This is a genomic window from Campylobacter sp. BCW_4341, assembly GCF_001764255.1.
In the GTDB taxonomy this organism is placed as follows: Bacteria; Campylobacterota; Campylobacteria; order Campylobacterales; family Campylobacteraceae; genus Campylobacter_D; species Campylobacter_D jejuni.
The window spans coordinates 55632-110857 of record NZ_MKAH01000046.1 but is presented as its reverse complement, the minus strand read 5'-3'; the positions used below and the strand labels follow the sequence as shown (position 1 = coordinate 110857).

Below are 55226 nucleotides of genomic sequence, written 5' to 3'. Positions count from 1 at the left end.
CGATTAAAAGCACTAAAAAAATACCATGGTGAAAAGAAATGAAAGAATATCCTAAAATCAAATCTTTAGAGAAAAATCCTGCAAAAGGATAAATTCCTGCTAAAGCTAAAGATCCTATACACATCAAAATAGCCGTAAATTTTAAAGGTTTAAAAAGTCCACCCATTTTTTTAATGTCTAATTTATCATTCATAGCATGCATTACATTTCCAGCACCTAAAAAAAGTAAAGATTTAAAAAAAGCATGTGTAGCTAAGTGAAATAAAGCTATACCATAAGCCCCAAGTCCTGCAGCTACAAACATATATCCAAGTTGTGATAAGGTAGAGTAAGCAATAATGCGTTTTAAATCCCTAGCCACCAAAGCCATAGAGGCTGCAAAAATCGCTACAAAAGCTCCAAGTAAGGCAATAATATAAGAAACCTCAGGAACTAAATCATAAAGCGTGCTAGCACGAATTACCAAATAAACCCCCGCTGTTACCATGGTTGCTGCATGGATTAATGCAGAAACAGGAGTTGGCCCTGCCATAGCATCAGCAAGCCAAGTGTGAAAAGGAAATTGTGCAGATTTTCCCATAGCTCCTATAAATAAACAAGTTGCGATTAAGATCAAAGCATTGTGATCTAGGCTTTGTGCCATGGAAAAAACTTCATTATATTTTAAAGTTCCTGCTTGTAAATAAAGCCAAAAAATTCCTAAAAGCATACCCAAATCTGCAATACGATTCATAATAAAAGCTTCATTAGCTGCAAAAGAATAAGTATCATTTTTATACCAAAAACCTATAAGCAACCAAGAGCAAAGCCCAACACCTTCCCAACCTACAAAAAGTCCTAAGAAATTATCACTCATAACTAAAAAAAGCATAGAAAAGACAAAAAGTCCTAAATAAGCAAAAAATTTATTAAAACCTTCATCATGAGCCATATAAAAAATACTATAAAAATGCACACAAGTAGCTACAATACCTACAACACTCATCATAGTAAGCGAAATGGCATCTATATCAAATCCAAAATTTACTCCAGCAAACCATTCAAACAAACTCACATTAAAAGCTTCATTGCAAAAAAGCAAATACAAAGAACAAAAAGCACTCAAAGCTATTAGAAGTGAGCAAATTATCCCTACAAATTGTTTTTTCTCACTCAAAGCAAAACAACTTGCAAACAAAAAAGCAATAAAAGGACTAAAAAGAGAAATCAAAGCCAAATTTTGCATACTAAGCCTCCACTTCTTTTAAGCTTTTTAATTCCAAAGTGCCTTTTCTTCTATACCAAAGCACACACAAAGCTACACCAACAGCTACTTCACAAGCCGCTACACCCATGATAAAAAGTGCAAAAACCTGTCCATTTAAATCATTGTGCATTTTAGAAGCTGCTACTAAGGCTAAATTAGCACTATTTAATAAAATTTCACTCGAAATAAAAAGCATGATGAGATTTTGTCTTTTTAAAATCCCTACAAGCCCTATGACAAACATTAAAATAGCTATAAAAAAATACTTTTCTATCATTGTTTTTCCTTTGCCAGCTCTTTATGAGTAAGTACTATAGCACAAACTAAAGCAATCAAAAGTAAAATGGCTATGAATTCAAAAGCCAAAAGATATTTTGAAAAAATCGCTAAAGCCAGTTGTTTATTAAAATCAAACAAAGCAGGATCATTTAAAGGCAAATCCGTGCTGATATTTTGGTATTTAAAACCTATAAGCATGGCCAAAAGTAAAATTGCACTTAAAACCACCAAAGTAAAAAAACTTTTTTTAGCTTTAAGTTGTTCTTTAAATTCCTTAGAAGTATCAAAAAACATCATCGCAAAACTATAAAGTCCAAGTACAGCTCCACTATAAACAATAATTTGTATCACGCCTAAAAACTCTGCATCAAGTAAAAAATAAAATCCCGATAAAAACACCATTCCACCCGCTAAAGCCGAAAGAGAATAAAGCATATTTTTACTTAAAACCGCAATACCAAAAAAGCCTAAAACCACTACACTAAAAAATACAAAAGCCAAATTTTCTATCATTTATTTTCTCCTTGCTCTTGCGTATTTTGATTTTCTAAGGCTCTTTCAATCATCACATCGTAATAATTTGGCGTTTTTTTAACCCACAAATTTGCATCCTTTCTAAGACTTCCTGCTCCTTCAAATTCAACTTGATTTTTAAGCTTATCAATAGGAGTTAAAAAATCTTGCTTATAGCCAAAATAAGACCTTTGCTCGGCTGCATTTTCATACTCTGTCCCATGTACTATAGCAAGTTCTGGGCAAACCTCAGCGCAAAAACCACAATAAATACAACGCCCTAAATTAATACTATAATTTCCTACTTTTTTACGCCCATTTTCATCTAAAGAAGTTTCCATTCTGATACAATTACTAATGCAAATTTTTTCGCAAAGCCCACAACCTATACATCTTTCATTTTCGCTTTCTATAAAACGCATCAAACGATGAACAGCACGGTAACGATTGTCAAGCTTTACCTTTTCAAAAGGATATTTAATCGTAGCGCTATTATTTCTCTTAAGTAATTCTCTCATCATCACAAAAAGCCCTACAAAAAGCTCTAGTTTAACGCTTCTACGCAAAGCTTGTGAAATTTTCTCCCAAGTGCTAACAGGAGTTTTTCTTTTCTCATCCACTAAATAATAATTTTTCATATCAAACTCCTATAAAAGAACTGCCAAAGCAGTGATTAAAAGGTTTAAAACCGCTAAAGGGATTAAGATCAAATAGCACATTTTCATCACTTGATCTGGACGCAATTGCGGAAAAGCAGCTCTTGCCCAAAAATACCAAAAGAAAATAAAACTTGATTTTACTATCATCATAATCCAACCAGGAATAATCCAAAAGCTGTTAAAACCCCCTAAAAACAAAAGAGTTACCAAAATAGCTCCAGCTATCATAGAAGCATATTCACCTATAAAAAACATACCCCATCTTAAACCCGAATACTCCGTTCCATAACCCGCTACAATTTCAGCATCATTTTCCGTCAAACAAAGCGGAGTTCTATTGGTCTCTATAAATAAAGCAATTATAAAAAGCACAAAAGCCAAGGGCTGTTTAAAAATAAGCCAAGAAAAAAATCCATCACTTTGATAATTGTTAATATCCACCAAAGAAAAAGAACCTACAAGCATTACAATAGCAATCAAAGCCAAAGCTCCTACGCTTTCATAGGAAATAATCGCTACAAGCCCTCTTGCAGCCCCTAAAATCGACCATTTATTATTACTTGCAAGTCCACCCAAAAACACCGCATAAAAGCAAAGTCCTGAAGTGCCGATGACAAAAAGCAAAGCTACATTGATATCTGCCACTATAGGCTGAATCACCCTTCCAAATAAAGTAAATTCAGGTAGCATAGGAATAGCCGCTAAAGAAACAAAAGCACAAATAGCAGAAATCAAAGGTGCTATAGCAAAAATAAATTTTTGCGAATTTGAAGGGATTATATCTTCTTTAGTAAAAAGTTTTATCATATCAGCTACAAGTTGAATAAGCCCAAAAGGCCCTACCATATCAGGCCCTATGCGTCTTTGAAAATAAGCTAAAACTTTTCTTTCAGCATAAGTTGCAAGACCTGCTAAACTCGCAAATATTGCAATGACAATAATACATTTAATCAAAGCCTCTAAAGCAAAAAAAGCAAAATCACTCATGGTTTGTTCCTAATTTTTCTAAATTCGCCACAACAAATCTTTCATCAAAAAAGCTTAGCGTGTCAAGTTTTTCATCAAAATACGGTAAGAAAGCTCCATTTTTTATATCCTTATCCACACGCACACTAAGGCTTAATTCTTTATCTTTTATTTTAAGTTTTACAAGATCTTTATCTTTTAAATTTTTCTCTTTAGCTAAATTTTCACTTACACCTAAAAAAATCACCTCATTAATCGCACTAGCACGATTTGAAAATCTACCAAATTGATAGCTAGGATTAGCACTATAAAGCAAAATTTCATCTTCTTTTGGGTTTAAATTTTCAAAATTTGGAGAGATGAATTCTTTTTTAGCAACTTGTTTAAAACATTCTAAATTAAGCTCATATCCCCTTTTACAATCGCCTGCATTGGTATAAAAATTGTCTAAATGATCAAAATCAATCGGAGAAAAACCTTTATTTATAGGGAGTCTCTTAGTATAATTTATGGTATATTCCTCATCAAAACCTAAAGCATTAGCTAAATCATTTAAAAAATATCCCTTAAATTCTAAAGCAGCGTTAGTTGGCACCACTCTTTTATCGTAATTTAAAAAAGTTCCTTCTTGCTGATTTAAACTCGCACTAGCTAAATTTGCATGCTCTTCATAAGAAAAACTAAAATCACCTTTTTCATTATAACCTAAAGTCTTGCCTTCTTGTGTGTTTTTATCCAAATCGCAAATCATGGCCACACCTAAGGTATTGGTATGCGTAGGATTTAAAAAGACTTTAAAAGGAGTGGTATTTTGGATCAAAGCAAGTAATTTAGCAAGTTTTTTCGCATTTTTATGAAAATAAAAATCACTCCCTATAACAAGAGTAAAATTTGCTTTTTTAAGCAATAAATCTTCTAATTTATCTTCATCTATGCCTAAATTTTTAGCAAAAATAGAGCGTTGCACTTCTATGATTTTTTTCACTTTCTTAGGCACGACTTTTTTTACTTCTTTTTGGATTTCATTGCCTTCTTCATCTTTTTCTATGACTTGCTCTACAACTTCTTCGTTGATACTTTCTTCTATTTCTTTATTTTCACTAACAAAAAACTCTGCTAAATGAGTTTTAATACCTTCATCTTGGCTAAATTTTTGAAGTAAAAAATATAAAATTTGCTCTTCATCGCCACTTTTATGAATGTGTGAAATAAAATTTTTAGAATATTTTGCTATACCCATATCTTCCATAGGATGAAAATAAAGCCCTGAGCCTTTATTCATCACTAAAGCATTATTGATTTTATAGCTAAGTGTTGGAGCATCATATCTTAAAAGCATTCCAGCCACAACCAAAAAATCACTTTTTGTTATATCTTGAGTATTAGCACTATAAAACTCGCCAGAATTAGCGATAAATTCTTGTAAAAATTCTTTAAATTTCAAAGCTTCTTCATTGATCAAAGAAAGATTAAATTTCTTTTTTAAATTTTGTAAAATCAAAGCTTCTTCATTGGTAATAAAACTATTAAATTTAATGTTTTTAATTTCATTTTTCTCAAAAAGCTCCACAAGTTCTTTAAAGGCTTTTTCATCTTTATCTGCCTCATTTTGCGTATCAAAAGCAAATCTTGCAGCCTTATTTAAACTCGCAAAGGCAAAATCATTACTCACACGATAAATTTTTTCTTTTTGATTGCTAATACCACTTTGCTTAATATCATAATACATCAACTCACAATCGCTTGAATGCGGATTTGAAGCAGGGATTCTTTTAAGTTCCCAAATATTTGAAGTGTATTGAAATTTCGAACCTATCAAAGCTCCTGTTGGGCATACGCTTGTACATTCCCCACAAAATGAACAATCAAGCGTGTCGCCATTTGCAGGACCTATCAAACTTTTTTGAAATTTAGTCCAAATCGCATAAGCATCTTTTCCCATGCTCTCTTTAAAGCTATTATCCACACTATCTCCGCCACGAGGAACGGTTTTTAAAGCACTTTCGCCGATTTTATCCTTACAAACTGTAATACAACGCTCACATACTATGCAAAGTGCGGGATCGTAATTAATCATTCCCCAATGTTTATGCGGTTTATGCGTGTCTTTAATCCAATGTTTTTGAACATTTACACGACTTTTATGAGTGAAATTTTGCAATTCACACTCGCCTGATTTATCGCAAACTCCACATTCTAAAGGATGATTGATACAATAAGCTTGCATGATCTCATTTCTTTCATCCCAAAGATTTTTTAAATCACTTTCTACAACCATACCCTCTTTTGCTTTAGTATTGCAAGAATATACCTTTTTACCATCAGCTTCAACCATACACATACGACAAGCCAAAGTAGGACTACAGCCTGAAAGATAGCAAATCGCTGGGATAAAAATATCATTTCTTCTTGCTATATTTAAAATATATTCGCCTTCTTCAAAGGCGCAATTTATACCATTAATCTTAACTGTCATTTTGCTTCCTTTATACGAATTGGAGTAAAATCAAAACCATTGTTTTCATAATTTAAAAAAGCTATGGTGCCTTGTAAATTTTCATCTAAACAAAGCTTGGTTTTAAGACTAAAATCTTTAGCCAAAATTTCAACTTCACTTTGATCTTTGCATTTTGCAATTTGTAAAAATTGCTTTGAACAATGTAAATTTTTATCTTGCAAATTTGCTCTAAAAAGCACTAACCCGTCATAATTATCGAGTTCTTTTAGGGTGTTTAATTTTGCCTTTTTAAAATCGCATTCTTCTTCATCGCTATCTAAAATCTTTAATCCATATTTTACACTTAGGAAATTCAAAAAATATTTGATATTTTCACTATCTTTATAAGAATGGATATTTTTATCTATAATTAAATACTTAGCCTCTTTTAAAAAAGCAAGCACTTCGCCTGCTTCTTCCTCTCCAAAACAAGATTCAGCACTTAAATATCCCTCATCTAAATCGCAAAAATGCCCTTCATCGCTTAATTTACAAAGCAAGGCCAAAACAAAACTCAAACTTGCAATTTCGCATTTGTAAAATTTAGCTTTTAAATTTTTATCTTCCAAACAAGAAATATTAATGCTATTTACACCTATTTTTTCACATAAATTTTTGTTTTTAAGGCTTGGCATATCTAAAAAACAAAGAGCATTATCATAAATCATACCCTCTCCTTTTTTATAACAATAGTCCAATCCACTTGATTAAATTTCAAAGAATTTAAAAGCTCACAGCCTTGTTCTTTTACAAAAGAAAAACTTTTTTCAACAGGAGAAAAATCGCCGATTTCAAAAAGCACCACTAAAACCTCACCTTGTTTTGCTTCTTTTATGATTTGTGCTAAATCTTCAAAAAGCTCTTTGCTTTTTCTTAAATCTACTCTTTTCATCGATCTATCTCACCTAAAACTATATTTACATTACCCATAATGGCTACAACATCAGCCAAATAAGTACCTACAAGCATTTCTTCAAAAAACGCACAATGCCAATAACTAGGCGTTCTAGCCTTTAAACGATAAGGTCTTCCTGTACCATCACTATGGATAAAAAAGCCAAGCTCACCTTTTGGACTTTCAGTAGGCACATAAACTTCGCCTTTAGGAGGTTTTAAACCTTGAGTAATTAAAACAAAATGCTGCATTAAGGAATAATTCTGCGTTAAAATTTGCTCCTTTGAAGCACTTACATACTCAGGATGCGTAGCTAAAATTTCAGGCGGAGTATCTTTATAAAGCGTGGCACATTGTCTAAGGATTTTCAAACTTTCACGAAATTCTTGCATATAAACTTTATATCTTGCATAAGAATCCCCTTGCGTAGCATAAGGCACACCAAATTCAACTTCATTATAAAGCAAATAAGGCTCTTCTTTGCGTATATCGTATTTTATACCACTTCCTCTTAACATCACACCTGTACAACCCCAATTTAAGGCTTGTTCTTTGGTAACCACACCTACATTTTCAGTTCTTAAACGCCAAATTCTATTATCATCTAAAAGATCTTCATAATCTTTTAAATCATTTGGAAATTTATCGCAAAATGCAAGCATTTCTTCTAAATAATTCTCAGGTAAATCAAGCATAACCCCACCTATTCTCATAGAAGAATGCGTAAGCCTTGCACCGCAATACTTTTCTATCAAATCCAAAACATATTCACGTTCTCTAAAGCAGTATAAAAACACACTCATCGCACCAATATCAAGCGCATGAGTGGCAAGCCAAAGTAAATGCGATGCGATACGGTTTAATTCTAAAAGTATCATGCGTATGACTGCTGCACGGCGTGGAATCTCTAAACCACAAAGCTTTTCAACCGCTGCACAATAAGCATAATTATTCGCTGAAGCGGCGATATAATCCATTCTATCAGTAGTAGGAATAAATTCTTGATAAATCATATTTTCAGCCATTTTTTCCATACCACGATGCATATAACCTATACAAGGACGTGCTTTTACAACTTGCTCTCCATCAAGTTCTAAAATAAGACGTAAATTTCCATGTGCTGAAGGGTGTTGAGGGCCTAAATTGATAATCATTTTTGAGTCTTCTTGCTCAAAAGCTATATTTTCATAATAAGGTTTTAACTTGCTAGGAATTTGCATTTTAACGCCTTTTCTCTAAAATTTTTGCTTCATCACGTTTTACTTTTTTTACAAAAGCTACGCCTTCATCTTCTTGATATTCTTGTTTAAAGGAAATTTCCTTCTTTTGACCACCTTTTGGCACTTCATGATAAAGTCTTGCAAAATTTAGCGTATCTTTATCATCAACAAAACCAGAATCTCTTTGTTCTTCACCCACTACTTCACGATATTCTTTACCAAAAATTTTATCAATCTCATACCATCTTGCAAACTCATCACCCTTTAAAGGATAAGTTTTTAAAAGCGGATGTCCAAACCAATCATCAGGCATTAAAATGCGTTTTAAATTGGGATGATTTATGATGAAAATTCCAAACATATCATAAATTTCTCTCTCACTCCAATTTGCCCCTTTAAAAACATGAGCCACGCTTTGCAAACGCTCTTTTACGCCTACAAAAGTTTTTATTCTCACTCTTAATTTTTTTTCTAAATTTAAAAGCTGATAAAACACTTCAAAACCATTTTTATCTGCTACAAAATCAATAGCACTTGCCTCTGTAAAACTTAAATACCCTAAAGTTTTAAGCATTTGCAAAGTTTTAACATTGTCTTCTTTTTTAATTTCTATTACCCAAAAATCAAGCTCTACAAAGGAATTTAAAATTTCTACTTGAGTTTTTAAAACTTCAAAATCATCTTTAAAAACACTTTCATTAACATCAGATTTTACAGTGTGTGGCGCGTGATAAAATCTATCTTTGTAATAATTTTGAGTTTGAGCATTTTTTTTATCGCTATACTTTCTCATCATATCAACCTTTTAGGTGCGATTTTACGACTTGCTTTTTCTTTGCGGATCTTTTTTTGCAAAATCATCAAAGCAAACTGAAAACTTTCTGGGCGTGGAGCACAACCTGGTACATAAATATCTACAGGTATAATTCTATCCACTCCTTGAACTGTAGAATAAGTATTAAACATACCGCCTGTATTGGCACAACTTCCCATAGAAATCACCCATTTAGGATCAGGCATTTGATCGTAAAGTCTTCTTGTAAATTCAGCGTGTTTTTTACATAAAGTTCCTGCGATAATCATCACTTCACTATGGCGTGGTGAAGCTCTAAAAATCGTTCCAAATCTATCAAAATCATATCTTGAACCCCCAGCCGCCATCATCTCAATCGCACAACAGGCAAGTCCATAAGATAAAGCCCATAAAGAATTACTCCTACCCCATTGAACTAGTTTATCAACGCTAGTTAAAACGACGGGCAAGCCACTTGCATAATTTACTTGATGCTCTGCCATGCAAACGCTCCTTTTTTATAAGCATATAAAAATCCAACTCCTAAAAGTACGATAAAAACAAAAACTTCTAAAAGCCCAAACCAACCTAAATCTTTAAAAATCAAAGCCCAAGGAAATAAAAACACAACTTCTATATCCAAAAGTATGAAGATTAAGGCGATGATGAAAAATTGAGAGTTAATCTTGTTAGCTTGTTTAACAGGAATAGGACCACATTCATAAATTCCAAGTCCTAATTTTTTGCGATTTTTTGCGGCAAAATTATTACCAATTTTTGAAGCTAAAAAAACCAGTCCAAAAAAAATAACACTAGCAAGTACTAGCATTAAAAAAATACCAAAATAAGGATGCGAAGCATCTATATGAGACATTTATTCTCCTTTTTTAAAGCACTTTAATCACTCCACAACAAAAATTAAATTTACACTTTTCTTTATTTTACTCTAAACTTTCTATATTGAAACTTATATTAAAAAATATTTTTTAAAGTTTTAATTTTTTATGATTAAATTTATAAAAAAGATCACTTTGATGGGTTATAAATATATAAGAAATATTATTTTTTTGCTGATAGTCATATAAAAAAGTTAAAATTTCTTTAGAAGTTTTAATATCAAGCGCTGAAGTAATTTCATCTAAAATCAACAATTTAGGATTTAACACCAAAGCACGGATAAGACCTACGCGTGTGGCTTCTCCTCCGCTTAACTCATAGGGTTTTTGTTCTAAAATTTGTTTTTTTAGACTAAAAAAATCAAAAAATTCTAAAATCAAATCATCATTCTTTTGTAAATTAAAATTTTCCAAACCATCTTGTATAAGATTTTTGATTTTTTTATAAGGGTTTAAAGCCATTTTTTGATCTTGAAAGCAATACTGAATTTGCTTTCTTAAAAGTCTCTGTTTGTTTTTATCAAGCTTGTGTAAGTTAAGATTTTCATACCATACCTCACCCTCGCTTGGATCTTCTAAAAAACAAAGAATTCTAGCTAATGTACTTTTACCTGCACCACTTTTACCTAAAATTATTAAATTGTCATTTTCATTTAAAGAAAAATTGATATTATCAAAAATAATATGTCTTTCTTTTTTTAAATACCAATGCTTTTTAAGCTCATAAAACTTACTTAAATTACAAACTTTAAGCATTATAATACCTTAAAAACTCATCTAAGCTATATAAATTTGAACTATTTTTTTCTAGCATAAGAATTTCATCTGCTAAAGAATTTACCAAATTTAAATCATGAGTGATGCAAACTAAGGCTGTGTTATTTTTTAATTCTTCTAAAATCGATATAATCTTAGAAGCGTTTTCTTTATCCAAAGAAGCTGTGATTTCATCACAAATTAAAATTTGGGGTTGATTTAATAATGCTAAAGCTAGGCTTACCCTTCTTGCCATACCCAAACTTAATTCATTAGCATAAGAATGCCACAAACGATCAAGATTTTCAAATCCTAATTTTTTAAAATAAGAAAAAGCATAATCTTTTCTTTCTTTTTGTTTTAATTTTGTATGAGTTTTTAAAACAAGATGACATAAATTTCCAATATCCAAATAAGGATAAAGACTAAGCTCTGCATCTTGTAAAACAAGTGCCACCTTAGAACGAAAATCTCTAAGCTCTTTTTTGTTAAAATTAAAAATACAAGAATTATGAAAACTTAATTCATCAAAACTTATTGTGAAGTTAGAATCTAAAAGTCTTACCAAAGCTTTTCCTAACAAGCTTTTACCCACTCCACTTTGTCCTAGTATCATTAAAGTTTTGCCTGTTTTTATATCTAAATTAATATCCTTAAGCAATAAATTATTCTTCAAACTAATATTTAAATTTCTTACCTTCAAGATCTTATACCCCAAATTTTTTGTAAAAAATTACCCAACCATAAAAGAGGTAAAAACAACAAAAGCAAGCTTAAAAGTGGAAAAAGTATCATCCACCAAGCACCTATAAAAACTGCTTTTGAAGACTCACTCAAAAGAGTACCTAAAGTTGGAATTTCAAATCCTAAACCCAGTCCAAAAAAACTCAAAGTAGCTTCTGTGGCTATAGCATGAACGATATTAAATATAAAAAGTGTAAAAATCAGTGTTTTTAAAGCAGGTATTAAATCTTTAAAAAAAACTCTAAATTTAGTTCTTCCAAGCACTATATTTGCTTTGTAAAAATCTAAATTTTCAAGTCTTTTTAATTCACTTTCTATAATTCTTGCTATGAAACACCAATGAATTAAAGCGATTAAAAAAATCATCAAAAACACATCAGAAATTATCATACTTTGAAAAAACATCATAAGTAAAAAAGCAGGCAAGGCTAAAAAAAACTCTAAAATACGCATCCAAAAAATATAAAAAAAACATCGTGCTAAAAACAAATAACACAAAGCAAAGATAATAGACAATAAAGATCCACCAACACCTATAATCAAAGAATTTCTCAAAGCAAAAAGCAAACGAGAAAACAAATCTCTGCCTAAAAAATCAGTCCCTAAAATATAAGTAAAATTAGGAGCTTGATGCAAATTTTCTAAATGAGTACTTAAAATATCAAAAGGAGTCAAAAAAGGTGCAAACAAGGCGCATAAAAACAAAAAAATTAAAGGCGCAAGTATGATAAGAAATTTAAACAAAATCAAGCCTTCTTAATCTAGGATTTAAAATCCTAGCTACAATATCACTTAAAAATGTAAAAAATGCTGCAAGCAAAACACTAAAAAATATAAGCGCAAGCACAATAGGATAATCTTTAAAAATAATACTTTTAAAAAGTAAAGATCCAAGCCCCTCGTAAGCAAAGACACTTTCTACCACATAAGTTCCCATCATAAAACTTAAAGCACTTCCCCCAAAATAAGCCACAATAGGACTTAAAGAATATTTCAAAACTAAAAAATAAATATCTTTTTCTCTCAAAGCTCTAGCGTATAAATTTTGAATAAAAATTTGAGAAAAACTTTCATTGATAAAATTTCTAGCAATCCTTAAAAATAACGCCAAATGTGATAAAACAAGCACCAAAACAGGCAAAATCAAATGCTCTAAACGATTTAAAAAATCATCTTCAAAGCCTATATCACTACTTCCCATAACAGGCAAAATTTTCCAAAAAATTCCAAAAATCAAAACAAACAATAAAGCCAAAACAAAAGGAGGTAAAGCAAAAAAATTAAAAGCTAAAAAAGTGATGATTTTATCTATAAAACTTTCTTTATAATAATATCCCAAAAGTGCCAAAAAAACACTGAGTAAAAATAAAAGCATTAAGGCACTAAAACCCAAAATAAAAGTATTAAAAATTCTTTCTTTTATAAGCTTTAAAACACTTTCTCCACTTAAAAAAGAAACCCCTAAATCTCCTTTTAAAGCCTTAAAAAGCCAAATTTTATACTGCTCTAACAAAGGCTTATCAAGCCCTAAATTTTGTTCTATTCTTTGAACAAATTCTTTACTTTGTGAATTAACTCCATTAGCATAAGCTATACTGCCTTTACTAAAATAAAGCAAAATAAAACATAAAAAAGTGCTAAAAAATGCTATAAAGATACTAAAAACTAAGCGTTTTAGCACTATTTACTCCACTCATAAACATTCCAAGTAAAACCCACTCCATGATGACCTAAAGTCCTTGCTTTGATACCTTTTAAATCTTTATTATAAACTAAAGCAAAATCAAGATAGGCTAAAAAAATAAAAGGAGGATTTTCATACAAAGCATCTATAAAATCTTTATAATATTTTTTTCTCTCTTCTAAATTTGAAGTATTTCTTGCTTTTTGCAAGGCTATATCCACTTTTTTATCATGATAATGTCCAAAATTCCAACCCTCATCATTTAAAGCACTATCTTGCGAACTTTCAAATACCCTAAAAGTGTGAAAATCAGGATCTAAAGGACTTCCCCAGCCTATTAAAAAACTATCCACTTTAGAATAATCAAAACTTCCAGCAGGTTTAGCCACCACCTTGCTTACAACTCCTATTTTTCTAAATTCGCTTTGCAAAATTCCAGCTAAACTTACCCTTAAAGGATCATTACTCATCGCCCAAATTTCAAATTCTAAAATTTTCCCATCTTTTTCAAAATTTCCATCTTCATTTTTCTTAAAACCTGCACTTACAAGCAAGTCCTCGGCTTTTTTAGAATCATATTTGTAAATTTTAAAATTCTTAGAATTTGCCCAAGAACGCTCTAAAGGGTGATTGGCCACAAAAGCATAATCATGTAAAAGATTTTTTACTATACTTTCTTTATCAACTGCGTAATTTAAAGCTTGTCTTACTTTTAAATCTTTTAAAAATTCATTATCAAAATTAAACATTAAAGCCCGATAATCAGCCGATTTTTCACGTAAAATTCCAAAATTTTCATCATTTTTAAAAATATTTAGCAAAGAAACATCGATTAAAGCTGCGTCTATCTTGCCATTTTTAAGCTGGGCACTAGCTATAGAAGGATCAAAAATGTGTTTTATAATAAGTCTTGGAGTTTTTACCTTATCAAGATAAAAATGTTCATTGGCTTTAAATTCAACATATTCACCTTTTTTCCATTTTACAAATTTATAAGGACCTGTGCCTATAGGATTTTGATTAAAAGAGCTTGTGTTTAAATTCTCATTTTCAAGCAAATGTTTAGGAAGCATTCCTATGCTTAAAGCATCTAAAAATGCGGGATAAGGTTTAAAAAGTGTGATTTTTACATGAGAAGGATTTAAAATTTCCACACTTTTAATGTCTTCAAAATTGACATAAACAGAAGAATTGTTTTTAGGATTTTTAAAGGCTTCTATACTAAATTTCACATCATCAGCACCAAATTTGACTCCATCATGCCATAAAACATCATCTCTTAAAAAAATATCATAAACAAGCCCATCTTTACTAACATCCCAAGACTTAGCCAAATCAGGTTTTAAACTCATATATTCATCAAAACGCGTAAGCCCTGAAAATACAAGATTAATCACTGCATCATGATCCTCACTATAAGCAGGATTTATCCTTGTGATTTCATTTTCAACCGCTACAATAAGTGTATCTTTTGGGATTTTTGCTTCTAAATTTACAAAAAGTAACAATACAAAAATTAAAAATCTCAACATAAAAAACCTTTTTATTTTAATAACGCACAAAATTATAAAACAAAAAAACTCAACTCGCAAGCCTATACGGGGGATAAAGTTATATTTTAGTTATAAATTTCTATTTAAATACTATATTTAATAAATTTTTATCATTATATTATTCAAATTTTTATTTTTTGAAGTTAAATTCATAAACGAAAAATCCATTATAAAGCTTATATTTAGGAGTTTTAAAGTCTTAATTTTAATTGAATAAAATTATTATTTGTATTATAATTGCAATTACTTTTGTCACATAAATGCAAGGAGATAACATGAAACAAAATCGTAGAGATTTTTAAAATGGAGTTCCTTGTTTAGTGGCTTAACCTTAAGTCCTATAAGTCTAAGTGCAAATTTATTAAAAACTCCACCATTGATCAGCAAATGGGCTGAATGTAATGTAAATTGCGGAACAAAATGTCCTGTAAAAGTGCATACTCAAGATGGAATTATTAAATAATCAGTACTGATAATGAAGGTGATGATAGCTTTGATAATCGTCAAGCAAGAGCCTGTATTAGAGGGCGTAGTTCAAGATATAAAGTTTACAACGCAAATCGCCTAAAAAGATCTTTAAAAAGAGTGGGAAAAAGGGGTGAAGGTAAATTTTTATGCCTATTTCTTGGAAACAAGCTTTTGATGAAATTTCTGCCAAAATGCAAGAAATTAAAGAAAAATACGGCAATGAAGCCTTTTATATAAATTATGCAACAAGAACAATAATCAATCGCTGTACACAAGGTCCATGGGCTAGACTTTTAAATCTTTATGGTGATTATTTAAATTATCATAATTCTTATTCTACGGCTCAAATTTCAAATGCTATGAATTTTTTCTATGGAGGATCTCCTGCTAGCGATATATACACTTTACGCTCTGCAAAATTAGCTATATTTTTTGGAGCAAATCATGTTGAAACTAGAATGGGAGGTGGTGGAGTAGGCTATGCTTATCAAAAAGCCTTTAACACCAGGAACCGATGCAGCTTTGATTATGTGATGATAAAAAGATTTACTTGATAGAACTTTTCTTGATAAATACACCATAAGCTTTAGCGAAAATACTCTGCCACAAGATACAACCAAAACTCAAGCTATGAAAGCTATGTTTTAGGACTAAACGATGGAGTAGAAAAAACTCCTGATTGGGCTAGCAAGATTATAAACCACATAGTTCAACTTGCAAGAGAAATTACCACCATAAAGCCTTGTTTTTTATTCACAGATGCCATTTATCGCGGAAAAGAAATGGCAGATATTAGCGATGGAGTACGTGGTAAAACACAATTAAAACAAAATATCAAATTTATTTTAATACAGCAGGAAATTGCCTTACAAATCAGCACAACACCATTAAATAAGTGCATGATATTTTAAACGATGAGAATTTGTGTGAGTGTATAGTAGAGATATTAATGTAACTAGAACTCCGTCAAATAACTGCGCAGATTATATCTTACCTGATGCAACTATGCTAGAGCAAGAAGATTTTATAAGACCTAGTGCAGGATATTATAGCAATAAGCCTTATATTATTTATTGTCAAAAAGCTATCGAGCCAGTTGGTGAAGTAAAACCTATTTATGAAATGTGTCTTGAACTTGCTAAAGACTTGGCATAGAAAAAGAATTTAGCGAAGGAAGAACGCAAAAAGATTGGCTAAAATATCTTTATGAAGAAAGAATCCACTTTTGCCTAGTTTTGAAGAAATGTGCGAAAAAGGACTTGTAAAATTTGAGCCTGTAAAACCTGTAGTGGCATTACAAAGTTTTATAAAAGATCCCATCAATAATCCTTTAAAAACTCCTAGCGGAAAGATAGAAATTTATAGCACAAAACTCGCACAAATGCAAAAAACTTGGAAATTAAAAGAAGGACAACAATAATGCCTATTCCTGTTTTTGAAAGCCAAAGAGAAGGGATTTTGGATCCATTAAAACAAAAGTATCCTTTGCAATTTTTTGGCTATCACTACAAAGGCAGAACGCATTCTAGCTTTTGGGAAATTCCACAAATTAGAGAAGCTAATCCACAAGAAATTTGGATAAATACTATAGATGCAGAGTAAAGAAGTATCAAAACAGGCGATGTGGTGCAAGTAAGAAATGACTTAGGAATCATACCAGGTTGTGCAGTAACCCCACAAGGCACATGGGTAAAATATGAAAATGGCATCGATGTGGGAACTTGTGTGAATTCTTTGGCAAGTATAGTGCCAACTGCTATTTCTAAAGGAAATGGACAATATTCTATTTTAGTTGAAATTGCAAAAGTTTAAGGAGAAAAAGATAAAATTAGAAGAAAATTCACAATTTGGTTTTATGCTAGATCAAAGCAAATGCGTAGACTGTAGGACTTGCTCACTTTCTTGCAAGGATTATAAAAATATGCCTGTGGGTTAATTTTCGCCGTGTATTTGAGACTGAAGCGGGAAATTGGACCTGTAAAGAAGATGGAAGTTTTGAGCAAAGTGTTTTTGCTTACTACACTTCTATTTCTTGTAATCATTGTTCTAATCCATCTTGTCTTAAAGCTTATCCAACCGGTGCAACAACGAAAATAAATGGGGCATAGTAGCAATCGATGATAGTATGTGTATAGGCTGCAAAGCTTGTGCTATAGCATTTCATTATGGCGCACCTCAATTTAACCATGAAAGTGGTCATATGAGCAAATGCGATGGGTGTTATGAGAGATTAAAAGAAGGTAAAAATCCAAAGGAATTTGCAATGGTGGTTGCTTTTATCCCTTCATTTTTTCATTTAAATGATATTATACACATTGTTAATGTATTAAATAGAATGGGTGTTTTTATGCAAACAATGAGTGGCATATAGGCTGGATGAATAATGAAATTTTATTTGTATCTCTTGTATGCGCTTTGGGCTTTTTGCTTTATCTAAAAACTTCAAATTGGGTGTTTTATCTTACGCTAATATGTGGAATTTTAGGACTTTTCTTTATGAGTGGAGCTTATGGTTCCATGCAAGAAAGTGTACCTATTTGGGATTTTAAGATCACTTTGCTTTATTTTTTTGCTAGTGCTATATTTTTAAGTGCTATTGTTTATTCATTGTTTTTTTGAAAATAGCGAACATGAAAGAAAAATGTCATTTTTTACAGGACTTATAGGCATAGGGCTTTTAAGCACTGCTATAGTTTTACAAACCCTACATGTAGGACAAACTTGGATTATGGGGCTTGTAAACCCTTTTGAACTTTTAGGTGGAACCTATGATTGGTTTATATCGCTTTCTTTTGCATTCTTAGGACTTGGGATTGTTACTTGGTATTTGCATAATTATTTACATGAAAAATTTAAAAGTAAATTTTTTGCTTATTTTGCCCTACTTTGTGCATTTTTAGGGGTGTTTACCACTAGAATGCTATTTTATGGACTTATAAGTACTCAAATCATGTTGGGACATTCTTGATGCAAAAATTGGCAATAGATATATTTATCAATTTTTTGCAAAATCCACCTAATCATTTTTTGCTAGAAAAACTTAAAAAAGAAGAATTCTGGCAAAATTGGTTTTTAAAAAATAATAGCAAATTACAATGCACCGCTTTAAAGCTTTTATCATCTTCAAACGAAGATGATAAATTAATAGCAAGTGATTTTACATCTTTGTTTTTAAGCGATGTTGATTATGTAAAAGCACCGCCTTTTGCTTCTTTTTATCTTGATGAAAATAAAGAAATTTATTCAGATAATTCTGATAAAGTTAAGCAAATTTTTGCGCAAAATAACTTTTTTTCTTTTTTTAATGAAGAACCTGCAGATAGCTTGATAAATGAATTATTATTTATTAGTTTTTTAATCAAAAAACAAGATGATATAACTTTGCAAAAATTCTTAAAAGAAGAATTTTTTACTTGGTTTAATATGTGGAGTTTTGATGTTATCAATAAAGCTAAAACACATTTTTATAAAGCATTAACAATGTTAATGCAAGACTTTTTCAATCAACTAAATACAAAATTTTAACACAAGTCAATTTTTTTCTCCTTTTTAAGATATAAAATATCTCTTTTACATTAAAAAGGAGAAATTATGACAAAAGAACAAATTCAAATCATCAAAGATTGTGTGCCTATTTTGCAAAAAAATGGAGAGGATTTAACTAATGAGTTTTATAAAATAATGTTTAATGATTATCCTGAGGTAAAACCTATGTTTAATATGGAAAAACAAATTTCAGGAGAACAACCAAAAGCTTTAGCGATGGCGATTTTAATGGCAGCTAAAAATATAGAAAATTTAGAAAATATGAGAAGCTTTGTTGATAAAGTTGCCATAACTCATGTTAATTTAGGGGTTAAAGAAGAGCATTATCCTATAGTTGGAGCTTGCCTTTTAAAGGCTATTAAAAATCTTTTAAATCCTGATGAAGCCACTCTTAAAGCTTGGGAAGTTGCTTATGGAAAAATTGCTGAATTTTATATCGATATAGAAAAAAAGCTCTATGATAAATAATATAAGCCCATTTTGGGCTTTAATCAAATTTTTCTACTAAATTTTTAGCTAATTCCTTTATATTCTCACCCTTTAATTCGCTGATTTCACCATTTTGAGCCAAGAAAATTCTATCAGCACTATCAAAATATGCATCATCATGTGTGATAGCAAAGATTGTTTTACCTTGCTCTTTTAACAAAGGTAAAAGTTTTTTATAAAAAAATCTTCTAAAAACAGGATCTTGATCAGCCGCCCATTCATCAAGCACTAAAATATCCCTTTCTTCAAGCAAGGCTATAAGCATAGCTAAACGCTTTTTTTGCCCTGTAGAAAGTTTGGTTAAGGTCAGTTCATTATCTTTGACACTTGTTTTATCTTTAAGTTCTAAAAACTCCAACCAAAAAGCAATTTTTTCTTCGCTTGCAAAATTTTCTTTATTTAAGGTTTTAGTAAAAAGATGAAAATCGCTAAAAACAGCAGAAATAAGAGATCTATACTCATCTAACTTTTTATCATCTATAAGCGTATCATCAACATAAATTCCGCCTTTGCTTGGCTTAAAAAGTCCTGTCAAAAGCATACAAAAAGTGGATTTACCACTTCCATTTTTACCTATTAAAAATACCAATTCACCTTTTTTAAGTTCTATATTTACAGGATTTAAGTGAAAATTTTCTTCATAAGCAAATTGAGTATTTCTAAAAGAAATTTTTTTCCATTCGCTAATATAATGTGTTTTTTTAAAACCTTCTATATAATCATCTAATTCCAATTTTGCGATCTTATCCAAAGCGATTTTTGCCAAAAGCAAAGTAGGAAAAGATCCTATCATAGATACTAAAGGGGTTCGTAAAAACAAAATAGAAAGAGCTATAGTTGTAGCATCTGCAACACTTGCCCATTCAAATTTTAAAGCTAAGTAAAACTCTACGCCCACTAAAGCCAAAAGAGTTACATTTGTCCAGTTGTTTGAGAGATTGTTAAAAAGATTGCCTAAAGTACTATTTTTCTTTTTCAATCTTGCATTATTTTCAAATTCATCTTCATAATAAAGCTTGGCTCTATCACGATTGATCAAAAGTTCTTTATGTCCATCTAGTATATTTTGGTAATTATTTTGCAAAGCATCGTCATTTTCCCTTGCCTTTCGAAAATACTGATATACTTTCATCATCAAAAAATTATTAGTAATAAAAATAACCATAATCCATACCACACACAAAGCAAAAATTTGTGGTGAAAGATAACATAAATAAACACTAGTGCATAAAATCAATATACTTGATTGTAAAAAATCAGGCAATCTTAAAAGCCCAAAAGATATATTTCTCACATCACTTCCCAAAGAAGCTAAAATTCTAGCCTTACCTACTTTAGCCACTCTTAACAAAGGGGTGTCTAAGATCTGCTTTACTACGCGCCTTTGCATTTTAAAAATAAAATTTTGTCCAAAAATACTAAGTCCAAGTTCAACTATGGTAGAACTTATAAAAAATATCAAAAGCAAAACAATAAAATAAAAAATAGGAATGTTTTGTGCATTTTTAAGCAAATAATCATTGATAAAAACAAGAGTTAAAACTCCAACAGCACTTGTAATAAAAGAAAAAAGCAAAAAAGAAATCAACTTTAATTTATTTTGCTTAAGTAATTCGATAATAAAAGGCATTTATAAACTCCAAAATATAATTTTAATTATAACATTTTAAGAGTGATTATCAAAATTTTATTTTATCTTTTACTATAAAAACAGCACAAATAGCCAATAACGCTAAAAAAATCATATATATACTCATACCATATAAAAATGGATTTTCATTTTTACTCGCGAGTGTATTAAGCCAAAAAACGAGTTGCGGAGTAATACCACCTGAAATTGCATAAGCAATATTATAAGAAAAAGAAATTCCTGAAAATCTTATTTTAGCTCTAAAAACTTCACTCATTAAAATAGGCGCAAACACATTAATCCCACCTAAAAAACAAACAATCGAATACAAAATACACACCAAAACCAAATTTTTAAGCTCGTATAAAGCATAAAAATATAAAAAAGAAAAAAATACAAAAGTTAAAGAAAAGAAAATGCAAATTTTAAATAAACCAAATTTATCTACAAGATAACCCATAAAAGCCCCGCCTAAAGCTATTCCCAAAATTCCTAATATCTGCAAATAACTTCCTTCAACCCCATTTAAATTTAAAATACTAGGCATAAATTTAGGCATCAATAAAACAAGCACAATAACACAACCTGTTAAAACCCAAGTCATCATCATTGATGAAAATAAATTTTTTACAATATCCTTTTCTTTAAATAAATCTTTAAGTGGAAAAGAACTAAGCGATGATTCTTTTTTCATTTGTTTAAAAACAGGAGTTTCTTGCAAAAATCTACGCAAATAAATAGAAATAATCCCAAAAATTCCACCTACAAAAAAAGCAATACGCCATGCATAAGCAGCAATTTCTTCTATACTAAAAAAAGCATTAATGATTAAAAATACTATACTTCCTAACAAAATTCCTAAAGCCATAGCTGAATTTAAACAGCTTAAAAAGAAAGCTTTTTGTTTTTCTTGACAATGTTCTCTTACAAAAACCCAAGCTCCAGGCAATTCTCCACCTATAGCTATACCTTGAAAAATTCTTACAAGTATCAATAAAACAGGAGCTAAAAACCCAAGAGTTTCATAACCTGGAATAAAAGCTAAGACAAAGGTAGGAAGAACCATTAGTAAAATACTTAGCATAAACATATTTTTACGCCCAAATTTATCTCCAAAATGTGCCATAACTATACCACCTAAAGGACGTGCTAAATATCCAGCTGCAAATGCTCCATAAGTATTTAATAAAGCCCAAAATTCACTCATATCTTTAGGAAAAAATACATTGGCTATATATTCAACAAAAAAGACAAAAATAATAAAATCATAAAATTCTAAAGTTCCTCCTAGTGAAGAAAGTCCTAAGATCTTAATTTCCTTTGTTCCAAATTTTGATTTTCTCATTGATTAATTACCTTAAATTTTAAAAACATTGTTTTTATTATACTATAATCATTTCCAAAATATTATCTAAAAAATTTAAGGATAAATATGTTTAATTTTATAACCACCCTTTTAAAAACCAATCTTTATTTTTTAGAAGAAAAAACCACAAGTAAAAATTCAAATCAAATCCATATAATCTCACTTAAACAATCTGATGATGAATTTTTAAATTTATTATTTTCTTTTTTAGTGCCGCAAAACGATGAAGATAAAAATTTTATAAAAAAAACTCGCACAAAAATCAAAAGAAATGAGCATAATATTGCTCTGATAAAAAATCCAAATTTTAATGCTTTAATAGACACAGGGTTTTTAGATACTATTGACACATTAAAAGAAAAATTGCATATCCACAAAACCGATTTTAAAGATATCACTCATATTATCTTAACACATGCGCATCCTGATCATATAGGAGCTTTAATGAGCGAAGAAAATCTTTTTCCAAAAGCTCAAATTTTAATCGATAAAAAAGAATATGATTTTTGGATCAAAAGCGATAGACAAGAAATTAAAAACACCTTGCTTAAACTTAAAAATATAGAATTTATTAACCACTCTAAAGATTTGATTTTTCAAAATTCAGGCATTAAAGCCATACCTGCTTATGGACATACCCCAGGACAAAATGCTATAATAATTGATGATAAAATAGTCTTTTGGGGAGATTTACTTCATCTTTATGATATACAAATCCCAAAACCTAAAATCGCTATAAAATTTGATATAGATCAAAATGAGGCTATACAAACAAGGGAAAAACTACTTAAAGAATTTAAAGAAAGAAAACTCAAAGTTATAGGGACTCATGTGCCTTTTATCGAACCTAAATTTTTAGATTAATTACTTAAAAATTACTAAAAATTAAGTAAAAATTTTAATAATTTTTGCTAAAATTATAGCCTTTTTATTTCATGAAAGGAGAAAATTTTGGCAAAAGATGATGTAATCGAAATTGATGGCACCGTACTTGAAGCATTGCCTAATGCAAATTTCAAGGTTGAACTTGACAACAAACATGTAATTTTATGTCATATTGCAGGAAAAATGCGTATGCATTATATAAGAATAATGCCAGGTGATAAAGTAAAAGTAGAACTTACACCTTATAGCCTTGATAAAGGGCGTATAACTTTTAGATATAAATAATCTAAGTTATTTAAAAGCTAATTTTAGATAAAATTAGAGTTTTTGCGACAAATTACATCGAACTATATGAAGAAGTATTTTTAAAATCCACCACTTATTTTGAAAATAGTTGGTTATTCATAAAACCTGATGTAGTCGTAAATCAAGTGGAATTCATTCAAGGAGACGCTCATGAAAGTGAGACCATCGGTTAAAAAGATGTGCGACAAGTGCAAAGTAGTTCGCCGTAAAGGCGTGGTTCGCATTATTTGCGAAAATCCAAAACATAAACAAAGACAAGGATAAACATGGCTCGTATTGCAGGTGTGGATTTACCAAAGAAAAAAAGAATTGAGTATGGACTAACCTATATTTATGGTATAGGGCTTTTCACTTCAAGAAAAATTCTAGATAAAGTAGGAATTTCTTATGATAAAAGAGTTCATGAGTTAAGTGAAGATGAAGCAGCAGCTATCCGTAAAGAAATTCAAGAAAACTATATGGTTGAAGGGGACTTGAGAAAACAAGTTGCTATGGATATTAAAGCACTTATGGATTTAGGAAGCTTTAGAGGCTTAAGACACAGAAAAGGCTTACCAGTTCGCGGACAAAAAACAAAAACAAACGCAAGAACTAGAAAAGGTAAGAGAAAAACTGTTGGTGCAAAATCATAAGGATAAATCATGGCAAAAAGAAAAATCGTAAAGAAAAAAGTAGTTAAAAAAAATATAGCAAAAGGTATTGTTTATATCAGTGCGACTTTTAACAATACTATGGTTACAGTAACTGATGAAATGGGAAATGCTATCGCTTGGAGTAGTGCAGGTGGTTTAGGATTTAAAGGTTCTAAAAAATCAACTCCTTATGCAGCACAACAAGCAGTAGAAGACGCTTTAAATAAAGCAAAAGAACACGGAATTAAAGAAGTAGGCATTAAAGTACAAGGACCAGGAAGCGGTAGAGAAACTGCTGTTAAGAGTGTAGGTGCTATGGAAGGAATTAAAGTAACTTTCTTAAAAGATATCACTCCATTAGCTCACAATGGTTGCAGACCGCCTAAGCGTCGTCGTGTCTAAGATATTAAGAAAAATTTAGGAGAATATTATGGCAAGATATAGAGGACCAGTAGAAAAATTAGAAAGACGCTTTGGTGTTAGCTTAGCATTAAAAGGGGAAAGAAGACTAGCTGGCAAAAGTGCACTAGATAAACGCCCTTATGCACCAGGACAACACGGAGCAAGAAAAGGTAAAATTAGTGAGTATGGACTTCAATTAAGAGAAAAACAAAAAGCTAAATTTATGTATGGAGTAAGTGAAAAGCAATTCCGTCGTTTATTTGCTGAAGCAGCAAGAAGAGAAGGAAATACAGGGGTATTACTTATCCAACTTTTAGAACAAAGATTAGACAATGTAGTATATAGAATGGGTTTTGCTACAACACGTCGTTTTGCAAGACAACTTGTAACACATGGACATGTTTTAGTAAATGGTAAAAGAGTGGATATTCCTAGCTTTAGAGTAGAAGCAGGTGCTAAAATCGAAATCATCGAAAAAAGCAAAAACAATCCTCAAATTACAAGAGCTATCGAACTTACAGCACAAACTGGAATCGTTGCTTGGGTTGATGTTGAAAAAGATAAGAGATTTGGAATTTTCACAAGAAAACCTGAGAGAGAAGAAGTTGTCATTCCGGTTGAGGAAAGATTTATCGTTGAGCTTTACTCTAAGTAATAGGGGCTAAATATGAGAAACATTACAACATCTGCTTATACGCCAACAGAATTTACAATAGAAAACATTAGTGATACTGTGGCTAAAATCAGTGCTTGGCCTTTTGAGATCGGCTATGGAATCACCCTAGCCCATCCTTTACGCCGTTTGCTTTACACTAGCACCATAGGATATGCTCCAACTGCAATTCATATTGATGGCGTAGCTCATGAATTTGATAGCATGCGTGGTATGCTTGAAGATGTAGCACTTTTTATCATTAATCTAAAAAAACTACGCTTTAAAATTAAAGGCGAATCAAATAAAGAAATAGTAGAATTTAGCTTTAAAGGCTCAAAAGAAATTTACGGCAAAGATCTAAATAATGATCAAGTAGAAGTAGTAAATAAAGACACCTATCTAGCAACAATCAACGAAGATGCTGAACTCAAATTCACATTGATTGTTGAAAAAGGTATTGGCTATGTACCAAGCGAAGAAATTAAAGAGCTTATAAATGATCCTAAATTTATAGCTTTAGATGCTTTCTTTACACCTGTAAGAGAAGCAACCTATGATATTGAAAAAGTTTTATTTGAAGATAATCCTGATTATGAAAAAGTGGTTTTAACCGTAACAACTGATGGACAAATCACTCCAAATGAAGCTTTTCAAAATGCTTTAGAAGCTATGTATAAACAATTATCAGTATTTGATAAAATTACCAATGTTAGAAGTGTAATTAAAAATCAAGCAACAAGCAATGAACTAGAAAATACTAAATTATTGCAAAACATTACAGATTTAAATTTAAGTGCTAGAAGTTATAATTGTCTTGAAAAAGCAGGAGTAGTTTACATAGGCGAGCTTGCTTTGATGAGTGTAAGTGAACTTGCAGGGCTTAAGAATTTAGGTAAAAAATCTCTTGATGAAATTAAAAACATCATGGAAAGCATAGGTTTTCCTGTGGGAACTTCTAAGCTTAGCGATAATAAAGAAATACTTAAAAATAAAATCGCAGAATTAAAAGCACAAAACGAAGGATAAAGAATGAGACATAAACATGGATATAGAAAACTTGGCAGAACTTCATCTCATCGTGCTGCCTTATTAAAAAATTTAACTATAGCTTTAGTAAATAGCGGAAAAATCGAAACCACTCTACCAAAAGCTAAAGAATTAAGAGGTTATGTAGAAAGATTGATTACTAGAGCAAGACTTGGAGATTTTAACGCTCATAGAGCAGTTTTTGCTTCATTACAAGATAAAAACGCTACTAATAAATTAGTGACTGAAATTGCTCCGAAATTCAAAGATCGCAATGGTGGATATACAAGAATCATCAAAACAAGAATTCGCCGTGGTGATGCTGCTGAAATGGCTTTCATCGAATTTGTAGCTTAATCAAATCCTAGCTTTTGCTAGGATTAATACTTCAATTAAATACCCTAAAAATAAAAAGTTTTAAATAATTATTTTAAATAAAATTAAATTTATTTATTTTCTAAAACCCTTGCTAAAAATTCAACTACTTATGCTAATATAAGTTTTTAATTTTTAATTTCAAGGATATGTTATGCAAGAAAACACTCGTTTACGCATTGCGATACAAAAATCAGGTAGACTTTCAAAAGAATCCATAGAGCTTCTTTCAGAATGTGGTGTTAAAATGCATATCCATGAACAAAGTTTGATCGCTTTTTCTACAAATTTATCCATAGATATTTTACGCGTTAGAGATGATGATATCCCTGGGCTTATTTTTGATGGGGTTGTAGATTTAGGCATTATAGGGGAAAATGTTTTAGAAGAAAATGAACTTGAACGCCAGTCTTTAGGAGAAAATCCAAGCTATAAACTTTTAAAAAAGCTAGATTTTGGCTTTTGTCGTCTTTCTCTTGCCTTACCTCAAGAAAGTAAATTTCAAAATTTGAAAGATTTTGAAGGCTTAAGGATAGCTACTTCTTATCCACAACTTTTAAAGCGTTTTATGAAAGAAAATGGAATTAATTATAAAAATTGTATGCTTACAGGTTCTGTTGAAGTAGCCCCTAGGGCAAATTTAGCCGATGCAATTTGCGATCTTGTTTCAAGTGGAGCAACTTTACAAGCAAATAATCTTAAAGAAGTTAAAGTCATTTATGAATCTCGTGCTTGTTTGATTCAAAAAGAAAATGCTTTAAGCAAAGAAAAACAAGCCTTAGTGGATAAAATTATGTTGCGTGTAGCAGGAGTAATGCAAGCAAGAGAATCTAAATACATTATGCTTCATGCTCCAAAACAAAAGCTTGATAAAATTCAAGCCCTACTTCCAGGAGTTGAAAGACCAACCATCTTACCTTTAGCACACGATGAAAAAAATGTAGCTTTACATATGGTAAGTAAAGAAAATCTTTTTTGGGAAACCATGGAGGCTTTAAAAGAAGAAGGTGCGAGTTCGATTTTGGTTCTGCCTATAGAAAAAATGTTAAAGTGAGTAAAAAATGCAAATTTTAGTATATGATAATTTAGATGAAAAACAAAAAGAAGAAGCATTAAAACGCCCTGCTATAAGTGCGAAAGATGAAATTTCAAAAATAGTAAGTTCTATCATTAAAGAAGTGCAAGAAAAAGGCGATGAAGCTTTGATAGAACAAGCTTTAAAATTTGATAAGGCTGAAATTTCTAATATTAAAATCACTCAAGAAGAAATTACTCAAGCAAGCAATCGTTTGGATAAAGATTTGCAAGAAGCTATTTTAGTAGCTTATGAAAATATCAAAAAATTCCACGAAGCCCAAATCCCACATGAAATCGCTCTTGAAACTACAAAAGGCGTTAAATGTGAGGTTTTAACACGCCCTATAGAAAAAGTAGGACTTTACATACCAGGGGGTTTAGCACCTTTGTTTTCAACGGTTTTAATGCTAGCTATTCCTGCAAAAATTGCAGGTTGTGAAAAAATCGTTTTAGCAAGTCCTGCAAAAATCAATGATGCCGTGCTTTTTTGTGCTAAGCTTTGCGGCGTGGATGAAATTTATCAAATGGGTGGTGCAGGAGCTATAGCGGCTTTGGCTTACGGTACGCAAAGTGTTTTAAAGGTGGATAAAATTTTTGGCCCAGGAAATGCCTTTGTAACCGAAGCAAAACGCCAAGTAAGTAGCGATATAAACGGAGCAGCTATTGATATGCAAGCAGGACCTAGTGAAGTTTTAGTAATAGCTGATGATTTGGCTAATGAAAAATTTGTAGCTAGTGATTTGCTTTCACAAGCTGAACATGGTGCAGATTCTCAAGTGATTTTGGTGTGTTTAAGTCAAGATTTTGCTAAAAAAGCAAGCGATGAAGTCCAAAGTCAATTAGAACTTTTGCCTCGCAAAGAACTTGCAAGCAAAAGTATTGCGAATTCACGCATTATCATAGCTAAAGATTTAAATCAAGCTTTAGAAATTTCAAATCTTTATGCCCCTGAACATTTGATCATACAAACTCAAAATCCACGAGAACTTTTAAAAGGTGTAAAACACGCAGGATCGGTATTTTTAGGAGCTTATTCCCCAGAGTCTATGGGTGATTATGCAAGTGGGACAAATCATGTTTTACCTACTTATGGACTTACTAAAACGCATTCTAGTTTAGGTTTAGCAGATTTTAGTAAAAGAATGACCGTTCAAGAATTAAGTAAAGAAGGCTTTTTAGCTTTGGGTAAAAGTGTTGAAATTTTAGCGCAAAATGAGCATTTAGACGCACACAAAAATGCAGTAACTTTTCGTTTAGAGAGCTTAAAATGAGTCAAAAAATCCTTTTTATAGATAGAGATGGCACTTTAATAGAGGAGCCAAAAAGCGATTTTCAAATCGATACTCTTGAAAAATTGCGTTTTGAAAAAGATGCTATTCCTACTCTTTTAAAACTAAAAAATTTTGGATTTAAATTTGTCATGGTAAGCAATCAAGATGGTCTTGGAACGCCAAGTTTTCCAAAGGAAAATTTTGAAATTGCTCATGAAAAAATGCTTGATATTTTAAAAAGTTGCGGTATAGAATTTCAAGATATTTTTATTTGTCCGCATTTTGAAAATGAAAATTGTGCTTGTAGAAAACCTAAAACCGCTATGTTAGAAGAGTATATCAAACACGAACTTTATGATAAGGAGCAAAGTTTTGTTATCGGAGATCGTGAGAGTGATATGATCTTAGCTTCAAATTTAGGCGTGCGTGGTTTAAGATATGGCGAACTTTCTTGGAAAGAAATAGAAAATGAAATTTTAAGTTCTTTTAGAAGTGCGAGTTATCAAAGAACTACTAAAGAAACAGATATAAAAGTAAAAGTGTGCTTAAATGGGGGCAAGGTTAGCATTAAAACAGGTATTGATTTTTTTGATCACATGTTAGAGCAAATCGCTGTACATGGAGGCATAGGGCTTGAAATTTCTTGCAAAGGGGATTTAGAAATCGATGAGCATCATAGCGTTGAAGATGTAGCCTTAGCACTTGGAGCTTGTATCAAAAAAGCCTTAGGGGATAAAATCGGCATTGCAAGATATGGTTTTGCTTTACCTATGGATGAGTGTTTGGCAAGTTGTGCGATGGATTTTTGCAATCGTCCCCATTTAGTCTATAAAGCCAAATTTAAAAAATCTCATTTAGGGGCGGCTTTAAGCACAGAAATGATCGAGCACTTTTTTTATTCTTTAAGCTATGCTATGGGCGTGAGTTTGCATTTAAAAGTTAAAGGCAAAAACGATCATCATAAAGCCGAAGGGCTTTTTAAAGCCTTTGCAAAAGCTTTGAAAATGGCAGTGAAAATAGAAAGTGAAAATTTAGCCAGCTCTAAAGGAGTGATATGAAAAATAAGCTTAGTTTTGAAAATTTTCTAAAAAATTTACAAATTACAAATAGACATTTAGATTTTTATGTAGATTGGAAAAAATGTTTAGATAATAAAAATAAAATTAGCATCTACCTCAATCATCTTAATTTTTTACTTGGCAAAAATAAAGATGATTTAAAACAATATATAAAAGAACTTTTTAGAGAGTATCCAAAAGCTTTTAGCGTTTTAAATATATTAATTGCAGTCAGAGATAAGGATAAAAAAAAGGATATTGTTATAGATCAATTTTCAAATTTTGTTTCTTTAGAAGGATACTTTAAAAATTCAGATAGTGTTTATAATTTTATTTGTGAAACAGGTTTGTTAGAAATTTTTTCTACCTATGAAATTAAAGATTTAAATGATTTTGTATTTGGGGTTGAAGTCGGACTTGATACTAATGCCAGAAAAAATCGTAGTGGTAATATAATGGAGATGCAATTAAAAGAAATTTTTACATTACATTGCTTAAATTTTGAAGAACAGGTAAATATTCAAAAATTTTCCGAACTTCATAATGCTTTTGGAAAAGATATAAAAAAATTTGATTTTGTAATTTTTACCTCCAATAAAACTTATTGTGTAGAATGTAATTTTTATGCAAGCAATGGAAGCAAGCTCAATGAGGTTTCTAGAGCTTATCAAGAATTGGCTTTAAAATTTGATTCACTTTCGCAATATGAATTTATATGGGTAACAGATGGATATGGTTGGTTAAATGCTAAAAATAAACTTGCAGAAGCTTATGAAAAAGTAGAAATTTATAATCTTTCTAATATTAATGATTTTATCTTAAAGGTTAAGAATGATTATTAAACCTACTTTTATTAGCAAAGATAAAAATTTTACTCTTTATCAAAATGATTGTAACGAATTATTACCTCAATTCGAAAAACAATTTGATTTAATCTTTGCCGATCCACCATATTTTCTTTCAAACGATGGTTTAAGTATTCAAAACGGTAAAATTGTTAGTGTAAACAAAGGAGATTGGGACAAAGGTGATGATATTGAAAAAATAGATGAGTTTAATTTAAAATGGCTATCTAATGCAAAAATAGCACTTAAAAATACTGGAAGTATTTTGATTTGTGGGACTTATCATAATATTTTTTCACTTGGTAGAATTTTACAAAAGCTTGATTTTAAAATTTTAAATATTATTACTTGGCAAAAAACAAATCCTCCACCAAATTTTAGCTGTCGTTATCTTACACATTCGACAGAACAAATTATTTGGGCTAGAAAAAGTCATAAATATAAGCATATTTTTAATTATGAAATTTTAAGATTTTTAAATAGCAACAAACAAATGCGTGATGTTTGGACTTTCAATGCTATTGCTCCTTGGGAAAAAACAAATGGAAAACATCCTACACAAAAACCTTTAGCTTTGCTTACCAGACTTATTTTAATGGCAAGCAATGAAGATTGTTTGATTTGCGATCCTTTTAGCGGAAGTTCAACTACAGGCATTGCAGCAAATTTATTAAATAGAAAATTTATAGGTTTTGAGAAAGAAAGTGAATTTATTGAAATATCAATAGCTAGAAAAAAAGAATTAGAAAATAATTTTAATACTATTAAAAACAAAATTAGTGATTTACGATTATTGGAAAAAAATAATTTATTTCAAGGAGTGATATGAAAATCATCATCATCGATACAGCCTGTGCGAATTTGGCATCTTTGAAATTTTGTCTGGATAGATTAGGTTTTAATGCAACTATCAGCAGGGATTTAAAAGAACTTGAAAGTGCGGATAAGCTTTTTTTACCTGGAGTGGGTACCGCAAAAGAAGCAATGAAAAATTTAGAACAATTTAATCTTATTGATTTTATTCAAAATACCAAAAAACCTTTGCTTGGTATTTGTTTAGGTATGCAAATTTTAGGAAATTTTTCTGAAGAATTAAATCAAGAAACCTTAAAACTCATAGATTTTACAACTCAAAAATTTAAAGCTAAAGAAGGCTTTACTTTTCCACATATGGGATGGAATGAAGTTTATAGCTCTCATGCTTTGTTTAAAGGCTTAGAAGGGGCTTATTTTTATTTTGTGCATAGTTATTGTGTAGGACTTGGGAAATACACTATAGCAGATTGTGAGTATTCGCAAAAATTTAGCGCAAGCGTAATGAAAGATAATTTTTACGGGGTGCAATTTCACCCTGAAAGAAGTAGCGAGGCTGGGGAAATTTTAATTTCAAATTTTATTAAGGATATAGGATGACTCAAATCATACCCGCACTCGATCTTATAGATGGCGAAGTGGTGCGTCTTGTAAAAGGGGATTACGAACAAAAAAAAGTATATAAATACAATCCCTTAAAGAAATTTAAAGAATACGAAAAAGCAGGAGCGAAAGAACTTCATCTTGTAGATCTTACAGGTGCAAAAGATCCTAGCAAAAGACAATTTGCTTTGATAGAAAAATTAGCCAAAGAAGTCAGTGTCAATTTGCAAGTAGGTGGAGGTATACGCTCTAAAGCAGAAGTTAAAGCTTTGCTTGATTGTGGAGTAAAAAGAGTAGTTATAGGATCTATGGCAATTAAAGATGCGACTTTATGTCTTGAAATTTTAAAAGAATTTGGTAGTGAAGCTATAGTTTTAGCCTTAGATACGATTTTAAAAGAAGATTATGTTGTGGCTGTAAATGCTTGGCAAGAAGCAAGCGATAAAAAGCTTATGGAAGTTTTAGATTTTTATAGTAATAAAGGCTTAAAACACATACTTTGCACAGATATTTCAAAAGATGGCACCATGCAAGGAGTAAATGTAAGACTTTACAAACTTATCCATGAAATTTTTCCTCATATTTGCATTCAGGCAAGTGGTGGAGTAGCAAGCTTAAAAGACCTTGAAAACTTAAAAGGAATTTGTAGTGGGGTTATCGTAGGAAAAGCTTTATTAGACGGAGTTTTTAGTGTAGAAGAAGGGATAAGATGTCTAGCAAATTAAGTTACAAAGAACTTGCTTTAGAAATTTTAAAACAAAGCGATAAGCCTTTAAGTGCTAATGAAATTTGGCAAAAAGCTCTTGAAAAAGGCTTAGATAAAAAGCTTTCTAGTATAGGGCAAACTCCAATTGCTACTTTAGGAGCTAGAATATATGTGGATATAAAAGAATTACAACACAATTCTTTGTTTATCAAAGCTTCCCAAAAACCTACAACTTTTTGGCTAAAAGAAAGAGAAAATGAACTTTTAAAGCTTGATAATAAAAATGAAATTACTAACGAAAAACAAGAAAAAAATAAATTTCATGAAAGAGATTTACACCCCTTGCTTGTAAAATTTTTATATGAAAATTTAGATTTTAATTTAAATTGCAAAACAATTTACCATGAACAAAGCAAAAAGGGTAAAGGTGGGGAAGATAAGTGGAATTATCCTGATATTGTAGGGGTTTATTTTCCTTATGATGATTATGAAAAAGAAACCATAACACTTTTAGAAAATATCAAACAAAACAGCTATAAACTTTTTTCTTTTGAACTTAAAATTGCTTTAAATTTTTCAAATTTAAAAGAATGCTATTTTCAAGCTGTAAGTAATTCTAGCTGGGCAAATGAAGGCTACTTGGTTGTTTTACAAGAAATTGATAGCGAGGTTTTAAGCGAGTTAAGACGCTTAAATCAAAGTTTTGGCATAGGAGTGATAAAACTTGAAAAAGATATTTCAAATTCTCAAATTTTAATTAGTGCAAAAGAAAAAGAACTTGATATTCAAACACTAAATATGCTGATCAATAAAAATCCAAATTTTAAAGAATTTATTGATGATATAAACAAACAAATTAAAGTGGGCAAAGAAGCAAAAATTCAAGCTAATTTTGATGAAATTAAAAGCGATGAAGAAATGGAAAAATATCTTAAAGAAAAATGTATTTTGGAGAAATAAATGCTTACAAAACGCATAATTGCATGTTTAGATGTTAAAGATGGCAGAGTAGTAAAAGGAACACAATTTAAAAACCATAAAGATATGGGAGATATCATAGAGCTTGCTAGGTATTATTCTCAAAATGGTATTGATGAACTTGTTTTTTATGATATTGCTGCAAGTGCTAGAAAAGAACGCATATCAAGAGAATGGGTAAGTGAAGTAGCAAAAAATATCAATATTCCTTTTTGTGTTGCAGGGGGTATTAAAAGCGAAGAAGATGCAGCTGAACTTTTGGCTAATGGGGCAGATAAAATTTCCATCAATTCTCCTGCTTTAAATGATCCAAGCCTAATCACACGCCTTGCTAAAAGCTTTGGCGTGCAATGCGTAGTAGTAGGGATTGATAGTTTTAAAGATGAAAATGGAAATTTAAAAGTATTTCAATACACAGGGGATGAAAAAACAAGTAAACATAGTGGAAAAAGCACTTTAGAATGGGTTAAAAAAGTGCAAGATCTAGGTGCAGGCGAAATTGTTTTAAATATGATGAATCAAGATGGTGTTAAAAATGGCTATGATTTAGAACAATTAGAAGCTGTATATAAAATTTGTAAAGTACCTTTGATCGCAAGTGGGGGAGCGGGAAAAATGGAACATTTTTTAGAAGCTTTTAAACTAGGTATAGATGGGGCTTTAGCTGCTTCTGTTTTTCATCAAAAACTTATAGACATTAAAGAATTAAAAATTTATCTTAAAAATCAAGGTTTAAGTATAAGGATATAATATGCAAAATTTCAAAGAACTTAATGAAAAAATTGCTTGGCAAAAAGTGGATCATCTTTTACCTGTCATCATCCAAGATGCAAAAACTTGTGAAGTTTTAATGCTAGGTTTTATGAATAATGAAGCCTTAGAAAAAAGCTTAGAAAGTGGCAAAGTAGTCTTTTTTTCACGCACAAAACAGCGTCTTTGGATGAAGGGTGAAGAAAGTGGAAATTTCTTAAATATCGTAGATTTAAGCTTGGATTGCGATAATGACACGCTTTTAATTTTAGCAAATCCTGTAGGGCCTACTTGTCATACGGGCGATATTTCTTGTTTTGAAAAAATTTCTAAAAATGCGGATTTTGTTTTTCTAGCCAGACTTGAAAAACTTATTAATGCACGCAAAAATGCCGATGAAAATACTTCTTATACAGCAAAACTTTTCAAAAGTGGCACAAAACGCATCGCACAAAAAGTTGGTGAAGAAGGCGTAGAAACAGCTTTAGCAGCGACAGTAAAAGATAAAGAAGAGCTTATTTGTGAAGCAGCGGATTTAATGTATCATTTAAGTGTTTTACTTGCAGATGCAAATCTTAGTTTCTCAGATGTGATTTCAAAGTTGAAAGAAAGACATAAAGCTTAAAGCTTTATGTAAATGAATTTATATCAATGCAAGGCTTCGTTAAGTTTGACTGCTTTTTTATTTAAAGCTACTATCATAGCACCACTTATAGAATCTTGACGGAAATGTAGTCCATTTAAACCTTTAAGCTCTAAGCCTTTGTAAATTTCTTTATCAAAATTAAAATAAGGATTAAGTTTAGCAAGCTCTTCGGCATCTTTGAGTAAAAATTTCGTTCCTTCTAGCACCGCAATACCTGCATCAACTATACAATTATCCCCTAAAGGAATTCCTGTCACTGAATTAGCCCCTAAAAGACAAGCCTTACCTACGCTTATAGCATTGCCACTTGTTCCACTTAAAACACCTAAAATCGAAGCTCCACCACCCACATCAGAACCTTCTCCTACTATAGCACTCGAGCTAATACGCCCTTCAACCATACAAGCTCCTGTTGTACCTGCATTAAAATTCACATAACTTGCCCCTGGCATGATGGTTGTTCCTGCTGCTAAAGACGCACCCATTCTTACTTTAGAACTTTCTAAAATTCTTGTATTATCCTCAGGGATAATATGTGCTAAAAATCTTGGAAATTTATCAACAAAATCGATTTTTGGATATTGATTGCTCATTTTTAAACGCATTTCATTTGCTCTTAAATACTCAAGCTCGATAGGTTTATCATCGCTCCAAGCTACATTGCTTAAAAGTCCAAAAGCTCCATTTAGATTAATACTTCTTAAAGGCACTTTTTTAGTAGAAAGCAAATAAAGTTTTAGATAAACACTTTCTACACTTAAAGGTTCTTTATCCTCAAAAAGACAAACAAAAGCAAATTCATCGTCTTTAAATTTATCTTTGATAATCTTTAATAAATCGATATTTTGATGCCCCTCTTCTTCTAAAAAAGGTTTAAAACAAGAAAGTGCAAAATCAATATCTTCTAATTTCAAAGTTTGTACAAACTCACTCGCATTAAAATCAATCTCCACACCCCTTTGCATAAAAGCTTCAAGCATGATTGCCGCTGAGCCAAAATTTTGCTCATAATTAATCAAAGCAAAACTTGCTTGTAAGATTTTATTTTTATTTAACTGTCCTCTATCAAGCCTTGCTATACCAAAAGCTTTAGGTTTTTTATAGCCACTTTTTTGCTCGATTTGTTTGATTAAAAGTAAAAAATCTTCTTTAGTATTAATCATTTTCTTTTCCTTATCCACTTAATTTTTAATGCGAACACGCACTTTTTCCATTCATCACAGGTTGTATAGCAGAATTATCCGCACCACCTTCATTGTTAATCTTTTCTATAAAGCTCCAAATTTTTTCAGCTGCTGTTAAATAACGCTTTGAACTCACACTTTCAGGGTGATAAAAACTCACAGGCTTGCCTTCATCTCCACCTTCTCTTACTATCATTTCTATAGGAATTTGTGCTAAGACTTCACTTTTATAGGCTTTTGCCATATCCTCAGCCGTTCCTTTGCCAAAAATATCATACTCTTTACCATTATCAGGACATAAAAATCCGCTCATATTTTCAATCACACCCGCTATAGGAATGTGAAGTTTATTAAACATATCTAAAGCTCTTTTACTATCGTCTAAAGATACAGTTTGAGGCGTACTTACACAAACTCCCGCAGTAATAGGAATACTTTGTGCAGAAGTAATTTGCGCATCGCCTGTTCCTGGAGGCATATCCAAAAACAATACATCAAGCTCAGGCCAAATTACATCAGCTAAAAGTTGCTCAATTGCTTTCATAATCATAGCTCCACGCCACATAAGCCCTTGACCCTCTTCGATCAAAACCCCCATACTCATCATATAAACACCATGAGTTAAAATAGGCTTTAATCTCTGCCCTACTACTTCAGGCTGAGTTTTGGTTTCACCTAGCATTCTTGGAATATTGGGCCCATAAATATCTGCATCTAAAATACCTACTCTTTTTCCCATTTTAGCCATGGAAATTGCTAAATTCACTGTAGTTGTAGATTTACCCACACCACCTTTTCCACTTGAAACCATGATGAAATTTTTTACTTGTGGAGCAATATTTTTTCCACTTCTTGAATTACTTTTTTCTTCAGGAATTTTTGGAGTGATGATATTAAGTTCGATATTTTTTAAAGCCAAACTCGATAAAGCTTCAGTAGCATTTTTACGAATTTCATTAGCTACCTCAGGATTTGCTGAAACGATTTCTATATCAATAAATACACCATCATCTTGAATTTTAATATCTTTTACAAAGTTAAAACTCACTATATCCTTTTCAAAACCAGGATATTTTACAGTTTTTAATTTCTCTAAAATTTGTTCTTTCATATTTTTTCCTTGTCTTTTAAAAAAATCAATTTTACTAATAAAATGATAAAATTTAGCTTTTTATAAGTGTATAATATGGTAACATTATAAAAACCAACAATATTAAAAAGAGGAATGAAAAAATGAGTGAAATTAGCCTCATTATGTTAGCAGCTGGAAATTCTACTCGTTTTAACACAAAGGTAAAAAAACAATTTTTACGACTTGGAAATGACCCTCTTTGGCTTTATGCAACAAAAAATTTAAGCTCTTTTTATCCTTTTAAAAAAATAGTTGTTACCTCTAGTAATATTTCTTATATGAAAAAATTTACTAAAAACTATGAATTCATAGAAGGTGGTGATACCAGAGCAGAATCCTTAAAAAAAGCCTTAGAGCTCATAGATAGCGAATTTGTTATGGTAAGTGATGTAGCAAGGGTATTGGTGAGTAAAAATTTGTTTGATCGTTTGATTGAAAATTTAGATAAAGCAGATTGTATTACCCCTGCTTTAAAAGTTGCAGATACAACACTTTTTGACAATGAAGCCTTGCAAAGAGAAAAAATCAAACTCATTCAAACCCCGCAAATTTCTAAAACCAAATTGCTTAAAAAAGCCTTGGATCAAAACCTAGAATTTACAGATGATAGCACAGCTATAGCTGCAATGGGTGGAAAAATTTGGTTTGTTGAAGGTGAAGAAAATGCAAGAAAACTAACCTTTAAAGAAGATCTTAAAAAGCTTGATTTGCCTACACCTAGCTTTGAAATTTTTACTGGCAATGGTTTTGATGTGCATGAATTTGGAGAGAATCGCCCTTTGCTTTTAGCAGGAGTGCAAATTCATCCTACTATGGGGCTTAAAGCACACAGCGATGGAGATGTTTTAGCTCACTCTTTAACTGATGCGATTTTAGGTGCTGCAGGACTTGGAGATATAGGAGAGCTTTATCCTGATACTGATATGAAATTTAAAAATGCCAACTCCATGGAGCTTTTAAAACAGGCTTATGATAAAGTCAGAGAAGTAGGTTTTGAACTCATTAATATAGACATTTGCGTCATGGCACAAAGCCCTAAACTTAAAGACTTTAAACAAGCTATGCAAAGCAATATAGCTCATACTTTAGATTTAGATGAATTTAGAATCAATGTTAAAGCCACAACAACGGAAAAATTGGGTTTTATTGGAAGAAAAGAAGGTATGGCGGTGCTTAGTAGTGTAAATTTAAAATATTTTGATTGGACAAGATTATGAAAGTTTTAATTATTGAAAATGAAATTTATCTAGCGCAAAGCATTAGCATTAAACTAAGTGATGCTGGATATAGCTGTGAAATTATCAACTCGTTTGATGAATACAATGGTGAAAAATACTATGATATTATACTGCTTTCTACAAATACTAATAATTTTCTAAAAGCCGTAGGTCAGTTTAAACATAGTATTATTATTTTGCTTATTTCTTACATAAGCACAGATACAGTTTCAAATCCTTTGAAATTAGGTGCTAGTGATTATATTCAAAAACCCTTTATGATAGAAGAGCTGATTAGAAAAATAAAGCATTATCAGGATTTTAGAAAACTTTCAATCCTTAATAAAGCTTATCAAAGCTATATCAAATCAAGATTAGAAACAATCAAAATTCCAGAGTATAATTATAAAAAATTAAAACTTCCATTGATGTTAAAATCCAACAAGCAAAGCAGTGCTGATGCTTTTGTTTTTAATTATACAAATGAATGTGACATTACTCTTTCTTTTATTGATTTAACATCTACAAATTCAGTTGAAAAAGTTATGAAACTTCCCACAGAAAACAATCTCTTATTTTTGAGTAATTTTCAAGCATTAAAAGCAACAGAAAAGGAAAAACTCCTAGATTTTATACAAAACAAAAATGTTATTTTACATACCAATTCAAATACAGATGATTTAAAAATAAACTGCATTAATTTAAATGATAATGAAAAAAATATCGATAGCAATGAAATTTTAACCATAGATGAGTATGTAAAATATGTTATTATAAATTACCAAAATATATTTCCTGATACTGATCTTTCAAAAAAATTAGGCATTTCACGTAAATCTTTATGGGAAAAAAGGAAGAAATATGAAATCAGCAAGAAAAAATAAAAACATTACCATAGTTCAAAATGAATTTGGCATCTTGTCACTTATTAAAGAAGGTTTGCTAGGTACTTGCACTCATTTAATGAATGAAAAAGAAGTCAATGAAATCATTAAATCAGGAAAATTTAAAGGAGAAAGTTTTCCCTATCCCTTAAGCTTTGCACCAAAAAATGCTGAAGAAGCACTAAATGATATAAAATCTGGCGATAGAATCGATCTCATACTAGACGAAAAAGTAGTAGGACATATAGATTTTAAAAGCCAATTTAAAAATAATAAAAATTTTTCTGATATTTTCAGTCCTAACACTTGCTCTTTGGAAGATATGGGAACAACTTGTATAAGTGGAAAAATAGAAATTTACAATTCTCAAATTAAAAAAATAAAAGAAAATTTTCAACAAATCAAAAACAATCTTAATGCACAAAAAATTACCGCTATAGTTTCAAGTTTTGATCCTTTGCATCGTGCTCATGAAAGAATGTTTCGTTGGACTATTGATAAAGCAGATTTAGTTGTAATTTTTCTTGTAGAATCTTTTGATGCAAATGGATTTGAATTCGAACTTAAAGAAGCGTATTTGAAAAAATTTATTCAAAACTATCTTCCGCCAGATAGAATTTTCATTTTTCCATTAAAAAATATTAATATTTTTCACGCTCATTTAAATCCTGGCTTAGAAAGCATTATCGCAAAAAGTTTAGGTTGTACCAAACTAGTAGTAGGACAAAATCATACAGGACTTGGAATGTTTTATGATGATAATCAACCAAAAACCATACTTGATGATTTTTCCAAGGACTATGGCATAGAAGTGATTGTTTTACCTGAATTTGTATTTTGCGATCAATGTCGCATGATTGTTAGCACAAGATCTTGCCCTCATGGTTGTCATCACCATTTGCACTATAATTCTCAGTCTTTAAAAGATTTACTAAGAGCGGGTATCATTCCTCCAGCAATTTTCATGCGCAAGGAAGTATCTAGTGTTATTTTAACTTCTCTTTTTCCAAATAGATTAAAAAATATGCAAAAAATTTATAATGAGCTTTTTCCAACTGATGGAATTTTAGAATACAAAAATGATGAAGAATTTTATCAAAAACTTTTAGAAATTCATCAAATGTCTTATATGGTGTAACAAAATGCAAAAATTATTTTTAACTTTTTTTTATTCAGGCTCCGTAAAAAAGGCAAGTGGGACTTTTGGTACTATCGCTGCTTTAATACCTGCTTTTTTTATACTTAAATATCTTGCGATTAATACTTTGTTTTTACTAAGTATTTTAATTTTTGTTGCAAGTATTCGTGTTATAGATGATTATGAAAAAAAAACAGGAATTCACGATGACAAACACATAGTTATCGATGAAGTTGCTGGGGTTTTTCTTGCTTGTGCTATTGCAGCAAGTGTCGAAAACTCAATAGTCAATTTTATTTTGGCTTTTGTTTTATTTAGACTCTTTGACATTACAAAACCTTCTATTATTGGCAAAATAGATAAAAAAGTCAAAGGCGGACTAGGTGTAATGCTTGATGATATGCTAGCAGGATTGTTTGCTGGACTTTTAAGTGCGGTAATTTATGGATTTTTACTTAAATTTAATTTAGTTTTTTGGGATATAAATTTAAAAGATTTATTTTGAAATTTTGCTTAAATTAATTAAATTTTAAATTTTATTCTTATATAATTTAGTCTTTAATTTCAAAAAAGGAAAATATAAATGGCAAACCATAAATCTGCTGAAAAAAGAGCAAGACAAACTATTAAAAAAACAGAAAGAAATAGATTCTATAGAACAAGACTTAAAAATATAACTAAAGCCGTAAGAGAAGCTGCAGCAAATGGAGATAAAAATGCTGCTAATGAAGCTTTAAAAGTAGCTAATAAAAGCATTCATGCTATGGTAAGTCGCGGTTTCATTAAAAAACAAACTGCTTCTCGCCGTGTAAGCCGCTTAGCCCTTTTAGTAAATAAAATCGCATAATTTTCTATATAGTTTTTAATGTTAGCTAGCAAACTAGATCCTTTTTTAAAACGCTTTGAAGAGTTAAATTCTCTTCTTAGCAGTTCTGATATACTCAACGATATCAGTAAAATGACTACACTCTCTAAAGAACAAAAAAATTTAGAACCTATCGTTTTAAAAGCTAAAGAGTATTTAAAAACTTTAGACAATATAGAAGAAAATAAAGCTTTGCTAAACGATCCAGAACTTGGGGAACTTGCAAAAGAAGAACTAAAAACTTTAGAAGAATTAAAACCGAAACTTGAAGAAGAGATTAAAATTTTACTTCTTCCTAAGGATCCCAATGATGAAAGAAATATTTTTCTTGAAATTCGTGCAGGCACAGGTGGAGATGAGGCATCTTTATTTGTAGGAGATCTTGTAAAAGCTTATGCAAGATATGCTGAAAATCGCGGCTATAAACTTGAGATTGTAAGCTCTAGCGAAGGGAGTGTAGGTGGATTTAAAGAAATCATCATGCTTGTTAAAGGAACAGGGGCTTATTCAAGACTTAAATATGAAGGTGGAACGCACCGTGTTCAAAGAGTTCCTCAAACAGAATCCCAAGGACGTGTGCATACTTCTGCTATCACCGTGGCAGTAATGCCAGAAGTTGATGATATAGAAATCGAAATCAATCCAAACGATCTTAAAGTTGATGTTATGCGATCTTCGGGACATGGTGGACAAAGTGTAAATACTACTGATTCAGCTGTTCGTATCACTCATATCCCTACAGGTATAGTTGTAGTCAATCAAGATGGAAAAAGCCAACACAAAAATAAAGAAAGTGCGATGAAAGTCCTAAAAGCAAGGCTTTATGAAATGCAAGAGAGTGAAAGACTAGCAAAAGAAAGTGAAGCAAGAAAATCACAAGTAGGAAGCGGAGATAGAAGCGAACGCATTCGCACTTACAATTTTCCACAAAATCGTATCAGCGATCATAGAATAAATCTTACTTTATATCGCTTAGATGCCATTATGCAAGATGGGCTTTTTGATGAAATCATAGAACCTTTAATCACTCATCATCAAGCCCAAGCTTTACAAGAACAAAATTTATAAGATTTTATACAAATTAATGCTTATGTGGGAATTTATGTGGATTTCCACTAGCACCTACATGTGCAACATTTCCATTTTCTATATCATAAGCTTGACCAAAACCTTTTACAAAGCGTCCTTTTTTAAATTCAAGCTTTACTAGATGAAAATCAAGCATCTTGCGTATAGTTTTAATGCCTCCTTCTCCTCCGGTTTGTTTTTCAAACTCATCATAAATTTGATCAAATCTTTCACCTCTCTCTAAAAAGCTTGCATTTACTCTATAGCGCAATCTTTTGCGAAGTATAACAGAAGCAGCTTTACTCTCATCCTCTAAAAACATTATTTCTATATTGTTTGGATTTACTTTGATGTTGTTAAAATGTTCGCTTACTTCACTTATATAAATATAATTTCCCCATTGTGTGCTTACAAAAGGTGCATACGAGCAAACAACTTCTCCATTTGCATTTAAAGTCGCCAAAGCTACAGAATTAAAACTTAGCATAAATTCATTTAATTCTTTTTCTACGCCACTAAAATTTTGCTCGCTCTTTGCGCTCATGCAAAGGGATATTATAGTATCTTTAATCGTGTTTTCATCGGCTTTTTTAGGAAATTCCACTCGTAAATTTTCTTTATCATTGTAAACAAGATCTAAGCCATTAAAATCAACACTTTTTAGAAAAACATCTTGCACTTGCTCAATACCACCAAATTTTTTACAAAGATCAACTAAATTTGATTTATGATGATCATTCATATGAGAAATAATGCTTTCAAAATTCATTTTTATCCTTTCTTGATTTTAAAATAAAATATTAAAAAAAATGGTATCAATTATCAAATTAAAAATAACTTAAAATATATAAATTATCTATTTTAACAAAAATTTATACTAAATTAAGTTAATAAAGGATAAATTTCGTTCTAAATTATTATGATATAAATTATCATTATTTATTTTATTTAAGGAGTAAAATTTGCACCAAAATAAAAAAGATTTTAAGTTATCTTTATTTGCATTATTGCTAATAACTAATTTAAATGCACAAGAATCAAATGAAGCTATCAATCTACAAAAAGTTGTTGTTAGTGCAACAGGTTTTGAGCAAGATGCAGACTCAAATTTACGCAATGTAATCAGCATAGAAGGCAAAGATCTGCAAAATAAAGGTTATGTTTCCTTAGAACAAGCCTTAGAAAGAATTTCAGGCATTAGTTTTGTAAATTTTGGACTTGGACGCAATATAGATATGCGTGGACAAGGAGATAAATCCAATATAGCTGTAAAAGTTATGATCGATGGGCGTGCTATTAATGTTCTTGATAATTCCCATGGTGTAACCCCACTAGATAGTATCAATTTAGATAATGTAGAACGCATAGAAATCATACCTGGGGGTGGATCTGTGCTTTATGGAAGTGGTACTAGAGGGGGCGTGATTAATATCATTACAAAAAAACAAAAATCAGATGCTTTTGCTATAAATTTAAAAAGCAGTGCCTATGATCATGGTGGACTAGGTGGAAATTTAGGTATCAATGGCGCCAAACAAATAAATGAAAATTTAGCTTTTAGCTTTGATATACAAAGTTTTAACCTTGATGGATATCAAGAAGGTTATAATGAAAAAGGTTATTTTATCAACACAAAAACCTATATTGATATCAATGATAATAGCGATTTAACTTTGGGTTATAATTATTTTAAAAGCAAAAATACCAGCAGTGGCTATCTAACAAAAGCACAAGCTCAAAGCGATCCAACCCAAAAAGGCAATAGTGATAATATCACACAAATCAATCGCCCTGAAATTTCTTTGGATTATCATTACTATTTTGATGATATATGGGAATTTAACCTAGAAGCTTTTTGGCAAAATCAAAAGATCAATTATCTAAAAGATGTTTCTACAATGAGTTATGGAAGTATGAGTCTTCCTGTATATCAAAATGGAAGTGGTTTTGAAGACACACTTACAGGGATAAGTTTAAAAAACAAACTAAATTATGCAAATAATTCTTATTTTATTTTTGGTTATAAATTTGCAAACCATGATGCAAAAAGAACAAGCATTATTCATTATGATGTAAACACTAACATGAGTCATACTATGACAACGCTTATGAATATGACTAAACAAAGCCATTCTATTTTCGCTCTTGATTCTCATGAATTTAATGATATTTTTAGTATCTCAGGTGGAGCAAGATATGAATATAGTCTTTATAACACAAATAGAAATTACACTAGCAATATGATAATGCCTCAACGTCCTATAATCAAAACTGAACTTTTTTCGACCGATGATACAAGTCATAACTTCGCCTTTGAAATCACTCCAAATTTTAAATACTCAGACACAGGAAAGCTTTATATCAAATACGAAAGAGGTTTTGTCTCTCCAAGTCCAGCACAATTTGTCAATAAGGATAAAATTTCACAAAAGTATTATTCTGCAAATTTAAATCCTGAGATCTTTGATACCTTTGAACTAGGAATTGATGATTTTTGGTGGGATTTTTACGGCTTTAATCTAACTTTATTTTACACCCTAAGCAAAGATGAAATTTCTTATCTTGGAAACCCTCATGCCACAGGTGGAGGATTTTGGCAATATTATAATATAGATCAAACTCGCCGTTTAGGAGTAGAATTAAGTCTGAGTCAAAATTTTTTAGATGATGATTTAATCTTTAGAGAAAGTCTAACTTATCTTGATGCTAAAATTTCTAAAGGTGTTAATGACGGCATGAAAATTCCTTATGTTTCAAAAATCAAAGCCACAGCTGGGCTCGAATACGCTTGGAATAAAAATTTCTCAAATTTTATTGATTTAACCTATTTTTCTAGAGCAAAAGATGGTGGAACTATAGATGAAAATACAGGAAAAATGTCTAAAAATTCTTGGATAAGGGATTATTTTTTAACAGATATTGGCATGAAATATAATTATAAAAAATTACAAATTTTAGCAGGAATTCGCAATCTTTTCGATAAAAGATACTACACATACCAAGACAGTATAAATGATCAATACCTAGTTGGGAATGGCAGAAACTACTATGTTGAATTTAAATACGCATTCTAAAATTTTAGTGATTATAGGGCTTGTAGTAGCTTATATAATCGCTTCTTTTACAGCACTTTGCTTAGGAGATGAGAATTTAAACCCAAAAGAACTTTTTTCATATATCTTTAGCCAAGATGAAATTTTAAGACAAATCATCATAGATGGACGCTTACCACGCATTATAATGGCGATTTTAATCGGTATGCTTTTAGCTAGTAGTGGGGCTATCACTCAAAATGTATTTTCAAATCCTATAGCCGATCCTTATATCATAGGTATAGCTTCTGCGGCGACCTTTGGAGCGGTTTTGGCGTATTTGTTAAAATTGAATGATTATTATTATGGAATTTTAGGTTTTGTTTGCTCTGCCTTTTTTGCCCTAGGAGTTTTTAAAATTTCTTCTAAGGCTTCTATAGCGACTTTACTCATTATCGGCATAGCAGCTTCATCTTTTTTAGGGGCTTTTACTTCTTTTTTCACTTATCTTATAGGCGAGGATTCTTTTAAAATAGTCGCTTGGCTTATGGGAAATATAGGCAATGCTTCTTGGTTTCGTGTGGGAATTTTAATCTTGCCTTTAATTTTTTGTTTGTTTTATTTTTACGCTCATAAAAACGAATTAAACATACTTTTAAGCGGAGATGATGAAGCTAGAAATTTAGGGGTAAATGCTCAAAAATTAAAGATAAATTTACTCATTGTCTCATCCTTGGCTGTATCTTTTGCGGTTGCTTTTAGCGGACTTATAGGCTTTGTTGGACTCATCATTCCTCATACTATAAGACTTTTGCTTAAAAACTATGATAATGCCTTAGTTATCCCTTTATGTACAGCATTTGGAGGATTATTTTTACTTATTTGTGATACTTTAGCAAGAACTCTTTTAGCCCCTGTGCAAATTCCGATTGGAATCCTAACTGCATTTTTTGGAGCTCCTATTTTTTTATACTTGGCTTTAAGTGCTAGGAGATTTTTATAATGCTAAAAATACAAGATTTAAGCTTTGCTTATCACCAAAAAGATTTACTAAAAAACATTCATTTAGAACTTAAAAATCAGGCTTTTATAGGAATTTTAGGGCCAAATGGCTCAGGTAAAAGCACTCTTTTAAAACTTATACTTAAAAATTTAAGTCCAAATAAAGGAGAGATAAGTCTTTTTAATACAAATATCAAAGATTTTTCTCTTAAAGAATTTGCCAAAATTTGCGGCTTTGTGCCTCAAAAATCAGAATTAAACACCCCTTTAAAAGTCATCGATGTGCTTTTAATGAGCAAATATGCAAATTTAAAACACGCTTTTAGTTCTTATTCTAAAGAAGATATTATAGAAATTAAAGAATTTGCTAAGAATTTAAGACTTGAAAATTTTCTAGAAAGAAGCATACTTTCTTTAAGTGGGGGTGAATTTCAAAGAATGCTTTTGGCAAGAGCTTTGCTTAAAAAGCCAAAAATTCTTTTTTTAGATGAACCCACTTCAGCCCTTGATTTAAACTATGCTATAGAGCTTTTAAGTCTTTGCGAAAAACTAGTTAAAGAAAAAAATATAGCCGTTGTTGCTATCTTGCATGATTTAAATTTAGCTTCTATGTTCTGCGATAAAATCCTTTTTTTAAAAGAAGGGGAAATAAAGTATTTTGGAACGAGTAAAGAGCTTTTTACTCAAGAAATTTTAAAAGAAATTTATGATTTAAACTGCGAGATTATTTATAAAAATTCTAAACCTTATATTTTAGCTTTAAAGGAGAAAAAATGAAAAAAATTTTAATTATTATGAGTTTGTTTTTAATCACACTAAATGCAAAAGAACGCCTTGTAGTGCTTGATCCTGCAAGCATAGAAACCCTTTTTATGCTTAAGGCTGAAGATCAAATCGTAGGCATTGCCACTTTACAACACTCAAATATCTATCCTAAAGATCAAACCTCAAAACTTACAAGCGTAGGCACTTTTTCAAATCCTTCGCTTGAAAAAATAGTAGCATTAAAACCAAGTTTGGTGATTTTAAGTTCTTATTCTTTAAATTTAGAAGAAGGACTTAAAAATTTTGGTATCAAAAGTATCAATTTAAAAGCCGAGCGTTTAGAAGATATAACAAAAAATATCACAACCTTAGGCCAAATCACGAAAAAAGAAAAAGAAGCAGAGCTTTTAAAACAAGAATTTGCTCAAAATTTAAAAAAATTAAGCGATAAACCCTTAAATAAAAGTGCGATTTATCTTTATTCTAGCAACCCTTTAATGGCCTTTAATGATAATTCTTTAATAGCTGATATTTTAAGACTCATAGGGATTAAAAATTTAAGCCCGCAAAGTCAAATTTCAAGACCTGTTATATCAGCAGAATACATACTGAAACAAAATCCAAACATACTCATTCTTGGAATGAGTGCCAAAAATAATCTTTTAGATACAAATGCTTTATTGAAAAATACCAAAGCAGTTAAAACAGGAAGTATTTATTTTAACAAAGATACACATATATTATTACGTCTTAGTCCTAAGATAATAGATAGAATTCAAGAATTTAAAACAAAGCTAGAAAATAACAATTTTTAATCACTCAATCTTGCTTTAAAAAATTCGCAAGTTTGACAAAGTTTTTCTATGCGTTTGTTTTCTTCAAAAGCTTTTTTCATCATCTTTATACGCGGTGATTTAAAAAGCTTATCAAAGTTATTTTCAAAAACATTTCCCAAGTTAATATCTGCTTTAGTATCCAAACAGCAAGGTACTAAACTTCCATCACTTAAAATCCCAATTTGCTCTTTTAAAGCATGACATTTTCCTTTTTTATAAAGGGGTTTATCTTTTAAATTTGGCCATTTGAAAAGTTTATTTTGATGAAGCAAAATATGTCTTTGCAAGCGATTTTTACTTAAGCTTGCATCGATCTTAACTTCAAATTCTTTGGCTAAAAACTCATAAATTTCTAAATTTGACTTAGGTGCTTTAAAGTTAGCATCTAAATTCCAAAGTCTTAGATTGATAAAAGAAAGGCTTTTTTGCTCTAAATGCTTTTTGCAAAGTTCTAAAATAGGCTTAAAATACTGTTCTAAAGAAATTTTGCTTTGACTCAAAAAAGACATTAAAGAAATATTGATTTGATGGATATTCTCATACCCTAACAATAAAGCTTGATTTTTAGAATTTAGATAAAAGCCACTTGTAGTGACTTCAAGTTTCATAGCTTCACCTTTTGCAATTTTTATATAATTTTCCAAATTAGGTAAAAGCAAAGGATCACCCAAAAGATGAAAAGTAAAAAGCTCAGCTTTGTTAGAAATTTCATAAGCTAAGTTTTGAAATTTTTCTTCACTCATTACCCCGCGAATTCCTTTTTGAGAAGGACAAAAATCACATTTTAAACCACAAATATCGCTTAATTCTATATATATTTTTTTAAATTTCATTATATTTCCTAGAGTAAACATTTTACCAAAATTTATGAAATTTATTAAAATATGTAACATTTTTATCGATATTTTTATCTTTTTTATTTCTCTTCTTTATTTTTAAATATATTAAACAAAAATCACACTATACTTAAATAAAAATCTAAAATTAAGGAAGGGTTTATGCAAGAGCTTACTCGCACGAAAAAAATTCGCTCTATTATTGCTGCAAGTAGCGGAAATTTAGTAGAGTGGTTTGATTTTTATATCTATGCTTTTACAGCAACTTATTTTGCTCATACTTTTTCAACTTCAGATAATCCTGTTATCCAGCAAATCAATGCCTTTGGGGTTTTTGCAGCAGGATTTTTTATGCGTCCTATAGGCTCTTGGCTTTTTGGCTCTTTAGCTGATAAAGTAGGTCGTAAAAAATCTATGGTTATATCAGTGGTTTTAATGGCTTTGGGCTCTTTTATGATAGCAGCCTTACCAAGCAAAGATACAGTGGGCGATCTTGCTATTATCTTACTTTTAATAGCAAGACTTATTCAAGGTCTTAGTGTAGGCGGGGAGTATGGTATAGCAGCTACTTATCTTTCAGAACTTGCTACGGAAGGAAAACGCGGTTTTTACTCATCTTTTCAGTATGTAACCCTAATAGGTGGTCAACTTTTGGCCGTTGCAAGCATTAGTATAATGTTTTTATTTTTTAGCATTGATGATATGAAAGATTATGCTTGGAGAATACTTTTTGTAATAGGCGGAATTTTAGCACTAGGCTCGCTTTTTGTAAGAAAAATGATGAATGAAAGTGCTACAAAACTTCACCAGCATGAAGATCGTGGTACTTTAAAGGCATTATGCAAATCTTGGAAACCTTTTTTAATGGTACTTGGGGTTACCTCTGGAGGTTCTTTAGCTTTTTACACCATTACAACTTATACTAAAACTTTTATGGAAAATACGGGTATGGATAAAATGCTTGTTAATAATCTTTTCTTAGGTGCTTTATTTATACTAATGATCATTCAACCTCTTTTTGGATATATAGGAGATAAAATAGGTCACAAACGATCTTTAATTGTATTTTGTATTTTGGCATTGGTAGGAATTTATCCTATTTTTTCACTTATAGCCAATAACGCACAAAATAATCCTTCTTTGACATTTATGTTGGTGGTATTATTGTTTGTTATTTTAAGTTTTTATACTTCAGTTGCTGGGATTTTTAAAGCAAAACTTTTTCCTGAACATGTAAGAGCTTTAGGGACAGGTTTGGGTTATGCTATTTCAAATGCTGTTTTTGGAGGATCTGCTCCTTGGGTTGCTTTACAATTTAAAAATGCAGGTATAGAAAATGGCTTTTTTATATATATAGCTATTTTTACAATCATCATGCTTATAGCTACTTTATGTTTGCCTAAAAAATCAGAGCTTAATTAATTTTAACGCTTTTAAAGAAAGTGCCGAAAGTGCGGTACTTTCTAACTCTTTTAAGGTTTTAAATTCATAATTTTTATTTTCATTGTTTAAAATTTGATGATAAACCTTGATATTAAGTTTATACTTAGTATAGCTGTGCTTAAACTCCCCTACAAAACCCATATCTTTAGAAAGTTTATACTCTCCTTCTTTAAAAAAAGGAAAATTATACATACCCTTATAAAGCTTATCTTGGCTTTGCCCTATGGCAAATTTTTTATTAAATTCAAACAAAAAAAGATTTAAATTTACACTCTCATAAAGTATTTTTTTAGCTCTTGGATAAAGCTCTGTATGAAATTTGCCTTGACAAAAATCATACAAAGGACAAATCCCACACTTTGCATTTTTACTCACACAAACCAAAGCCCCTATATCAAGCAAGGCTTGGTTATGATCAAAAGCATGATTTAAATTTAAAAGCTCTTTAGCTCTTTTTTCAAGTTCTTTCATGCTAGGATTTTCTAAAGCAAAAAGACGAGAAAGCACACGGCGTATATTACCATCAACAAAAGAAACCTTTTGATCATAACCAAAACAAGCTATAGCACCTGCTGTATAAGCTCCTATACCGCTTAATTTTTTTAGATCCTCAACTTCTTTGGGTAATTTAGCTTCAAACTTATCCACACATTCTAAAGCTGCCTTTTTTAAATTTCTAGCACGAGTGTAATAACCAAGTCCTTGCCAAGCCTTTAAAAGCTCATCTTCATTAGCATTAGCCAAACTTTCTAAAGTAGGAAATTTTTGCAAAAAGGGGAAATAAAACCTTTCCAAAACTGATTTAACTTGAGTTTGCTGAAGCATAATTTCGCTGATATAAACTCCATAAGCTCTATCAATATGCTTTAAACTTTCATCACAATTTTGACTTTGTAAATTACGCCAAGGTAAAGTTTTGCGTCCATTTTTTTCATACCAAAGAAGTAAATTTTCTTGTAGTTTTTCAAGCTCTTTTTTTTGCATAAATGAGAGTATAACAAAAAATTTTAAAATTTTTTGCTAAAATTAGCTCAAATTAAATTATTAAGGATATCCATGTTAGCTTTTTTTAAAGGTTTAGGTATAGGTTTTTTATGTTTATTACTTTTTGTTGCAGGAGTAGTTTTTAATGTAGAATTTTTAGGCAAAAAAGACTCTAATCATGATTTATATTTTTCAAGAAATATAGAAGTAAGCAATACACTAAAACCCGATATTTTATATGCAAATATTAATTTTTGGGCAAATGAAAATTTAAGCTCAAAAATCACATTAGACAATAGTGAAAAAGCCGAAATCACAAATACTTTCAATCAAATTTTAGAACGCTCAAAAAAAGAAAATTTTTGTAGCGGAGGAAGTTTTTCTTTAGAACCTAATTTTTCCTATAAAGATGGTATACAAACTCCAAAAGGTCAAAGATTTGATGCGAATTTAGAATGTGAATTTAAAGAAAACCAACTTGCAGATTTTAACAAGCTTTTAAATGACATCAATTCTATCATAGCTAAAAATAATTTCATCAGCGTTTCAACACCAGCCATACAAACAAAATTTTCAAAAGATACACTAAACAACAACAAAGAAAATCTCTACAAAGAGCTTTTAAAAACATCATACGAATATGAAAAAACTTACTCTTTAGATCTTAATAAAACTTGTGTATTGAAAAATTTACAAGTAAATACAAATGCCAATATCACACCTAGAATGTTAAATGCAAAATCTGACAATATAGAACTTTCATCTCCAATTATCAGCGAAAAAGAACAAATTTTAAGCGCGAAAGCTTAAGTTATTTGCAAATAACTTAAGGCAAAATAAACTCCTTTTAAGTTTATTTTGCTATACTTTTATCTTCAATTCTTTCAGAAATTTATGCGGGAATAGCTCAGGGGTAGAGCACAACCTTGCCAAGGTTGGGGTCGCGAGTTCGAATCTCGTTTCCCGCTCCATAATCACCCGCCCGGGTGGTGGAATTGGTAGACACAAGGGACTTAAAATCCCTCGGAATTTTTCTTCCGTGCCGGTTCAAGTCCGGCCTCGGGCACCACTTTTTCAACATTATCAGGGCGACATAGCCAAGCGGTAAGGCATGGGCCTGCAAAGCCTTGATCTCCGGTTCGAATCCGGATGTCGCCTCCAAAAAGGCAAAACTTTACTTTATCGGGAGATGGCTGAGTGGTCGAAAGCGGCGGTCTTGAAAACCGTTGAGGGTCACACCTCCAGGGGTTCGAATCCCTTTCTCCCGGCCACCAAAACTTTCTAGTTTATCAAGCTTATGTCATTCCTAAAATTATAAAGGATGCTACAGATGAAAAATAATTTCGGTCTTACTATTTTTGTTATATCCTAAAAAACTTAGAAAAACTATGGTTAATATAACTAAAATAAGAAATAAAATGGAAAATTTAGAATTTATTATCTTAAAACAAAAATATAAAATTTTAAAAATATGTCAAATTTTAAAATACAAGGTAGGCAAATGAAAGAATTTTATATGAATTTAGCTTTAAATGAGGCTTGGAAATATCAGTTTTTAACCTATCCAAATCCGGCTGTAGGCTGTGTAATCTTAAATAAAAATGGAAAAATTTTAGCCATAAAAGCTCATGAAAAAGCTGGATTAGCTCATGCAGAACTTAATGCCATAACTCATGCTTTTAAAAGCTTAAGACCTGAAATTTCATTGCCTAAAGAAGCAAACGCCTTACATGATTTCATTTGCAAAAACCATCAAGGTGTATTTAAAGATAGCATAGCTTTTGTCACACTTGAGCCTTGCTCTCATCAAGGAAAAACACCTCCTTGCGCAAAACTCTTTAGCGAGCTAGGTTTTAAAAAAATTTTCATCAGCGTTAAAGATGAAAATAAAATCGCAAGCGGTGGGGCTGAATTTTTAAAAAAACAAGGCATAGAGGTTGAATTTGACATACTTAAAGAAGAAGGGAAAAAACTTTTAAAACCTTTTTTAAAATGGCAAAAAGGGCAATTTAAACTTTTTAAATTAGCCCTTTCTATGAATGGCTCACCTTTTGGCAAAATCGTAAGCAATGAACTAAGTCGTACTTATGCACATAAAATTAGAGCGGTGATTGATTTACTTGTAGTCGGTGGAGAAACCATAAGAAAAGATCACCCTATACTAGATGCTAGGCTTTGCAAAGCAAAAGCGCCCAATCTTTGTATCTTAAGCCGTCAAAATATAGATAATTTTGATAAAAATATCCCTTTATTTAAAGTTCCAAATCGCCAAATTTATACCCAAATTCCAAGTGAAACTAAATTTTTAATGTATGAGGGTGGAGAAAATTTTCTCAAAACCTTTAAAGATGAAATAGATATGTTTTTGATTTTTCAAAGTTCAAGTTTAAATGATGAAAAAAATGTTACAATACCTTTAAATTTCAAGCCACTTTATAGGAATTTTTTAGGGAGTGATACTTATGGCATTTATGAACTTTAGTGGATTTTTTTATGCAAGAAATGATTTAAGATTATTTAAAATAGAAAAGAAAAATGAATTAAAATCCTTTTTTTACAAAGACTACACCTTATCAAGCTATAAAGATGCTTTAAATTTAAACAATGAAATCTTTTTTTATCAAAGTTTAAAAGAAGGCTTATTTAAAGAAAATGATGAAATTTTAGTTTCAAATTTGGGTAAAAAGATCATACTTTTTAGAAATTTCACTCAAAATTGCGATAATTTTAATGAAGCAAAATTAAAACAAATATTGCTTTTATTTTTTTTATTATTAGCGAGTGTATTTTTTGCAAGTTTGGCTATGATTAATGAATTTGGAGCCATAGATCTTGTTTTTTTAATGATTTGCTTATTGCTTTTAGTGATGGGAGTAATTAATCTTGGCTTGCTTTTTAAGCAAATTCGTATTCTTAAAAGTTTTTCCAAAGAAGAAATGAAAGAATTTTTAAGTCAAAGAATGAAAAAATACACTAAAGTGTAAAAACACTTTAGCATACTGTTTTTAAATTTGTAGCAAGACCACCTAAAGAAGTTTCTTTGTATTTATAATTCATATCTTTTCCTGTTTCATACATGGTTTCTATAACCTCATCAAGGCTTACCATAGGAGTAGATTTACGTGTCATTGCCATTCTAGCAGCACTTATAGCCTTAATAGCTCCAAAGGCATTTCTTTCTATGCAAGGAATTTGCACAAGCCCTGCAACTGGATCGCAAGTTAAACCTAGATGATGTTCCATTGCCATTTCAGCAGCATTGCATGCTTTAAAAGCATTAGCCCCTAAAACTGTTGCCATAGCCGCAGCTGCCATCGAACTAGCACTACCAATTTCTGCTTGACAGCCTGCTTCTGCTCCGCTAATACTTGCATTTTTCTTATAAAAAGAACCTATAAGCATTGCTGTTAATAAAAACTCTATAGCCTTTTCATCGCTAAAACCTATAGTATGATTTTTAAGATAAAGCATAACAGCAGGGATAACAGCACATGCTCCATTTGTTGGCGCGGTTACAACTTTTGCTCCGCTAGCATTTTCTTCAGCAATCGCAATAGCATATAAAGAAATAAAATCTATAATGCCCATAGGATCAGCTGTCATCGCCACTCT

Annotated in this window: 70 protein-coding genes and 4 tRNA genes (2 of these 74 cut by a window edge); 49 read left to right on the top strand and 25 right to left on the bottom strand. The window is 30.9% G+C overall.

Annotated elements, in window-relative coordinates; genetic code table 11:
- From nuoL to AJN70_RS08085, 17 genes are all read right to left on the bottom strand, one after another.
- Positions 1-1225, bottom strand: partial view of an NADH-quinone oxidoreductase subunit L gene (nuoL, locus tag AJN70_RS08165; RefSeq protein ID WP_070287463.1) — the 5' portion only. It extends 566 nt beyond the left edge of the window; only the first 1225 of its 1791 coding nucleotides appear in the window; its start codon is at positions 1223-1225; its stop codon lies off the left edge, out of view.
- Between the two features lies 1 nt (position 1226).
- Positions 1227-1523, bottom strand: coding sequence for an NADH-quinone oxidoreductase subunit NuoK (gene nuoK, locus AJN70_RS08160; protein WP_002858466.1), 297 nt, complete (start codon positions 1521-1523; stop codon positions 1227-1229).
- Positions 1520-2038 carry an NADH-quinone oxidoreductase subunit J gene (locus tag AJN70_RS08155; protein ID WP_070275935.1) on the bottom strand — a complete coding sequence of 173 codons (519 nt, stop codon included), beginning with the start codon at positions 2036-2038 and terminating at the stop codon, positions 1520-1522. Before AJN70_RS08155 ends, nuoK begins: the two co-directional genes overlap by 4 nt.
- Positions 2035-2676: an NADH-quinone oxidoreductase subunit NuoI gene (gene nuoI / locus AJN70_RS08150; protein WP_052782041.1), complete on the bottom strand. Its 642-nt coding sequence runs from the start codon at positions 2674-2676 to the stop codon at positions 2035-2037. Before nuoI ends, AJN70_RS08155 begins: the two co-directional genes overlap by 4 nt.
- Before the next feature lie 9 nt (positions 2677-2685).
- On the bottom strand, positions 2686-3684 hold the full coding sequence (gene nuoH, locus AJN70_RS08145) for an NADH-quinone oxidoreductase subunit NuoH (protein ID WP_002856570.1): 999 nt from the start codon (positions 3682-3684) through the stop codon (positions 2686-2688).
- The gene (locus AJN70_RS08140; protein WP_002862214.1) at positions 3677-6139 is read right to left on the bottom strand and encodes an NADH-quinone oxidoreductase subunit G; all 2463 of its coding nucleotides are present in this window, start codon (positions 6137-6139) and stop codon (positions 3677-3679) included. Before AJN70_RS08140 ends, nuoH begins: the two co-directional genes overlap by 8 nt.
- Positions 6136-6828: an NADH dehydrogenase gene (locus AJN70_RS08135; protein WP_070295685.1), complete on the bottom strand. Its 693-nt coding sequence runs from the start codon at positions 6826-6828 to the stop codon at positions 6136-6138. Before AJN70_RS08135 ends, AJN70_RS08140 begins: the two co-directional genes overlap by 4 nt.
- Positions 6825-7052: an NADH-ubiquinone oxidoreductase subunit E family protein gene (locus AJN70_RS08130; protein WP_052949807.1), complete on the bottom strand. Its 228-nt coding sequence runs from the start codon at positions 7050-7052 to the stop codon at positions 6825-6827. Before AJN70_RS08130 ends, AJN70_RS08135 begins: the two co-directional genes overlap by 4 nt.
- A complete protein-coding gene (gene nuoD, locus AJN70_RS08125) occupies positions 7049-8275 on the bottom strand; it encodes an NADH dehydrogenase (quinone) subunit D (RefSeq protein ID WP_002862216.1) in 1227 nt (408 codons plus the stop codon). The genes AJN70_RS08130 and nuoD overlap by 4 nt, the downstream gene beginning before the upstream one ends.
- Position 8276: 1 nt before the next feature.
- Entirely contained in the window at positions 8277-9071 is a 795-nt protein-coding gene (locus tag AJN70_RS08120; RefSeq protein ID WP_072224085.1) for an NADH-quinone oxidoreductase subunit C, read from the bottom strand.
- Positions 9068-9571 carry a NuoB/complex I 20 kDa subunit family protein gene (locus AJN70_RS08115; RefSeq protein ID WP_002851253.1) on the bottom strand — a complete coding sequence of 168 codons (504 nt, stop codon included), beginning with the start codon at positions 9569-9571 and terminating at the stop codon, positions 9068-9070. Before AJN70_RS08115 ends, AJN70_RS08120 begins: the two co-directional genes overlap by 4 nt.
- Positions 9553-9942, bottom strand: a complete 390-nt coding sequence (locus AJN70_RS08110) for an NAD(P)H-quinone oxidoreductase subunit 3 (RefSeq protein ID WP_002824972.1) — start codon at positions 9940-9942, stop codon at positions 9553-9555. Before AJN70_RS08110 ends, AJN70_RS08115 begins: the two co-directional genes overlap by 19 nt.
- A gap of 112 nt (positions 9943-10054) precedes the next feature.
- Positions 10055-10720 (bottom strand): ATP-binding cassette domain-containing protein, encoded by a 666-nt coding sequence (locus AJN70_RS08105; protein WP_032590213.1) that lies wholly within the window; start codon positions 10718-10720, stop codon positions 10055-10057.
- The gene (locus AJN70_RS08100) at positions 10713-11423 is read right to left on the bottom strand and encodes an ATP-binding cassette domain-containing protein (RefSeq protein ID WP_070295684.1); all 711 of its coding nucleotides are present in this window, start codon (positions 11421-11423) and stop codon (positions 10713-10715) included. Before AJN70_RS08100 ends, AJN70_RS08105 begins: the two co-directional genes overlap by 8 nt.
- Positions 11420-12214 (bottom strand): ABC transporter permease, encoded by a 795-nt coding sequence (locus AJN70_RS08095; protein ID WP_083262336.1) that lies wholly within the window; start codon positions 12212-12214, stop codon positions 11420-11422. Before AJN70_RS08095 ends, AJN70_RS08100 begins: the two co-directional genes overlap by 4 nt.
- Positions 12201-13145 carry an ABC transporter permease gene (locus tag AJN70_RS08090; RefSeq protein ID WP_002862221.1) on the bottom strand — a complete coding sequence of 315 codons (945 nt, stop codon included), beginning with the start codon at positions 13143-13145 and terminating at the stop codon, positions 12201-12203. The genes AJN70_RS08095 and AJN70_RS08090 overlap by 14 nt, the downstream gene beginning before the upstream one ends.
- Entirely contained in the window at positions 13145-14680 is a 1536-nt protein-coding gene (locus AJN70_RS08085; protein WP_002862222.1) for an ABC transporter substrate-binding protein, read from the bottom strand. The genes AJN70_RS08090 and AJN70_RS08085 overlap by 1 nt, the downstream gene beginning before the upstream one ends.
- A 334-nt stretch (positions 14681-15014) precedes the next feature.
- On the opposite strand from AJN70_RS08085, the gene AJN70_RS09925 reads away from it, so the two are divergent.
- From AJN70_RS09925 to cgb, 13 genes are all read left to right on the top strand, one after another.
- Positions 15015-15164 carry a hypothetical protein gene (locus AJN70_RS09925; RefSeq protein WP_261669991.1) on the top strand — a complete coding sequence of 50 codons (150 nt, stop codon included), beginning with the start codon at positions 15015-15017 and terminating at the stop codon, positions 15162-15164.
- Positions 15165-15315: 151 nt separating this feature from the next.
- Positions 15316-15723, top strand: a complete 408-nt coding sequence (locus tag AJN70_RS09920; RefSeq protein ID WP_044779870.1) for a molybdopterin-dependent oxidoreductase — start codon at positions 15316-15318, stop codon at positions 15721-15723.
- Positions 15724-15951: 228 nt separating this feature from the next.
- Positions 15952-16080 carry a hypothetical protein gene (locus AJN70_RS09915; protein WP_002862225.1) on the top strand — a complete coding sequence of 43 codons (129 nt, stop codon included), beginning with the start codon at positions 15952-15954 and terminating at the stop codon, positions 16078-16080.
- Positions 16081-16099: 19 nt separating this feature from the next.
- Complete coding sequence (locus tag AJN70_RS09910; RefSeq protein WP_050376792.1) at positions 16100-16324, top strand: molybdopterin-dependent oxidoreductase; 225 nt, start codon at positions 16100-16102, stop codon at positions 16322-16324.
- A 70-nt stretch (positions 16325-16394) separates the two neighbouring features.
- Positions 16395-16589 carry a hypothetical protein gene (locus AJN70_RS09905; protein ID WP_070295682.1) on the top strand — a complete coding sequence of 65 codons (195 nt, stop codon included), beginning with the start codon at positions 16395-16397 and terminating at the stop codon, positions 16587-16589.
- Entirely contained in the window at positions 16589-16771 is a 183-nt protein-coding gene (locus AJN70_RS09900; protein WP_070295681.1) for a hypothetical protein, read from the top strand. Before AJN70_RS09905 ends, AJN70_RS09900 begins: the two co-directional genes overlap by 1 nt.
- 24 nt (positions 16772-16795) lie before the next feature.
- Positions 16796-16981: a hypothetical protein gene (locus AJN70_RS09895; RefSeq protein WP_070295680.1), complete on the top strand. Its 186-nt coding sequence runs from the start codon at positions 16796-16798 to the stop codon at positions 16979-16981.
- Complete coding sequence (locus AJN70_RS10075) at positions 16968-17105, top strand: hypothetical protein (RefSeq protein WP_252364683.1); 138 nt, start codon at positions 16968-16970, stop codon at positions 17103-17105. Before AJN70_RS09895 ends, AJN70_RS10075 begins: the two co-directional genes overlap by 14 nt.
- 168 nt (positions 17106-17273) lie before the next feature.
- Positions 17274-17540 (top strand): 4Fe-4S dicluster domain-containing protein, encoded by a 267-nt coding sequence (locus AJN70_RS10070; RefSeq protein ID WP_261669994.1) that lies wholly within the window; start codon positions 17274-17276, stop codon positions 17538-17540.
- A 5-nt stretch (positions 17541-17545) separates the two neighbouring features.
- Entirely contained in the window at positions 17546-17788 is a 243-nt protein-coding gene (locus tag AJN70_RS09680) for a hypothetical protein (protein ID WP_083262334.1), read from the top strand.
- Between the two features lie 22 nt (positions 17789-17810).
- The gene (locus tag AJN70_RS09675) at positions 17811-18137 is read left to right on the top strand and encodes a hypothetical protein (RefSeq protein WP_172790219.1); all 327 of its coding nucleotides are present in this window, start codon (positions 17811-17813) and stop codon (positions 18135-18137) included.
- The gene (locus tag AJN70_RS08050) at positions 18137-18694 is read left to right on the top strand and encodes a molecular chaperone (RefSeq protein WP_002877556.1); all 558 of its coding nucleotides are present in this window, start codon (positions 18137-18139) and stop codon (positions 18692-18694) included. The genes AJN70_RS09675 and AJN70_RS08050 overlap by 1 nt, the downstream gene beginning before the upstream one ends.
- Positions 18695-18760: 66 nt before the next feature.
- Positions 18761-19183, top strand: coding sequence for a single-domain globin Cgb (cgb, locus tag AJN70_RS08045; RefSeq protein ID WP_002862237.1), 423 nt, complete (start codon positions 18761-18763; stop codon positions 19181-19183).
- Positions 19184-19202: 19 nt separating this feature from the next.
- Here the strand turns inward: cgb and AJN70_RS08040 are convergent, their stop codons facing one another.
- Entirely contained in the window at positions 19203-20834 is a 1632-nt protein-coding gene (locus AJN70_RS08040) for a multidrug ABC transporter permease/ATP-binding protein (RefSeq protein WP_053872690.1), read from the bottom strand.
- A 49-nt stretch (positions 20835-20883) separates the two neighbouring features.
- A complete protein-coding gene (locus tag AJN70_RS08035; protein ID WP_070295679.1) occupies positions 20884-22179 on the bottom strand; it encodes an MFS transporter in 1296 nt (431 codons plus the stop codon).
- An 87-nt stretch (positions 22180-22266) separates the two neighbouring features.
- On the opposite strand from AJN70_RS08035, the gene AJN70_RS08030 reads away from it, so the two are divergent.
- The 18 genes from AJN70_RS08030 (at position 22267) to hisIE (ending at position 35207) form a co-directional block, all read left to right on the top strand.
- Positions 22267-23064: an MBL fold metallo-hydrolase gene (locus AJN70_RS08030; RefSeq protein ID WP_002862240.1), complete on the top strand. Its 798-nt coding sequence runs from the start codon at positions 22267-22269 to the stop codon at positions 23062-23064.
- A gap of 87 nt (positions 23065-23151) precedes the next feature.
- The gene (gene infA / locus AJN70_RS08025; RefSeq protein WP_002781436.1) at positions 23152-23370 is read left to right on the top strand and encodes a translation initiation factor IF-1; all 219 of its coding nucleotides are present in this window, start codon (positions 23152-23154) and stop codon (positions 23368-23370) included.
- Positions 23371-23541: 171 nt separating this feature from the next.
- Positions 23542-23655, top strand: a complete 114-nt coding sequence (rpmJ, locus tag AJN70_RS08020; protein ID WP_002781429.1) for a 50S ribosomal protein L36 — start codon at positions 23542-23544, stop codon at positions 23653-23655.
- Between the two features lie 2 nt (positions 23656-23657).
- Positions 23658-24023, top strand: a complete 366-nt coding sequence (gene rpsM, locus AJN70_RS08015; protein WP_002800121.1) for a 30S ribosomal protein S13 — start codon at positions 23658-23660, stop codon at positions 24021-24023.
- Between the two features lie 9 nt (positions 24024-24032).
- A complete protein-coding gene (gene rpsK / locus AJN70_RS08010) occupies positions 24033-24425 on the top strand; it encodes a 30S ribosomal protein S11 (protein WP_002779544.1) in 393 nt (130 codons plus the stop codon).
- 28 nt (positions 24426-24453) lie between these two features.
- Entirely contained in the window at positions 24454-25080 is a 627-nt protein-coding gene (gene rpsD / locus AJN70_RS08005) for a 30S ribosomal protein S4 (RefSeq protein WP_002856574.1), read from the top strand.
- Positions 25081-25092: 12 nt separating this feature from the next.
- On the top strand, positions 25093-26106 hold the full coding sequence (locus AJN70_RS08000) for a DNA-directed RNA polymerase subunit alpha (RefSeq protein WP_002862241.1): 1014 nt from the start codon (positions 25093-25095) through the stop codon (positions 26104-26106).
- A gap of 3 nt (positions 26107-26109) precedes the next feature.
- Positions 26110-26463: a 50S ribosomal protein L17 gene (gene rplQ / locus AJN70_RS07995; RefSeq protein WP_002851332.1), complete on the top strand. Its 354-nt coding sequence runs from the start codon at positions 26110-26112 to the stop codon at positions 26461-26463.
- A gap of 172 nt (positions 26464-26635) precedes the next feature.
- A complete protein-coding gene (gene hisG, locus AJN70_RS07990; RefSeq protein WP_002862242.1) occupies positions 26636-27535 on the top strand; it encodes an ATP phosphoribosyltransferase in 900 nt (299 codons plus the stop codon).
- Between the two features lie 7 nt (positions 27536-27542).
- Positions 27543-28829, top strand: coding sequence for a histidinol dehydrogenase (hisD, locus tag AJN70_RS07985; RefSeq protein ID WP_002862243.1), 1287 nt, complete (start codon positions 27543-27545; stop codon positions 28827-28829).
- On the top strand, positions 28826-29887 hold the full coding sequence (gene hisB / locus AJN70_RS07980) for a bifunctional histidinol-phosphatase/imidazoleglycerol-phosphate dehydratase HisB (protein ID WP_002862244.1): 1062 nt from the start codon (positions 28826-28828) through the stop codon (positions 29885-29887). The genes hisD and hisB overlap by 4 nt, the downstream gene beginning before the upstream one ends.
- Positions 29884-30729, top strand: coding sequence for a type II restriction endonuclease (locus AJN70_RS07975; RefSeq protein ID WP_044778671.1), 846 nt, complete (start codon positions 29884-29886; stop codon positions 30727-30729). The genes hisB and AJN70_RS07975 overlap by 4 nt, the downstream gene beginning before the upstream one ends.
- Positions 30719-31561: a DNA-methyltransferase gene (locus AJN70_RS07970; protein WP_070295678.1), complete on the top strand. Its 843-nt coding sequence runs from the start codon at positions 30719-30721 to the stop codon at positions 31559-31561. The genes AJN70_RS07975 and AJN70_RS07970 overlap by 11 nt, the downstream gene beginning before the upstream one ends.
- Positions 31558-32145, top strand: a complete 588-nt coding sequence (hisH, locus tag AJN70_RS07965; protein WP_002851270.1) for an imidazole glycerol phosphate synthase subunit HisH — start codon at positions 31558-31560, stop codon at positions 32143-32145. Before AJN70_RS07970 ends, hisH begins: the two co-directional genes overlap by 4 nt.
- Complete coding sequence (gene hisA / locus AJN70_RS07960) at positions 32142-32873, top strand: 1-(5-phosphoribosyl)-5-[(5-phosphoribosylamino)methylideneamino]imidazole-4-carboxamide isomerase (RefSeq protein WP_002895369.1); 732 nt, start codon at positions 32142-32144, stop codon at positions 32871-32873. Before hisH ends, hisA begins: the two co-directional genes overlap by 4 nt.
- Positions 32858-33814, top strand: coding sequence for a COG2958 family protein (locus AJN70_RS07955; RefSeq protein ID WP_002895367.1), 957 nt, complete (start codon positions 32858-32860; stop codon positions 33812-33814). The genes hisA and AJN70_RS07955 overlap by 16 nt, the downstream gene beginning before the upstream one ends.
- Positions 33815-34582, top strand: a complete 768-nt coding sequence (gene hisF, locus AJN70_RS07950; RefSeq protein ID WP_002860062.1) for an imidazole glycerol phosphate synthase subunit HisF — start codon at positions 33815-33817, stop codon at positions 34580-34582. It begins immediately after the preceding gene.
- A 1-nt stretch (position 34583) separates the two neighbouring features.
- Positions 34584-35207, top strand: coding sequence for a bifunctional phosphoribosyl-AMP cyclohydrolase/phosphoribosyl-ATP diphosphatase HisIE (gene hisIE / locus AJN70_RS07945; protein ID WP_002868829.1), 624 nt, complete (start codon positions 34584-34586; stop codon positions 35205-35207).
- Positions 35208-35230: 23 nt separating this feature from the next.
- Here hisIE and AJN70_RS07940 read toward each other — a convergent pair whose 3' ends face one another.
- Positions 35231-36391, bottom strand: a complete 1161-nt coding sequence (locus tag AJN70_RS07940) for a tetrahydrodipicolinate N-succinyltransferase N-terminal domain-containing protein (protein ID WP_002866583.1) — start codon at positions 36389-36391, stop codon at positions 35231-35233.
- A gap of 25 nt (positions 36392-36416) precedes the next feature.
- Entirely contained in the window at positions 36417-37523 is a 1107-nt protein-coding gene (locus AJN70_RS07935; protein WP_044261721.1) for an Mrp/NBP35 family ATP-binding protein, read from the bottom strand.
- Between the two features lie 122 nt (positions 37524-37645).
- Between AJN70_RS07935 and AJN70_RS07930 the strand changes: the two genes are divergently transcribed.
- From AJN70_RS07930 to prfA, 6 genes are all read left to right on the top strand, one after another.
- Positions 37646-38761, top strand: a complete 1116-nt coding sequence (locus AJN70_RS07930) for a bifunctional 2-C-methyl-D-erythritol 4-phosphate cytidylyltransferase/2-C-methyl-D-erythritol 2,4-cyclodiphosphate synthase (protein ID WP_002856129.1) — start codon at positions 37646-37648, stop codon at positions 38759-38761.
- Positions 38758-39645, top strand: a complete 888-nt coding sequence (locus AJN70_RS07925; protein WP_052776787.1) for a response regulator — start codon at positions 38758-38760, stop codon at positions 39643-39645. Before AJN70_RS07930 ends, AJN70_RS07925 begins: the two co-directional genes overlap by 4 nt.
- The gene (locus tag AJN70_RS07920) at positions 39623-40783 is read left to right on the top strand and encodes a sulfate adenylyltransferase (RefSeq protein ID WP_070233520.1); all 1161 of its coding nucleotides are present in this window, start codon (positions 39623-39625) and stop codon (positions 40781-40783) included. Before AJN70_RS07925 ends, AJN70_RS07920 begins: the two co-directional genes overlap by 23 nt.
- A gap of 4 nt (positions 40784-40787) precedes the next feature.
- Complete coding sequence (locus tag AJN70_RS07915) at positions 40788-41288, top strand: phosphatidylglycerophosphatase A (protein WP_070233519.1); 501 nt, start codon at positions 40788-40790, stop codon at positions 41286-41288.
- A 78-nt stretch (positions 41289-41366) separates the two neighbouring features.
- On the top strand, positions 41367-41630 hold the full coding sequence (gene rpsT / locus AJN70_RS07910) for a 30S ribosomal protein S20 (protein ID WP_002856547.1): 264 nt from the start codon (positions 41367-41369) through the stop codon (positions 41628-41630).
- A gap of 18 nt (positions 41631-41648) precedes the next feature.
- The gene (prfA, locus tag AJN70_RS07905; RefSeq protein WP_002858952.1) at positions 41649-42716 is read left to right on the top strand and encodes a peptide chain release factor 1; all 1068 of its coding nucleotides are present in this window, start codon (positions 41649-41651) and stop codon (positions 42714-42716) included.
- Between the two features lie 13 nt (positions 42717-42729).
- Here the strand turns inward: prfA and AJN70_RS07900 are convergent, their stop codons facing one another.
- Positions 42730-43485 carry a HugZ family heme oxygenase gene (locus tag AJN70_RS07900; protein WP_070233518.1) on the bottom strand — a complete coding sequence of 252 codons (756 nt, stop codon included), beginning with the start codon at positions 43483-43485 and terminating at the stop codon, positions 42730-42732.
- A gap of 193 nt (positions 43486-43678) precedes the next feature.
- On the opposite strand from AJN70_RS07900, the gene AJN70_RS07895 reads away from it, so the two are divergent.
- From AJN70_RS07895 to AJN70_RS07880, 4 genes are read left to right on the top strand one after another with little or no spacing between them, the layout of a single operon-like run.
- A complete protein-coding gene (locus AJN70_RS07895) occupies positions 43679-45790 on the top strand; it encodes a TonB-dependent receptor (RefSeq protein ID WP_044794093.1) in 2112 nt (703 codons plus the stop codon).
- Positions 45765-46751, top strand: coding sequence for a FecCD family ABC transporter permease (locus AJN70_RS07890; protein WP_044778651.1), 987 nt, complete (start codon positions 45765-45767; stop codon positions 46749-46751). Before AJN70_RS07895 ends, AJN70_RS07890 begins: the two co-directional genes overlap by 26 nt.
- Positions 46751-47527 (top strand): ABC transporter ATP-binding protein, encoded by a 777-nt coding sequence (locus AJN70_RS07885; protein WP_070252350.1) that lies wholly within the window; start codon positions 46751-46753, stop codon positions 47525-47527. The genes AJN70_RS07890 and AJN70_RS07885 overlap by 1 nt, the downstream gene beginning before the upstream one ends.
- Complete coding sequence (locus tag AJN70_RS07880; protein WP_070295677.1) at positions 47524-48330, top strand: ABC transporter substrate-binding protein; 807 nt, start codon at positions 47524-47526, stop codon at positions 48328-48330. Before AJN70_RS07885 ends, AJN70_RS07880 begins: the two co-directional genes overlap by 4 nt.
- Here AJN70_RS07880 and AJN70_RS07875 read toward each other — a convergent pair.
- Positions 48327-49184 carry a radical SAM/SPASM domain-containing protein gene (locus AJN70_RS07875; protein WP_070295676.1) on the bottom strand — a complete coding sequence of 286 codons (858 nt, stop codon included), beginning with the start codon at positions 49182-49184 and terminating at the stop codon, positions 48327-48329. The genes AJN70_RS07880 and AJN70_RS07875 overlap by 4 nt on opposite strands.
- A gap of 165 nt (positions 49185-49349) precedes the next feature.
- Between AJN70_RS07875 and AJN70_RS07870 the strand changes: the two genes are divergently transcribed.
- A complete protein-coding gene (locus AJN70_RS07870) occupies positions 49350-50609 on the top strand; it encodes an MFS transporter (RefSeq protein ID WP_002851199.1) in 1260 nt (419 codons plus the stop codon).
- On the opposite strand, the gene mutY is transcribed toward AJN70_RS07870, so the two are convergent.
- Positions 50595-51614: an A/G-specific adenine glycosylase gene (gene mutY, locus AJN70_RS07865; protein ID WP_002868837.1), complete on the bottom strand. Its 1020-nt coding sequence runs from the start codon at positions 51612-51614 to the stop codon at positions 50595-50597. The two genes, AJN70_RS07870 and mutY, sit on opposite strands and share 15 nt — an antisense overlap.
- Before the next feature lie 72 nt (positions 51615-51686).
- On the opposite strand from mutY, the gene AJN70_RS07860 reads away from it, so the two are divergent.
- From AJN70_RS07860 to AJN70_RS07830, 7 genes are all read left to right on the top strand, one after another.
- On the top strand, positions 51687-52424 hold the full coding sequence (locus AJN70_RS07860; RefSeq protein WP_070295675.1) for a hypothetical protein: 738 nt from the start codon (positions 51687-51689) through the stop codon (positions 52422-52424).
- Between the two features lie 86 nt (positions 52425-52510).
- Positions 52511-52585: transfer RNA gene (locus AJN70_RS07855), tRNA-Gly, on the top strand.
- A gap of 9 nt (positions 52586-52594) precedes the next feature.
- Positions 52595-52683, top strand: a tRNA-Leu gene (locus AJN70_RS07850).
- A gap of 18 nt (positions 52684-52701) precedes the next feature.
- A tRNA-Cys gene (locus AJN70_RS07845) sits at positions 52702-52775 on the top strand.
- Between the two features lie 22 nt (positions 52776-52797).
- Positions 52798-52885, top strand: a tRNA-Ser gene (locus tag AJN70_RS07840).
- Positions 52886-53085: 200 nt separating this feature from the next.
- A complete protein-coding gene (gene ribD, locus AJN70_RS07835; RefSeq protein ID WP_083262331.1) occupies positions 53086-54096 on the top strand; it encodes a bifunctional diaminohydroxyphosphoribosylaminopyrimidine deaminase/5-amino-6-(5-phosphoribosylamino)uracil reductase RibD in 1011 nt (336 codons plus the stop codon).
- Positions 54077-54598, top strand: a complete 522-nt coding sequence (locus tag AJN70_RS07830; RefSeq protein ID WP_002862267.1) for a hypothetical protein — start codon at positions 54077-54079, stop codon at positions 54596-54598. The genes ribD and AJN70_RS07830 overlap by 20 nt, the downstream gene beginning before the upstream one ends.
- A gap of 7 nt (positions 54599-54605) precedes the next feature.
- Here the strand turns inward: AJN70_RS07830 and AJN70_RS07825 are convergent, their stop codons facing one another.
- Positions 54606-55226, bottom strand: the 3' portion of a protein-coding gene (locus AJN70_RS07825) for an L-serine ammonia-lyase (RefSeq protein WP_002855898.1). Its footprint extends 744 nt past the window's final position; the window shows 621 of its 1365 coding nt (coding positions 745-1365); the start codon falls outside the window, past its right edge — the gene reads right to left on this strand; it ends in the stop codon at positions 54606-54608.

Excerpts from the sequence above, each read along its gene's own strand:
- rpsK (WP_002779544.1), top strand. The coding sequence starts at position 24,033 with ATGGCAAAAAGAAAAATCGTAAAGAAAAAAGTAGTTAAAAAAAATATA.
- hisD (WP_002862243.1), top strand. The coding sequence starts at position 27,543 with ATGCAAATTTTAGTATATGATAATTTAGATGAAAAACAAAAAGAAGAA.
- AJN70_RS08120 (WP_072224085.1), bottom strand. The coding sequence starts at position 9,071 with ATGATGAGAAAGTATAGCGATAAAAAAAATGCTCAAACTCAAAATTAT.
- AJN70_RS08105 (WP_032590213.1), bottom strand. The coding sequence starts at position 10,720 with ATGCTTAAAGTTTGTAATTTAAGTAAGTTTTATGAGCTTAAAAAGCAT.
- AJN70_RS07975 (WP_044778671.1), top strand. The coding sequence starts at position 29,884 with ATGAAAAATAAGCTTAGTTTTGAAAATTTTCTAAAAAATTTACAAATT.
- AJN70_RS09915 (WP_002862225.1), top strand. The coding sequence starts at position 15,952 with ATGGCAGATATTAGCGATGGAGTACGTGGTAAAACACAATTAAAACAA.
- prfA (WP_002858952.1), top strand. The coding sequence starts at position 41,649 with ATGTTAGCTAGCAAACTAGATCCTTTTTTAAAACGCTTTGAAGAGTTA.
- AJN70_RS07930 (WP_002856129.1), top strand. The coding sequence starts at position 37,646 with ATGAGTGAAATTAGCCTCATTATGTTAGCAGCTGGAAATTCTACTCGT.
- AJN70_RS07830 (WP_002862267.1), top strand. The coding sequence starts at position 54,077 with ATGGCATTTATGAACTTTAGTGGATTTTTTTATGCAAGAAATGATTTA.
- AJN70_RS07860 (WP_070295675.1), top strand. The coding sequence starts at position 51,687 with ATGTTAGCTTTTTTTAAAGGTTTAGGTATAGGTTTTTTATGTTTATTA.
- AJN70_RS08050 (WP_002877556.1), top strand. The coding sequence starts at position 18,137 with ATGCAAAAATTGGCAATAGATATATTTATCAATTTTTTGCAAAATCCA.
- AJN70_RS07900 (WP_070233518.1), bottom strand. The coding sequence starts at position 43,485 with ATGAATTTTGAAAGCATTATTTCTCATATGAATGATCATCATAAATCA.
- rpmJ (WP_002781429.1), top strand. The coding sequence starts at position 23,542 with ATGAAAGTGAGACCATCGGTTAAAAAGATGTGCGACAAGTGCAAAGTA.
- AJN70_RS09680 (WP_083262334.1), top strand. The coding sequence starts at position 17,546 with ATGAATAATGAAATTTTATTTGTATCTCTTGTATGCGCTTTGGGCTTT.
- rpsD (WP_002856574.1), top strand. The coding sequence starts at position 24,454 with ATGGCAAGATATAGAGGACCAGTAGAAAAATTAGAAAGACGCTTTGGT.
- AJN70_RS07870 (WP_002851199.1), top strand. The coding sequence starts at position 49,350 with ATGCAAGAGCTTACTCGCACGAAAAAAATTCGCTCTATTATTGCTGCA.
- AJN70_RS07970 (WP_070295678.1), top strand. The coding sequence starts at position 30,719 with ATGATTATTAAACCTACTTTTATTAGCAAAGATAAAAATTTTACTCTT.
- AJN70_RS08155 (WP_070275935.1), bottom strand. The coding sequence starts at position 2,038 with ATGATAGAAAATTTGGCTTTTGTATTTTTTAGTGTAGTGGTTTTAGGC.
- AJN70_RS09675 (WP_172790219.1), top strand. The coding sequence starts at position 17,811 with ATGTCATTTTTTACAGGACTTATAGGCATAGGGCTTTTAAGCACTGCT.
- nuoK (WP_002858466.1), bottom strand. The coding sequence starts at position 1,523 with ATGATAGAAAAGTATTTTTTTATAGCTATTTTAATGTTTGTCATAGGG.
- AJN70_RS08035 (WP_070295679.1), bottom strand. The coding sequence starts at position 22,179 with ATGAGAAAATCAAAATTTGGAACAAAGGAAATTAAGATCTTAGGACTT.
- AJN70_RS07915 (WP_070233519.1), top strand. The coding sequence starts at position 40,788 with ATGCAAAAATTATTTTTAACTTTTTTTTATTCAGGCTCCGTAAAAAAG.
- cgb (WP_002862237.1), top strand. The coding sequence starts at position 18,761 with ATGACAAAAGAACAAATTCAAATCATCAAAGATTGTGTGCCTATTTTG.
- AJN70_RS07890 (WP_044778651.1), top strand. The coding sequence starts at position 45,765 with ATGTTGAATTTAAATACGCATTCTAAAATTTTAGTGATTATAGGGCTT.
- AJN70_RS07880 (WP_070295677.1), top strand. The coding sequence starts at position 47,524 with ATGAAAAAAATTTTAATTATTATGAGTTTGTTTTTAATCACACTAAAT.
- mutY (WP_002868837.1), bottom strand. The coding sequence starts at position 51,614 with ATGCAAAAAAAAGAGCTTGAAAAACTACAAGAAAATTTACTTCTTTGG.
- AJN70_RS07940 (WP_002866583.1), bottom strand. The coding sequence starts at position 36,391 with ATGATTAATACTAAAGAAGATTTTTTACTTTTAATCAAACAAATCGAG.
- AJN70_RS08000 (WP_002862241.1), top strand. The coding sequence starts at position 25,093 with ATGAGAAACATTACAACATCTGCTTATACGCCAACAGAATTTACAATA.
- rpsM (WP_002800121.1), top strand. The coding sequence starts at position 23,658 with ATGGCTCGTATTGCAGGTGTGGATTTACCAAAGAAAAAAAGAATTGAG.
- AJN70_RS08140 (WP_002862214.1), bottom strand. The coding sequence starts at position 6,139 with ATGACAGTTAAGATTAATGGTATAAATTGCGCCTTTGAAGAAGGCGAA.
- hisG (WP_002862242.1), top strand. The coding sequence starts at position 26,636 with ATGCAAGAAAACACTCGTTTACGCATTGCGATACAAAAATCAGGTAGA.
- AJN70_RS09920 (WP_044779870.1), top strand. The coding sequence starts at position 15,316 with ATGCCTATTTCTTGGAAACAAGCTTTTGATGAAATTTCTGCCAAAATG.
- AJN70_RS08130 (WP_052949807.1), bottom strand. The coding sequence starts at position 7,052 with ATGAAAAGAGTAGATTTAAGAAAAAGCAAAGAGCTTTTTGAAGATTTA.
- AJN70_RS07885 (WP_070252350.1), top strand. The coding sequence starts at position 46,751 with ATGCTAAAAATACAAGATTTAAGCTTTGCTTATCACCAAAAAGATTTA.
- AJN70_RS08110 (WP_002824972.1), bottom strand. The coding sequence starts at position 9,942 with ATGTCTCATATAGATGCTTCGCATCCTTATTTTGGTATTTTTTTAATG.
- hisH (WP_002851270.1), top strand. The coding sequence starts at position 31,558 with ATGAAAATCATCATCATCGATACAGCCTGTGCGAATTTGGCATCTTTG.
- AJN70_RS07875 (WP_070295676.1), bottom strand. The coding sequence starts at position 49,184 with ATGAAATTTAAAAAAATATATATAGAATTAAGCGATATTTGTGGTTTA.
- AJN70_RS07955 (WP_002895367.1), top strand. The coding sequence starts at position 32,858 with ATGTCTAGCAAATTAAGTTACAAAGAACTTGCTTTAGAAATTTTAAAA.
- AJN70_RS07925 (WP_052776787.1), top strand. The coding sequence starts at position 38,758 with ATGAAAGTTTTAATTATTGAAAATGAAATTTATCTAGCGCAAAGCATT.
- hisF (WP_002860062.1), top strand. The coding sequence starts at position 33,815 with ATGCTTACAAAACGCATAATTGCATGTTTAGATGTTAAAGATGGCAGA.
- AJN70_RS08040 (WP_053872690.1), bottom strand. The coding sequence starts at position 20,834 with ATGCCTTTTATTATCGAATTACTTAAGCAAAATAAATTAAAGTTGATT.
- AJN70_RS08030 (WP_002862240.1), top strand. The coding sequence starts at position 22,267 with ATGTTTAATTTTATAACCACCCTTTTAAAAACCAATCTTTATTTTTTA.
- hisIE (WP_002868829.1), top strand. The coding sequence starts at position 34,584 with ATGCAAAATTTCAAAGAACTTAATGAAAAAATTGCTTGGCAAAAAGTG.
- rpsT (WP_002856547.1), top strand. The coding sequence starts at position 41,367 with ATGGCAAACCATAAATCTGCTGAAAAAAGAGCAAGACAAACTATTAAA.
- AJN70_RS07935 (WP_044261721.1), bottom strand. The coding sequence starts at position 37,523 with ATGAAAGAACAAATTTTAGAGAAATTAAAAACTGTAAAATATCCTGGT.
- hisA (WP_002895369.1), top strand. The coding sequence starts at position 32,142 with ATGACTCAAATCATACCCGCACTCGATCTTATAGATGGCGAAGTGGTG.
- nuoI (WP_052782041.1), bottom strand. The coding sequence starts at position 2,676 with ATGAAAAATTATTATTTAGTGGATGAGAAAAGAAAAACTCCTGTTAGC.
- rplQ (WP_002851332.1), top strand. The coding sequence starts at position 26,110 with ATGAGACATAAACATGGATATAGAAAACTTGGCAGAACTTCATCTCAT.
- ribD (WP_083262331.1), top strand. The coding sequence starts at position 53,086 with ATGTCAAATTTTAAAATACAAGGTAGGCAAATGAAAGAATTTTATATG.
- AJN70_RS08115 (WP_002851253.1), bottom strand. The coding sequence starts at position 9,571 with ATGGCAGAGCATCAAGTAAATTATGCAAGTGGCTTGCCCGTCGTTTTA.
- AJN70_RS07920 (WP_070233520.1), top strand. The coding sequence starts at position 39,623 with ATGAAATCAGCAAGAAAAAATAAAAACATTACCATAGTTCAAAATGAA.
- AJN70_RS09900 (WP_070295681.1), top strand. The coding sequence starts at position 16,589 with ATGCCTATTCCTGTTTTTGAAAGCCAAAGAGAAGGGATTTTGGATCCA.
- nuoH (WP_002856570.1), bottom strand. The coding sequence starts at position 3,684 with ATGAGTGATTTTGCTTTTTTTGCTTTAGAGGCTTTGATTAAATGTATT.
- AJN70_RS08085 (WP_002862222.1), bottom strand. The coding sequence starts at position 14,680 with ATGTTGAGATTTTTAATTTTTGTATTGTTACTTTTTGTAAATTTAGAA.
- AJN70_RS08135 (WP_070295685.1), bottom strand. The coding sequence starts at position 6,828 with ATGATTTATGATAATGCTCTTTGTTTTTTAGATATGCCAAGCCTTAAA.
- hisB (WP_002862244.1), top strand. The coding sequence starts at position 28,826 with ATGAGTCAAAAAATCCTTTTTATAGATAGAGATGGCACTTTAATAGAG.
- nuoD (WP_002862216.1), bottom strand. The coding sequence starts at position 8,275 with ATGCAAATTCCTAGCAAGTTAAAACCTTATTATGAAAATATAGCTTTT.